Source organism: Enterococcus sp. HMSC072F02, from assembly GCF_001837725.1.
GTDB lineage: Bacteria > Bacillota > Bacilli > Lactobacillales > Enterococcaceae > Enterococcus_B > Enterococcus_B lactis.
In genome coordinates, this window is the sequence record NZ_KV833968.1 from 150,564 (window position 1) to 198,004 (window position 47,441).

45 protein-coding genes and 1 pseudogene are annotated in these 47,441 nt (G+C 37.7%); 15 read left to right on the forward strand and 31 right to left on the reverse strand.

Features of this window, described 5'->3' with window-relative positions; translation table 11 throughout:
* Positions 1–130 precede the first annotated feature (130 nt).
* From HMPREF2731_RS10990 to HMPREF2731_RS11000, 3 genes are read left to right on the forward strand one after another with little or no spacing between them, the layout of a single operon-like run.
* Positions 131–943, forward strand: coding sequence for a hydroxymethylpyrimidine/phosphomethylpyrimidine kinase (locus HMPREF2731_RS10990; RefSeq protein ID WP_002306723.1), 813 nt, complete (start codon positions 131–133; stop codon positions 941–943).
* Positions 933–1,418: an ECF transporter S component gene (locus HMPREF2731_RS10995; RefSeq protein ID WP_002306721.1), complete on the forward strand. Its 486-nt coding sequence runs from the start codon at positions 933–935 to the stop codon at positions 1,416–1,418. Before HMPREF2731_RS10990 ends, HMPREF2731_RS10995 begins: the two co-directional genes overlap by 11 nt.
* A 21-nt stretch (positions 1,419–1,439) precedes the next feature.
* Positions 1,440–1,985, forward strand: coding sequence for a TIGR01440 family protein (locus HMPREF2731_RS11000; protein WP_070872965.1), 546 nt, complete (start codon positions 1,440–1,442; stop codon positions 1,983–1,985).
* 63 nt (positions 1,986–2,048) lie between these two features.
* On the opposite strand, the gene HMPREF2731_RS11005 is transcribed toward HMPREF2731_RS11000, so the two are convergent.
* The 13 genes from HMPREF2731_RS11005 to HMPREF2731_RS11070 form a co-directional block, all read right to left on the reverse strand.
* Positions 2,049–3,692, reverse strand: coding sequence for a glycoside hydrolase family 13 protein (locus HMPREF2731_RS11005; protein ID WP_070872967.1), 1,644 nt, complete (start codon positions 3,690–3,692; stop codon positions 2,049–2,051).
* A 128-nt stretch (positions 3,693–3,820) separates the two neighbouring features.
* Positions 3,821–6,064, reverse strand: coding sequence for an AAA family ATPase (locus HMPREF2731_RS11010; protein WP_070872969.1), 2,244 nt, complete (start codon positions 6,062–6,064; stop codon positions 3,821–3,823).
* A gap of 32 nt (positions 6,065–6,096) precedes the next feature.
* Complete coding sequence (locus HMPREF2731_RS11015) at positions 6,097–6,576, reverse strand: DUF6530 family protein (RefSeq protein ID WP_002290778.1); 480 nt, start codon at positions 6,574–6,576, stop codon at positions 6,097–6,099.
* Between the two features lie 234 nt (positions 6,577–6,810).
* Positions 6,811–7,659 (reverse strand): DegV family protein, encoded by an 849-nt coding sequence (locus HMPREF2731_RS11020; protein WP_002290771.1) that lies wholly within the window; start codon positions 7,657–7,659, stop codon positions 6,811–6,813.
* A 157-nt stretch (positions 7,660–7,816) separates the two neighbouring features.
* The gene (locus tag HMPREF2731_RS11025) at positions 7,817–9,427 is read right to left on the reverse strand and encodes a polysaccharide biosynthesis protein (RefSeq protein WP_070872971.1); all 1,611 of its coding nucleotides are present in this window, start codon (positions 9,425–9,427) and stop codon (positions 7,817–7,819) included.
* A 242-nt stretch (positions 9,428–9,669) separates the two neighbouring features.
* The gene (locus HMPREF2731_RS11035) at positions 9,670–9,987 is read right to left on the reverse strand and encodes an AzlD domain-containing protein (RefSeq protein ID WP_070872972.1); all 318 of its coding nucleotides are present in this window, start codon (positions 9,985–9,987) and stop codon (positions 9,670–9,672) included.
* Positions 9,980–10,759, reverse strand: coding sequence for an AzlC family ABC transporter permease (locus HMPREF2731_RS11040; protein WP_002306712.1), 780 nt, complete (start codon positions 10,757–10,759; stop codon positions 9,980–9,982). The genes HMPREF2731_RS11035 and HMPREF2731_RS11040 overlap by 8 nt, the downstream gene beginning before the upstream one ends.
* 132 nt (positions 10,760–10,891) lie before the next feature.
* Positions 10,892–11,827 carry a cation diffusion facilitator family transporter gene (locus HMPREF2731_RS11045; protein WP_070872974.1) on the reverse strand — a complete coding sequence of 312 codons (936 nt, stop codon included), beginning with the start codon at positions 11,825–11,827 and terminating at the stop codon, positions 10,892–10,894.
* Between the two features lie 74 nt (positions 11,828–11,901).
* Positions 11,902–12,294, reverse strand: coding sequence for a DUF4430 domain-containing protein (locus HMPREF2731_RS11050; RefSeq protein ID WP_002316261.1), 393 nt, complete (start codon positions 12,292–12,294; stop codon positions 11,902–11,904).
* Positions 12,275–12,793 (reverse strand): membrane protein, encoded by a 519-nt coding sequence (locus HMPREF2731_RS11055; protein WP_002309234.1) that lies wholly within the window; start codon positions 12,791–12,793, stop codon positions 12,275–12,277. The genes HMPREF2731_RS11050 and HMPREF2731_RS11055 overlap by 20 nt, the downstream gene beginning before the upstream one ends.
* 147 nt (positions 12,794–12,940) lie before the next feature.
* Positions 12,941–14,014 carry a hypothetical protein gene (locus HMPREF2731_RS11060; protein WP_002319942.1) on the reverse strand — a complete coding sequence of 358 codons (1,074 nt, stop codon included), beginning with the start codon at positions 14,012–14,014 and terminating at the stop codon, positions 12,941–12,943.
* On the reverse strand, positions 14,007–14,924 hold the full coding sequence (locus HMPREF2731_RS11065) for a coiled-coil domain-containing protein (protein ID WP_002306703.1): 918 nt from the start codon (positions 14,922–14,924) through the stop codon (positions 14,007–14,009). The genes HMPREF2731_RS11060 and HMPREF2731_RS11065 overlap by 8 nt, the downstream gene beginning before the upstream one ends.
* 213 nt (positions 14,925–15,137) lie before the next feature.
* Entirely contained in the window at positions 15,138–15,329 is a 192-nt protein-coding gene (locus HMPREF2731_RS11070; protein ID WP_002290760.1) for a hypothetical protein, read from the reverse strand.
* A 158-nt stretch (positions 15,330–15,487) separates the two neighbouring features.
* Between HMPREF2731_RS11070 and HMPREF2731_RS11075 the strand changes: the two genes are divergently transcribed.
* The 3 genes from HMPREF2731_RS11075 (at position 15,488) to HMPREF2731_RS11085 (ending at position 19,210) form a co-directional block, all read left to right on the forward strand.
* Positions 15,488–16,996, forward strand: coding sequence for a DUF1846 domain-containing protein (locus tag HMPREF2731_RS11075; RefSeq protein ID WP_002309230.1), 1,509 nt, complete (start codon positions 15,488–15,490; stop codon positions 16,994–16,996).
* A 386-nt stretch (positions 16,997–17,382) separates the two neighbouring features.
* The gene (locus tag HMPREF2731_RS11080; protein ID WP_002314996.1) at positions 17,383–18,564 is read left to right on the forward strand and encodes a NupC/NupG family nucleoside CNT transporter; all 1,182 of its coding nucleotides are present in this window, start codon (positions 17,383–17,385) and stop codon (positions 18,562–18,564) included.
* A gap of 88 nt (positions 18,565–18,652) precedes the next feature.
* Positions 18,653–19,210: a guanylate kinase gene (locus HMPREF2731_RS11085; RefSeq protein ID WP_025478124.1), complete on the forward strand. Its 558-nt coding sequence runs from the start codon at positions 18,653–18,655 to the stop codon at positions 19,208–19,210.
* A 193-nt stretch (positions 19,211–19,403) separates the two neighbouring features.
* On the opposite strand, the gene HMPREF2731_RS11090 is transcribed toward HMPREF2731_RS11085, so the two are convergent.
* The 14 genes from HMPREF2731_RS11090 to HMPREF2731_RS11155 form a co-directional block, all read right to left on the reverse strand.
* Positions 19,404–19,916: a GNAT family N-acetyltransferase gene (locus tag HMPREF2731_RS11090; RefSeq protein ID WP_002345112.1), complete on the reverse strand. Its 513-nt coding sequence runs from the start codon at positions 19,914–19,916 to the stop codon at positions 19,404–19,406.
* Between the two features lie 6 nt (positions 19,917–19,922).
* The gene (locus HMPREF2731_RS11095; protein ID WP_002306695.1) at positions 19,923–20,918 is read right to left on the reverse strand and encodes a sce7725 family protein; all 996 of its coding nucleotides are present in this window, start codon (positions 20,916–20,918) and stop codon (positions 19,923–19,925) included.
* 5 nt (positions 20,919–20,923) lie between these two features.
* On the reverse strand, positions 20,924–21,613 hold the full coding sequence (locus HMPREF2731_RS11100) for a hypothetical protein (RefSeq protein WP_070872975.1): 690 nt from the start codon (positions 21,611–21,613) through the stop codon (positions 20,924–20,926).
* Positions 21,614–21,736: 123 nt separating this feature from the next.
* Positions 21,737–22,396 (reverse strand): amino acid ABC transporter permease, encoded by a 660-nt coding sequence (locus HMPREF2731_RS11105; RefSeq protein ID WP_002306693.1) that lies wholly within the window; start codon positions 22,394–22,396, stop codon positions 21,737–21,739.
* Positions 22,396–23,232, reverse strand: a complete 837-nt coding sequence (locus tag HMPREF2731_RS11110) for a transporter substrate-binding domain-containing protein (RefSeq protein WP_002306692.1) — start codon at positions 23,230–23,232, stop codon at positions 22,396–22,398. The genes HMPREF2731_RS11105 and HMPREF2731_RS11110 overlap by 1 nt, the downstream gene beginning before the upstream one ends.
* Positions 23,233–23,253: 21 nt before the next feature.
* Positions 23,254–24,705 (reverse strand): amidase, encoded by a 1,452-nt coding sequence (locus HMPREF2731_RS11115; RefSeq protein ID WP_002314992.1) that lies wholly within the window; start codon positions 24,703–24,705, stop codon positions 23,254–23,256.
* A gap of 134 nt (positions 24,706–24,839) precedes the next feature.
* The gene (locus HMPREF2731_RS11120; RefSeq protein ID WP_070872977.1) at positions 24,840–25,784 is read right to left on the reverse strand and encodes a dihydroorotate oxidase; all 945 of its coding nucleotides are present in this window, start codon (positions 25,782–25,784) and stop codon (positions 24,840–24,842) included.
* An 83-nt stretch (positions 25,785–25,867) separates the two neighbouring features.
* On the reverse strand, positions 25,868–26,515 hold the full coding sequence (locus HMPREF2731_RS11125) for a PepSY domain-containing protein (protein ID WP_025477248.1): 648 nt from the start codon (positions 26,513–26,515) through the stop codon (positions 25,868–25,870).
* A 233-nt stretch (positions 26,516–26,748) separates the two neighbouring features.
* The gene (locus HMPREF2731_RS11130; RefSeq protein WP_002290735.1) at positions 26,749–27,915 is read right to left on the reverse strand and encodes an SAM-dependent methyltransferase; all 1,167 of its coding nucleotides are present in this window, start codon (positions 27,913–27,915) and stop codon (positions 26,749–26,751) included.
* Positions 27,916–28,065: 150 nt separating this feature from the next.
* Positions 28,066–28,881 carry a maltodextrose utilization protein MalA gene (locus HMPREF2731_RS11135; RefSeq protein WP_002309215.1) on the reverse strand — a complete coding sequence of 272 codons (816 nt, stop codon included), beginning with the start codon at positions 28,879–28,881 and terminating at the stop codon, positions 28,066–28,068.
* A gap of 12 nt (positions 28,882–28,893) precedes the next feature.
* Positions 28,894–29,745: a sugar ABC transporter permease gene (locus tag HMPREF2731_RS11140; RefSeq protein WP_002290731.1), complete on the reverse strand. Its 852-nt coding sequence runs from the start codon at positions 29,743–29,745 to the stop codon at positions 28,894–28,896.
* A gap of 3 nt (positions 29,746–29,748) precedes the next feature.
* Positions 29,749–31,050, reverse strand: a complete 1,302-nt coding sequence (locus HMPREF2731_RS11145) for a carbohydrate ABC transporter permease (protein WP_002290728.1) — start codon at positions 31,048–31,050, stop codon at positions 29,749–29,751.
* A gap of 147 nt (positions 31,051–31,197) precedes the next feature.
* The gene (locus HMPREF2731_RS11150; RefSeq protein ID WP_002306680.1) at positions 31,198–32,457 is read right to left on the reverse strand and encodes an extracellular solute-binding protein; all 1,260 of its coding nucleotides are present in this window, start codon (positions 32,455–32,457) and stop codon (positions 31,198–31,200) included.
* 101 nt (positions 32,458–32,558) lie between these two features.
* On the reverse strand, positions 32,559–34,325 hold the full coding sequence (locus tag HMPREF2731_RS11155) for a glycoside hydrolase family 13 protein (protein WP_002309211.1): 1,767 nt from the start codon (positions 34,323–34,325) through the stop codon (positions 32,559–32,561).
* Between the two features lie 407 nt (positions 34,326–34,732).
* On the opposite strand from HMPREF2731_RS11155, the gene HMPREF2731_RS11160 reads away from it, so the two are divergent.
* The 5 genes from HMPREF2731_RS11160 (at position 34,733) to HMPREF2731_RS11180 (ending at position 38,390) form a co-directional block, all read left to right on the forward strand.
* The gene (locus HMPREF2731_RS11160) at positions 34,733–35,581 is read left to right on the forward strand and encodes a YitT family protein (protein WP_070872978.1); all 849 of its coding nucleotides are present in this window, start codon (positions 34,733–34,735) and stop codon (positions 35,579–35,581) included.
* 103 nt (positions 35,582–35,684) lie between these two features.
* Positions 35,685–36,119: a VOC family protein gene (locus HMPREF2731_RS11165; protein WP_070872980.1), complete on the forward strand. Its 435-nt coding sequence runs from the start codon at positions 35,685–35,687 to the stop codon at positions 36,117–36,119.
* Positions 36,120–36,295: 176 nt separating this feature from the next.
* Positions 36,296–36,706 carry an organic hydroperoxide resistance protein gene (locus HMPREF2731_RS11170; RefSeq protein ID WP_002290719.1) on the forward strand — a complete coding sequence of 137 codons (411 nt, stop codon included), beginning with the start codon at positions 36,296–36,298 and terminating at the stop codon, positions 36,704–36,706.
* A gap of 56 nt (positions 36,707–36,762) precedes the next feature.
* Positions 36,763–37,203: a MarR family winged helix-turn-helix transcriptional regulator gene (locus tag HMPREF2731_RS11175; protein WP_002290718.1), complete on the forward strand. Its 441-nt coding sequence runs from the start codon at positions 36,763–36,765 to the stop codon at positions 37,201–37,203.
* 149 nt (positions 37,204–37,352) lie between these two features.
* Positions 37,353–38,390 carry an AI-2E family transporter gene (locus HMPREF2731_RS11180; protein WP_002319949.1) on the forward strand — a complete coding sequence of 346 codons (1,038 nt, stop codon included), beginning with the start codon at positions 37,353–37,355 and terminating at the stop codon, positions 38,388–38,390.
* Positions 38,391–38,524: 134 nt separating this feature from the next.
* On the opposite strand, the gene HMPREF2731_RS15570 is transcribed toward HMPREF2731_RS11180, so the two are convergent.
* Positions 38,525–38,743 (reverse strand): LPXTG cell wall anchor domain-containing protein, encoded by a 219-nt coding sequence (locus HMPREF2731_RS15570; RefSeq protein WP_371113399.1) that lies wholly within the window; start codon positions 38,741–38,743, stop codon positions 38,525–38,527.
* On the reverse strand, positions 38,709–39,791 hold the full coding sequence (locus HMPREF2731_RS11185; RefSeq protein WP_371113398.1) for an LPXTG-protein cell wall anchor protein: 1,083 nt from the start codon (positions 39,789–39,791) through the stop codon (positions 38,709–38,711). Before HMPREF2731_RS11185 ends, HMPREF2731_RS15570 begins: the two co-directional genes overlap by 35 nt.
* 147 nt (positions 39,792–39,938) lie before the next feature.
* On the opposite strand from HMPREF2731_RS11185, the pseudogene HMPREF2731_RS11190 reads away from it, so the two are divergent.
* Positions 39,939–41,491, forward strand: a pseudogene (locus HMPREF2731_RS11190) (helix-turn-helix domain-containing protein).
* A 158-nt stretch (positions 41,492–41,649) separates the two neighbouring features.
* Here the strand turns inward: HMPREF2731_RS11190 and uxuA are convergent.
* Both uxuA and HMPREF2731_RS11200 read right to left on the reverse strand, forming a co-directional pair.
* Complete coding sequence (uxuA, locus tag HMPREF2731_RS11195) at positions 41,650–42,687, reverse strand: mannonate dehydratase (protein WP_070872981.1); 1,038 nt, start codon at positions 42,685–42,687, stop codon at positions 41,650–41,652.
* Positions 42,687–44,324 carry a mannitol dehydrogenase family protein gene (locus tag HMPREF2731_RS11200; RefSeq protein WP_070872983.1) on the reverse strand — a complete coding sequence of 546 codons (1,638 nt, stop codon included), beginning with the start codon at positions 44,322–44,324 and terminating at the stop codon, positions 42,687–42,689. The genes uxuA and HMPREF2731_RS11200 overlap by 1 nt, the downstream gene beginning before the upstream one ends.
* 183 nt (positions 44,325–44,507) lie before the next feature.
* Between HMPREF2731_RS11200 and HMPREF2731_RS11205 the strand changes: the two genes are divergently transcribed.
* The 3 genes from HMPREF2731_RS11205 to ahpF all read left to right on the forward strand — a co-directional run bounded on the left by HMPREF2731_RS11205 (position 44,508) and on the right by ahpF (position 47,414).
* A complete protein-coding gene (locus HMPREF2731_RS11205; protein WP_002316279.1) occupies positions 44,508–45,167 on the forward strand; it encodes a GntR family transcriptional regulator in 660 nt (219 codons plus the stop codon).
* Between the two features lie 144 nt (positions 45,168–45,311).
* Positions 45,312–45,875, forward strand: coding sequence for an alkyl hydroperoxide reductase subunit C (gene ahpC / locus HMPREF2731_RS11210; RefSeq protein ID WP_002290708.1), 564 nt, complete (start codon positions 45,312–45,314; stop codon positions 45,873–45,875).
* Positions 45,876–45,884: 9 nt separating this feature from the next.
* Positions 45,885–47,414 (forward strand): alkyl hydroperoxide reductase subunit F, encoded by a 1,530-nt coding sequence (gene ahpF, locus HMPREF2731_RS11215; protein ID WP_070872985.1) that lies wholly within the window; start codon positions 45,885–45,887, stop codon positions 47,412–47,414.
* Positions 47,415–47,441 lie beyond the last annotated feature (27 nt).

Genomic DNA, 47,441 nt, shown 5'->3' on the forward strand with positions numbered 1-47,441 from the left:
AATGTGACACGATTTTTGTCACATTCCCTTTTCGCTTCTTTTTGAAAATTGGATGAGATAAAAATATGCCAATTGGCTGTTTTTCTTTTTTGAAAATTTCGTTATACTCTTATTCATGGAGGGAAATGTTATGAAAAGAATCTTGACGATTGGTGGCTCTGATCCATTTGCTGGTGGAGGAATCCAAACAGACTTAAAAACTTTTGAAGATTTTGGTTTATTCGGGCTAAGCGCCTTGACATCTATAGGGGTACTAGATACGAATGGGCGATTTATCTTGGAATCTATTCCTTCAGAATTGCTTGAACGACAGTTGGCTTCAATTGATCAAATGACTTCATTAGATGGAATCAAGATTGGGTTATTAAATTCAAGTGAAGCAATCATGGTTGTTCGAGACTTCATAAAAGCAAAACAAAATATCCCAATCATTTTAGACCCTGTTTTGGCATTCAAAGAAACTGAAACTGTGATCAATCAATGGTATATTTCGCAGCTCATCGAAGAACTTTTTCCACTTGTTACGATGATTACGCCTAATTTGGCAGAAGCTGCTTTACTTTCTGGTCAAGCTCTCCCCTCTTCGTTGATAGAAATGATCCATCTCGCTAAAGAGCTCACTGCTTCAGGAGCAAAGAAAATTGTAATAAAAGGCGGCACAAGGATGGCTGGCGAACAAGCTGTGGATCTTCTCTATTCAGTTGACCATCATGAGGTGTTTTCTCAGAAAAAAGTCGATACCCCGACAGTAAATGGTGCCGGTTGTGCCTTTTCTTCTGCAATAACAGCGAATCTTGTATTAGGAACAGACGTTTCAAAAGCCGTAGCAGAAAGTAAAAAATTTGTTGCCCATTGTATTTCCAATGGTGTGCTGATGAATGATCATACAGGAAGCGTCTGGTCTGGCGGTATCCAAAAAGGAGGAACGATAAATGAAAACTAAACAACTAACAATCTATGCGATGTTGATTGCGTTGACCGTTGCACTTTCATTAACTATTTTGATCCCTGTACCGGCTACGAACGGCTTTGTGACATTATGTGAGGCTGGAATTTATACTGCTTCTTTTCTTTATGGTCCAATGGGTGGATTAGTTGTCGGTGCTTCCAGTGGTCTATTAATCGATTTGATTTCAGGATATCCGCAATGGGCTATTTTTTCATTAGTGATTCACGGATTACAAGGATATGTTGCCGGATCTTTCAGTAAATCTTCTACTCGTATGTGGCTATTTGGTCTTTTTTTAGGAAGCTTAGTTATGATCGTCGGCTATGGTATCGCCGGTTGGATTTTGTATGATTGGCCGGCTGGAGTGGCTTCTATCCCAGGGAATACCTTTCAAAATCTTATCGGTATGGGTCTTGCCTTTCCTATAACTGCAAGTCTTCAACGTATTCAAGCACGGAAGCAATATTAATTGAAAAGAAGGTTTTAGAGAATGAAGTTGTCAGAAAAAGAATTGAAAGTTCAATTGACTGAAATAGTTAATGACGTATTGGCTGAGGCACACTTGAAAAAAGGAGATCTCTTTGTTTTAGGGTGCAGCACAAGTGAAGTCGTCGGTGGACATATTGGAAAAAATTCCAGTGCGGAAGTTGGTCAGTGGATCATCCGTACGTTAAAAGAGCTATTAGATCCTAAAGAAATTGTCTTAGCTGTCCAAGGTTGCGAACATTTGAATCGAGCATTGGTGGTAGAACGAACAGTGGCAGAAGCAAAAAATTTCGAAATCGTCTCTGTTATCCCTGCATTACACGCTGGAGGTGCTTGTTCTGTTGCTGCTTTTGAGCAGTTCAATGACCCTGTCGAAGTGGAGCATGTAATTGGGCAAGCCGGCATCGATATCGGTGACACTTCGATCGGTATGCATATCAAACATGTCCAAGTGCCTGTCAGACCTCGTTTGAAAACCTTGGGACAAGCCCATGTGACAGCCCTTCGCTCTCGTCCTAAATATATCGGTGGTCCTAGAGCAAATTATTAAGATGGGTAAATCAGAAAAACTTCCTCGGAAAGTCCAACTATTGAACTTTAACGAGGAAGTTTTTTAATTGTTTGTTTTATACAGCCGAGCTTCATAAGGGGCTAGTGTTCCTTTTTTTTCAAAGTTTCCGCTAGAATAATTTGATAAGAGCAATGTCCATGACTGATCTGCTTCTTTTGGGAGTTCATAGTCAGCAAATGATTCCGTCAAGTTTACCATAATAAGATACTGTTCATCTTCTAAATCTCTTTCATAGACATATAGTTGTGGATGTTCATGAAGATATTCTTTATAAGAACCGTATATCAGGCCTTTATTGATTTGTCTAATGCGGATCATGTTCTTATAGAATTGCAAGATCGAATCCGGTTCATGTTCTTGTTGTTCTACATTGATCGTTTTGGTATTAGGATTAGTGATCATCCAAGGCTCATGTGTAGAAAAGCCGGCATATTCTTCTGAAGTCCATTGCATGGGTGTTCTGCTATTGTCTCTGGTGGTTTCACGAATGATATCTAATGCTTCTTCTCTTGTCTTACCTTCCGCAAGAAGCCTTTCATAAAGTCTTTTCGAATCCACTGCATCAACTTGGTTGATCGATTCAAAAGGCATATTCGTCATTCCGATTTCTTGTCCTTGATAAATAAATGGCGTTCCTTGCAAAAAGAAATACATCATAGCGATTGCTTTTGCAGACATAGTCCAAAATTCGGGACGGGTATCTCCGAACACAGAAACGGCACGAGGAACGTCATGGTTTTCCATATATAAAGCGTTCCATCCGATACCATCTAGGGAAGTTTGCCAAGCACTTAATGCATGTTTTAACTTAAGGACGTCTAATTGCCCTTCTTTTTCTTGCTGCCAAATATGGATATGATCGAATTCAAAGATCATATCGAAATAACCGTCTTTTCCTACCCATTCCGGCCCTTCTTCTGCAGTGACGCCGCTTGCTTCTCCGACTGTCATGATATCGTACTCTTCGAAAACATGTTTTAAATCAGTCAAATGTTCTTCGATTCCCGAGACATTTTGAAAGGGTGAAAAAGGGTTCTCTGTGGCTTTTACTGAATATTCATCTTTTTTTACATGAGAAATCGCATCTAAGCGAAATCCGTCTATCCCTTTATCTAGCCACCATCGAATCATATTGAATAGTTCTTCTTTCAATTTCTCACTTTCCCAATTTAAGTCTGGTTGTTCTTTTGCAAAGACATGCAGATAATACTGTCCTGTTTCGTGAGAATATTCCCAAGCAGAGCCGCCGAAAATCGATGTCCAATTATTTGGTTCTTTGCCATCTACTCCATCGACCCAAATGTAATAATCTCGATAAGGGCTTTCTTTGGATTTCTTCGATTCTTCAAACCATTGATGCTGATCCGAACTGTGGTTGATGACAAGATCCATAATAACTTTGATTCCTAATTCATGTGCTTCTTTCAGCAATAAATCAAAATCTTCCATCGTGCCGAATCGCTTTTCTATGTCTTGATAGTCACTTACGTCATAACCATTATCGATAAATGGAGATTGATAGATTGGATTGATCCAGATAAATCCGATGCCAAGATCTTTCAAGTATCCAAGTTTTTCGCGGATCCCATTGATATCTCCTTGTCCATCGCCGTTGCTATCTTTGAAACTGGCCGGATAGATTTGATAGCCTACTGCTTCTTTCCACCATTTTTGTTCTTGTATCATATCGTTTCACTCCTTTAACGGTCCCTCTTGATTATAACCGATTCTATTTTAGAAGTATCCTTGTTACCGGTAACTAGAAACGAAAAGCTCAACGAATCTGCTAAGTGCGTTCGTTGGGCTTTATTTTATCATAGATAACGGGCAATCAATTGAATCATTTGCTTGGGAAATTCATTTAGGTCAGTAATATCTACAAAACGGCTTTCACCGTAGATTGACTTGATCTCTTCTTTGTCTTGACCAATGGCTGCGGAAACAAATAATATGCCTTGACGCTCGTATTCTTTCAAAACAGACTGGATGTCCTCTTTTGCTTTTTTGCCAGTATAATCTGGCAACGCCTTTGGCTGACCGTCACTAATATTAAGCAACAGTTTGGCTGTGGCGGATTGTCTGTTTAATTTTTCCGCTGCTAAACGAAGTGCCGCTCCATCACGATTGTTTTGTCTTGGTTTCATAGTGACTAATTTTTCATTTAACCATTGAAACCCGTCTTCAAATTCTTTATAAGAAAACAAAGAAGTCTTTTCTCTTGCTGAACGGTCTGCTGTATCCCCGTAAATCAACAAGGGGATATCGACTTTCTTAGCAAATTCGGCAATGGCGATCGCTGCTTTTTTTGCCGCTTCGATCCGATTATCCCTTATCATTGATCCAGATTCATCGATCCGCACAGCTACCGCTAAGGAAGGTTGCCCATGTGGCGGGTTCTTTTTGTCAAAATTTCTCAAATCACCATATGCTACTCTACTTGCGTTAAACCGCTGTCCTTCATATTTTCCCTTTTGGTACGTCTCTGTTTGTTCATTATCCAGTAATTCTAAAATTTGTCGGCTAAGTGATTCTACTATCGGCATGACTTGCATTTGTAGTTCACGTGCTTCTTGCGTTTTTCCTTGGAAAGCCGGTCGGTGAACGATGAGACCTTCTTTTTCATGAATCGTTTCCTTCATGATTTGCCGCGCTTCTTTATTTAATTGCTTCTTGATTTCCTTATCATGTGTTTCCATGTCAGAAGCAGACATTTCTTGGGAATCCTCTTCTGTTTGTTGTTGTTCCTTCTGATTTTTCCCTTCGATATCGCTCCTGCGTTCTTTTTGCATTTGAGGAGGCATCTCGTTTTTTTCTGTTGTTTTCTCTAGTCTCTCTTCTTCCACATTTGGTTCTTCATCAGACAGTTGTTTCTTTTCATCTAAGCGCAAAGTTTCTTCAGCATCTTCAGTGATGTTTCGTTCGTTTGCTTCTTCGGCGCTGATAATTCTTCCTTTTGCATGCTCAGATTGAGGTTCTATTTGAGGATAGCCCCATTTTTCTTTTCTCAAAATGTCTTGAAGTTCTAATAACAATCCACTCTCAGACAAAGCTTGCTCAAGGATTGCCAATTCATCTGGATCAGTGGATAATTTATACAAAACTTTTGGATAAATCGACTGGAGTAAATTTTGTCCTTGCTTATAGGTATTCGCCCAATAAAAATATGAACGCATTCCTGCTACACCTTTGATGGCATTTGCTTTTGCAGTTTCATCCAATAAACGGATAATCTCTGCCATCTTCATAAGGAGTTCTTGATTTTGAATCATGGTTTTCGCCATCGCACGTTCTGCCATGACTTCTAAGGCAGGAAGATCCATTTTTTCCGCATGCTGCATCCGATCTCTTAAGGATTCATTTAAGGGTCGATTTCCTTGGTAGTTTCGATTTGTGGTAATGACAATAATACAATCTGGATGGCGACGAATGATTCCTGTTGGCAAATTCAACATCCCATTTGGTTCGAGCGCTGAGTTAAGTGACACAATAACAGAAGCATCACGGATGACAGTCGGCTCTTGGATCTCTAATAGATATCCTTTTTCGACCGCTCGAACGATTTCAGAAGGATAATAACTATAATGGATTGCATCTGGATAATCGGCTTCGATTCTTTGAACTAACTCTGCTAATTTTTCTTTGGCAGAAAAAGAATCAATGCCGTAATGGTTCTGGATCAGTGTCAGTACAGCTTCAAGTGTATCTGTTTGGTAAATAGCTTCCAGCAATTCTTGGTCTTGTTCTTTATCGGAATCTACTACAGGTAATAAGGCGCCGAACACATCTGATTTATCCATATCTGCAAAACATGTCACTTTTGTATAGGGAAGTTGCAAATCAGCAGATAGTGCTTTTGCTAACTGTGTCTTACCCGATCCGGCGTCTCCTTCTAAAAGAACGTTACTGATTTTCATTTCAGGATCTTGCCAATTTTCTTTGATTTCGGAGGCGATCCGCCACTCTTCTGCACTTGTCCGATGGCTTTTCGGTTTCTTCCAGATCATTTGCTTTTCTAGCCGTGAAAAGGTCCGGTTTTCTGTTAGTGAGAAATTCTCCATGCTTCTCTTCCCCTTTTGATCATCTCTGTCTATTAATATCCTAACTCATCTAAAAGACGTTTTAAAATACGGAATCGTTCCCCAATCAGTTCTCCGTCTTTTTGTAGTGTATCGTAATACAAAATAATGTCTTCATCGATCTTTGGATTTTTGGTATCTACCTCGACTGTCATCCGGTTTCCCTGCAAACCAATGATGTCCACAACTGGATTTTCTGGATCATAGAATTTTTCATAACGATAAGCATCTTGGAAGTATAAACTTCCTTGTGCAGCTAAGATCGCTAAGTCTAAAATACGTGTAATTGGTAATTCTTCTGATTGTCGAGACCATTTTTCTCCAGTATGTCGCCATACTTTGCCTGATATGTCGACTTTTCCACGGTCATTCCATTGAGCGAGACCTAGAGAAAGACCTTTTGCGTCCGTATTCAATGCATTTCTTCCATCAACTTTATCGTAGTCTTCTACAACGAGCACTGGTTTATGTTTTAAATTTGTAGGTATTTCCATGATTTTAACTCCTCGTCTTTCTATTTTTAGTAAATTAGTAAATCAGTAGTTTACTAATTCACTAAACTATATACGACATTATAAATGACTGAATAGAGAAATGCAAAGAAAAAGAGCCTGTTTGTTAGAAACACATAAAAACATCATCTTGCTCTTCTACACGTACATTTATCACGTGAATAAAGAGCAAGCTGATGTTAGAATATTTTTGGTATGTTTTTTGAATAAAAGGAATTATTGCGCTGAAATGGCGATGCCGATGGCTTTTTCGCCTAAATGTGTACCAATGACTGGTCCAAAATGACCAACTTCGATTTCTGCATTTGGATACTTTTTCTGCAATTTCTCTTTTTCCGCAATCGCTACTTCTAAATTGTTTGCATGTATCACATAAAGTTTGACTGGCGGTTGTATTTCGTTATTTCTTTTGCCAATGATTTCTTCAGCCCGAGCAAATGCTTTTTTACTTGAACGGATTTTTTCGAATAAAACAATTTTTCCTTCAGAAAATGTCAGGATCGGTTTGATTTTCAATAGGCTACCAATCAGTGCAGCGCCATTGGTCAATCGCCCTCCCCGTACTAAATTGTTCAAATCATCTACAATTAGATAAGCGTAAGTATTATCTCGAATTCGATCGACATGCGCAAGTATCTCATCAAGGGGCTGACCTTCATCATTTAAGTCTAAGGCAGCTTCTACCATATGTCCCATCGGCATACTAGTGATCTTAGAGTCATAAGGAATGACCGTTACTCCACTGATATCGTCTTTCATCGCAAATAAGGTGTTGACGAAACCAGAAATACCTGAAGAAAGATGGATACTTAAAATCGTGTCATAGCCTTTCTCTTTCAATTCCTCATATAAAGCCAAAACTTCCCCTACGACAGGTTGTGAAGTAGTAGGAAAATCTTTACTGTTTTTTAAAAGTCCATAATATTCATCCGCTTCGATATCGATTCCTTCGTTATAAATTTTCCCATCCATAATCAAAGGGATTGGAATCACGAATAAGTCGGGATGGTTCTTGATACGTTCCGGCAGATACGCCGAACTATCTGTAACTACTGCAAGTTTCATGTGTTTAATTTCCTCGTTTCAAAGAATTTTTCCAGACCTCATAACTATATCATAAGTAAGATTAGATATGAAACTAAAATTGGAAAATAGAAAAACGACAAGCGTAATCATACGAGTTGCCGTTTTTCTAGTGACAGCAAAAAGACGACTAGTTAGCCTATTCTTTGCTTCCGCTACGATGTTTAACATTTTTCAACATTCGGAACCCATTTTTTCCGAATTGAGAAAATAAAAATACTAAACCCCCAATACTTCCTAAAGCAACACAATAAACCATTGCATAACTTTTTGATTCCATTGGCAATCGCTGATTCAGCAAAAAGAAAATGATGAAACATACCGCAAGCATAATCAAGGTAGATCGGAAAGTTTTTAAGAAAAAACTGCTGATTTTTGCTAAAGGTGCTATTCGGTATTCTTTGCACATAAAGTGATACCCACGAATAAAGACGATACCGAATGCCAAGCCATTTGATAAGCTCATCCCGTATCCGCCAACTAGACCTAGTCCGATTACTTGGAAGATGACTTTCAGGATAATTGCTTCTACAGTTAGTCGAATCGCAAAACGATGGTGGTTCAGAGATTGAAGCATCGTTGATAGGATCGTGAATAATGAGAAAAACAAAGAAGCTAACAAAGCCATTTGGAAATAACCAACACTTTCAGGATCATAACCAAAAAACAATGTGTATAACGGTCCAGCTAATAAAGACATCCCGGTCAATGAAGGAAGAAGGATCAATAACGCAATCGAAAAACTGTCTCCTACTGTCTTTTCGATTTGTAAACGATCTTTTTTCTTCATTGTGCTTAGTATTGGCAAACTACTTATAGCAACTGTTCCTACCATGGAAATCAGGATCAATGTCAGTTTGTTTGGATTAACAGAAGCACGACTGAATAAGAATTCCAGTTGCTGATCTGCAATCTCTGGACGGAAAAAGTGAAGCAGTGGTTTCATCGTTACTTGGTCGATCATTTGAACGATAGTAATGACGGAGCCGACAAAAATGAACGGTAGTGTTTCCCGAATGATAGAGACAGAGGCAGATCGGTTCTCTCTTTCGAAGTAACGACTGGAAATCAAAAAGTCTTTAAGTTCAAAGAAGTCTTTTCTGCGTCCGACGATATACATATGGATAATCGCAGCTAACCCACCGAAGAAAGAAGCAACTGTACTGATCAATACAGCTTCTAATATGGTTCCGTCAGTCAATACGCGCAAGTAATAAGTACCAGCCAAGATAACGATCACTCGTACAGCTTGTTCAATAATCAAAGAAGTTCCATAAGGTCGTAAATCGTTTTTCCCTTGGAAGTATCCTCTCATTGCACTCAAAATCGGGATAGCAACCAAAGATGGGCATAAACTTCGGATAGCTAATATCCCGTTGTTAACGTTAGCGATTGGACTGATTCCGGCTAATAAAGGAGCAAATAAATACATCAACGCAGCAGAGGCGATACCGATGACGAACATGATATTGATCGTACTTCGAAAAATCAGCCGACAAGCAGCGTTATCTCCTTCTTTTGTTGCTACAGCTACTTTTTTTGCAATCGCATTTGGAAATCCGACTGTACCAAGCATCAGGAACAATCCATATGGAAGATAGCCAACATTGTATAATGTCGTAGCAAGCATACCATCTTGATTGTTCCCCATCATACTTAGCCAGGGAATCAAATAGACTACCCCTAAAACTTTACATAGAAGATTAGCAAAGGTTAGCCAAAATGTTCCTTGCATCAATTTTTTATTCATCTAATTTCCCTCAACTATTCTTTCATAAAATAAACATCTTCCCTATTATAGCAAAAAAACATAGAAGGACAAATCCCTCTTTAATTCTTAAAACAAAAAAGAGCTTGCATCATAAGTCAACACTAATCTTTTTATCCGAACAAATGAACTTGCATCCACAATTGGCTGATGCAAATGCAGTTTGGATAGATCAGTTTGAACAACTTATGTCGCAATCTCTGTTTTTTAGGGAATAAAACAGTTTAAAGCATGGACAGTAAAAAGACAGACGCAAGTCCTGTCAAAACTGACAACGCCATCGAACGTGTTTTGTAAGCCACACCTGCTACTAGAATCATTGCAGCTATTTTGATATTCCAAGCAATATCCAGATGTTCATGAGTAATGAAGACATCTTTGAAAGCTAACGCCGCAAACAATGCTACTGGTACATACTTCATCCAGTCACTAAACCAAGATGGCACTTTTCGATGAGTAAAATAAAGCGTCGGGAACAAGCGCGGGATATACGCAACGATGAACAGACAAGCAACTAAAAACAGCAAATATAGTTTAGTCATGATGGTTGGCCTCCTGTTCTGGGAAGTTGAAGAGCGGTTCATTGACATCTTTGCCGCGATCCCTTAGTTTCTTGGCTTTTTCTTTTTTAAATGCCTTCTCCAGCATGAATCCGGCAAATGAAGCAATAACAGTAGCTGCAATCAAGCCGAATGTGTTTTGGAATAATACCATGAAGATCACCCCTAATACACCTGAAAACAAACCTGTAAAGATCAGTAGTGCGTTTTTCATTTGCATGACAAACATAAAAATGAACATAGCAGTCAAAGCAAAATGGACAAGGTCAGCATCTACTCGAATCACCGAGCCAAAAAAATTACCGATCATGTTGCTACCGGCCCATGCAGCCATTGAGAACCAATTGACATATAAAGCCTTTCTTTTGTTCCAAGAGGGGTCAGTTGAGAACTTTAAGTAGTTCACCGCATAGTTTTCATCATTCAGTGATTGAGAAAAGACAGCTAAAAACGTCCGCTTTTCTTTTTTCATAAAACCGGCAAGACTTGCTCCTAATAATGTATAGCGTAATTCTAAAAAGAAAACCATCAATAATGTCGTTGCAAATGATGCTTGCGTCGTAAGCATAGATGCAACTAAAAACTGCGCGCCGCCGGAAAAGACCAGAATCGATAACAGCCCTGATAAGAGAGGATCAAATCCAACTTTTTGCAACAATACTCCACAAGCTAATCCCACTGGTATATAGCTTATACAAAGCGGCATCACTGCATGCAAAGCTTGAAGCCATGGCGCACTCTTCTTTTTGTTCATTAAAATATCTCCTTTAATTACAACAAATAAACAGCGGACTCATTGTAACATAAATTCGCTAAATTGTAGCCGTTTTATTTAAAAACAAGATTATATTTTTCTCATTTTTGCTTCAATTCATGAACATACGTTTTATTTGTGAGAATAATTTGGGTCATATTTATCTGTTTCAATGTATATATACATCTTCTTGTCAGGAAGAGACTGGCGCATATTTTTTTCAATATCATTGATGATCGAATACGTTTCATTTTCTTTGTTTCCAACAATATCTGCTTTTGCAGCGACTAAAATTTCCGTTGGACTTAAATGAACGGTTTTGATATCAATTAGCCGACTGATCTCAGGTCGTTCAAAGGCTAACTTGATTTTTGATAAATCGCTTGCTGTCACACTTTCACCAATGATCAGACTATAAAATTCTTTTGCTAGGAAAATCGCAGCTCCCATCAGTAAGAAACCAATCATTAATCCGCTGATAGCATCAAATGCAGCGACCCCGGTTGTATAAGTCAAGATTGTTCCCGCTAAAGCCAAGACCAAACCGATTACAGCACACAAGTCTTCCGTAAATATAATCAGTATTTCACTATGTCGACTTTCGCGCAAAAAGCGCATCGTGGAAAGATTTTCAGTATTCAATTCTTTGATTTCCTTCATTGCGACACGCAAAGAACTTCCTTCGATTACCAAACCAAATAACAAAATGGCAATGACAATGATTGGATTACCAACTTCATGGGATGGATGCGTCAATTTTTCAAAAGCTTCCATCACCCCTAGTGCTCCCCCACCGAAGAAAAGCATCATTGCGACGATCGTACTAAAAAAGTATTTTGCTCGACCTTCACCAAATTGATGCAAGTCGCTCTGACCTTTATTAGCTTGTTTATCGCCAAATAGCAGCAAAATCTGATTACTACAATCAACGATACTATGGATGCTTTCATTCAGCATGGCGGCACTGCCACTGATTGCATAGCCGACAAATTTGCTGATAGCAACTAGAATATTAGCCACTAGAGCAGCAATTACGGAAAACATTCCGCTTTTTTTAAAATTTTCCATATTCTTTTCCTTCTTTCATCAAGTGAACTGACTAAAGAGCAGCAATATCCGCCCTTTAACAGTTTTTATGAAACTTATAATTTAGATAAATTGAAAATGACCGATTGTCCATTGTTCAATTCGATCTCTTTTGCCCCAGTAGTAGCACTTTTCCCATCCACAGTAAACATCCAATAGGTTTGATTCTTTTCATCCTGAGAATGCCCTTCAAGCGAAGTGATGAAGCCATCATTTTCCTCGACTTCAAAATTTTGTTTCAAAATAGTCAGTAAAGTTTCTCCTTTTTTGAAAGTCACTTCTTTTTTCAAAAAGTTTTGACCATTTTCTTGTAACGTGATCGTTGCTTTTTGCGATGTTTTTACTTCCTCCTTTTGGTTTGAAGTCGATGGTGTTTTGGTTGTACTACAACTTGTCAACATGAGTACACTGACACTCATTGCAAGCAGACTATAAATTATTTTTTTCATTTTTTCCTCCTGAATGATTGTAAAAACGTTTGACGACTGGCAGAAAAATAAGGAAGAACACAACATTACCTATACTGTGCATCAGATCAAACGACACCCCTTGAAGGTAATAGACCCAAGGTTGAGGTAAATGATAGAGCAGCGTATCGAAAACAGTCATCCCTATTCCATAAACTATACCTGCTAGAAAAAAGCAGGTTCCTTTTAACCAGAGACTCCTTTGAATTGTTCTTCTCGAGTAGAAAATTGAAAACAACGCCAGAACGACGGTATAGCTGAGCCACTGACCGATGACCCATGGACCCACACCAAAATAAAAACTGCTGATTGCGATAGAAAGACTCATGACAATTAGCGCATCTTTCAAGCTTAAGTAAAGTACTATAAATAAAAAAATAGCAGTCATTGGCTGGAAATTCGGAATAAATTGAAAAGCGATCCTACCTGCTACACAAGCAGCAGACAATAAGCTAAGCTGGGCGATTTTATTTGTGGTCATTCTTGATGTAACTCCTCCTTCACCAGCAGATGATTCACGTTCATTCAGTACATACAGAAAAGACTTGTGACAATTATTCTGGATAACTGCCGCAAGTCCTTTGGAACAGAATTATCTGAATGACCTCTGGTAATCCAACTTATCCAATCAGGACTTTCTCACCATTAACGGAACCAAGAATTCGTAATTGATAAAGAAATCAATGACGGATCGTGGGTAATCTCCAGATGAGATCGACAAGACCGTTTGATCTTTTTCGTTTGTTGCTATCGTTAAAGACTGTCCTTTATCTAATCGTACTTGATAAGTAGTTTCGTTGATCTTTTCCATATCATAGGAGGGATTTTTCATCGCCACGATAAAAATATCATCCAATACTTCATTCGTCAATTCAAATTCGCTCTGAAGGTTCAAACGAAGTGGCTTCGTATTGTCTAGTAGTGTCTGATTAACTGTAAAACCAAGCATTCTAGCATGGGCTAATAATTGATTCAATTTGTGATTGAAGATCGTAATCTGTCCTGCTGAGAATACTCGATCAACTGACCAGTATCGGATCAAAGAAAGCACTCGATCATCCTGGACATCGATTTCCATCGTCTCTGGTGATACATTTAGAAGACTCATCGATTCCACTTGGTATCGTTGATCGATGGTCGGTAATACAAAGGAAAAGACTAATTCGTTTTGTCCATTCAACGTATAATTGATAGAGAAATGTCTTGTTTTCCATGTGTCATAAGCTGAATTTGATCGTTCCAGACCAATATCATTCAACGGTTTCAGTAATTCATATGTGAAGTATTCGATCAGACTTGTTTTTCCAATCGTTGAGATCGGTTCTTCATTCAATATAAAGCGGTCATATGATTCTAATAATTCGGGAAAATCTGATTCAATCAAATATTTTCTCATACGTAAATCCGCTAATTCTGCTTCCGCTGTTTCAATCAAACTGACGATATCTTGATAATCTTGCTCTTTTCCTTCTAAATATCCGGGATTTTCAGATACTTCATAAGCATGGGTGTTTTCTGAAGTATCCGTATTTGTCGGAGTTACTTTTTCTTTTTCATGGATTTTTGTTTCTTCTGGCATAAGGACTTCTTCTGTGTCATCCAGTGGCTTACTGGTTTGTTCCTCTAATGAAGTGTTCGTTTCTTCATGATCTTCTGTCTGTGATTCATTTTTTGTCCATTCTGCTTCATCGTGTTCATTCATACTCGGAACCTCCTTCATTAGATTGATTATTAGGATTTTCATTACCAAGATAATTCATCAAGAATTCATGGATTGCTTGACCAAACCCCTCTTTGCTACCGAAATAGCGACTGATTTGCCGTTGCTCTTTTTCTACGATGGCTGCGCGAAGTTGGTCCGCTCTTGCTTCTTGTTTCAATGCTTCTTTTTGCTGTTGGATTGTTTCAGGTGTCTCGATATAAGGAAGCCAGCCTAATTTTTCATTAGATAGCACTTGCTTCTTCTTCTCTAATTCTTGAATTTCTTCCTCGATTTTCTTACGATTCAAGAATCCTTTATTATCGTCCAAATCAGTCATCTGCCGATTGATTTCTTTTATCTGTTCGTTTAGACGTTCGATCTCTGTCTGAGCTGTGATCACCTTTGCGTCTAGCTCATTGATTTTTTTGTCATAGTCCGTTGTCTCCGGTTGGGAATATTTCTCCCACTCTTCATCGATCTTAGGCAAAACAAAAATTTCTGGCAAACTTGCATCGATACCAATTGTAGGGCGATCATGGTAATAAGTGCCGATTTTGTAATAGCTCATCGTTGGTGAGATGCTTTCTACTTGTTCCATAAAAGGAAATTCTTGCAAAAAACGATCATGGATCTTACGCATCAGCAATTGGTCAATCTCGTGATTTTCATTTGAGCTTCGTTTTAATTCTTCGTTCAATCTGCCGTTGTACAAACGGTAGATCTCAGGAATATCTTCTTCGCGGACAGCTTTTTCAAAAGCTTGTAAATCTTCTAATAATTGGGAAAGATTCATGCTTGCTTTTTCTTTGATATCATAAAAAGAAGACGATTCTTTTGCTGTATCCTGATTCGTGCTCGTCTCCTCTAGTTCGCCTTGCTCGTAATTTGTGTTTGTATCTGGCTCTTTCATACTACTTGCCTCCTCTTACTCATCTGATTTTCACTTATTAATACTTCAATAGTACCATTTTCTGTAAAAAATTGTTATAAAAAAGAGCGGGCAATGCTCCATAAAACAGGCTGCACCAAAATTTGGCGCAGCCTTTTTTTCGATCAACTAGTCTTTGATATCTGATTCATCTGATAGGACAGAATCGAATACAATGACTTTTATCATATTCTTTTATTTACTAGGCAGATCTCTTGTTGTGAAATGAATGCGCTGATGGTCATCACGAGTTAGTTGCGTTTCTTCGTTTAAATAAGTAAACGTCAATTGTTCTAATTCGGGATCTTCAAGCATTTTTTCATAACCGGTAAAAATCGAACGGATATAGTGTTTATATGCGTTTTTCTTTTTCTGTCTTTTTTTCATGTAGCACCTTCCTTATCAAAAACTATCATACCAATGAATAACTATCTAGACAAGTTGGTTTAAATCATTTTCTTTGTTTTTTTGAGGAATTTTACTCTTCCAGTTGACGAATCCAAAAAAAAATGAAAAAATGCTTTAGTACTTAAGGAGGGAACCCAGTGAAAAAAATTGGTTTTGATTCAGAGAAATATATTGAAGAGCAGTCCGCGTATATTTTGGAACGAGTGAACCACTATGATAAATTATATTTGGAATTTGGTGGAAAGCTAGTGGATGACAAACATGCAAAACGTGTACTTCCAGGATTTGAAGAAGATGCGAAAATCAAATTGCTACAAAAATTAAAAGATCAGGCTGAAATACTGATTTGCGTCTATGCCGGAGACATTGAACGTAATAAGATCCGCGGTGATTATGGGATTACTTATGATATGGATATCTTGCGACTGATTGATGAATTACGCGGTTATGGATTATTGATCAACAGTGTCGTTATCACTCGCTATAGCGGCCAGCCTGCCACGAAAGTCTTTATCAATAAACTAGAAAGACGAAATATCAAAGTCTATAAACATTCAGAAATCGAAGACTATCCAGTCAACGTAGAAAAAATCGTTTCAGAAGATGGGTTTGGGAAAAACGAATACATTGAAACAGCTAAACCAATCGTTGTAGTGACAGCTCCTGGACCAGGAAGCGGAAAACTCGCTACTTGTTTGAACCAACTGTATCATGAAAGCCAAAAAGGACATGCAGCTGGTTACTCCAAGTTCGAAACTTTTCCAGTATGGAACGTTCCGTTGAAACATCCATTGAACATTGCCTATGAAGCAGCCACAGTCGATTTGAAGGATGTCAATATGATCGATTCCTTCCACTTTGACGCCTACAATAAAGTAGCTGTAAATTATAATCGAGATGTTGAAACCTTCCCTGTAATCAAACGTATTATTGAAAAAATTACTGGTAAAGAATCTGTTTATCAATCTCCTACTGACATGGGTGTGAATCGTGTAGGATTTGGTATCGTGGATGATGCGGTTGTCCAAGAAGCTTCTAAACAAGAAATCATCCGCCGCTATTTCCAAACAGAGTGTGACTTCAAAAAAGGATTGATTGACGAAGAAGCAGTTAATCGAATCAAACTGATTATGGAAGAAGTCGGATTACGCCCTGAAGACCGAAACGTTGTCGTTCCTGCCCATGATTATGCAGATAAAATTCAAGCACAAAGTCCTACAAAAGATCCTTCTGCTGTGATTGCCATCGAATTACCAGATGAAATCATTATTACTGGACGTACAAGCTCATTGATGGATGCGTCAGCGGCAGTCATCTTAAATGCAGTAAAACATTTAGCGCATATTGCAGATGACATTCCTTTATTATCACCATTAGTTCTTGAAACAATACAAGGATTGAAGTCAAAGACACTTCATTCCTCTTTGGATGCACTAAGCATCAATGAGGTTTTGATCGCTTTATCAATCAGTGCAGTAACGAATCCAATCGCTCAAGTTGCTTATGATAAACTAGCTGAACTTGAGGGAGCACAAGCCCACTCCACTGTGATGGTCAATAAAAATGATGAACAAACATTGAAAAAACTAGGAATCGATATTACTTGCGCACCTGTTTACCCTTCAGAAAATCTATACTACCAATAGAAAAAACTCACTTATAAAGGTTGAAAACGAAACTATTAGCATTAGCTTAAACAATAGTTTCGTTTTTTTATAGCCATTACTAAGTGGATACACTTCTTGTCCCTTCTTGAGGGATATTCAGTTTGAAAGAAAAAACAAGAATAGGATAAATTTTATTTCTCATACTTTCACTTACTTTCCCTCTCTATTTGAAATACGAAAAAACAATGGAACATCAGTTTTTTTAGCGTCTTTTATCTGTTTTTTTAATTTATTTTGGTTGCTTTGTATTCTAATGGGAAATGAATGCGTTTTACTCTAAAAAAGTAATGAAAATTTCACTAAAGATTAGTATTTTATTTACAAAACAGGTAAAATAAAACGGAATTTGGAATAGGAGTGATTATTTGAGTTATTTATTAGGTATTATTGGTTTATTTGTCACATTAGGTCTTGCTTTTTTGATCAGCAGCAACAAAAAAGCAATCAAATTGAAACCACTAATTGTGATGTTCGTTTTACAGCTTGTTCTTGGTTTCGTATTATTACGTACAACTTTTGGTACAGCGGTTGTTTCTGTATTGGCAAAAATGTTTGATCATCTTCTTGCTTTTGCTGGGCAGGGTGTTGACTTTGTTTTTGCCGGTGTAGCAAATAAAGGAAGTGCACCTTTCTTTCTTTCCGTATTGATGCCAATCGTATTTATTTCTGCTATTATCGGGATTTTACGTTACATCAAAATTCTTCCATTGTTTATGAAAGCCGTTGGTCTTGGGTTAAGTAAAATCAACGGAATGGGCAAATTAGAATCCTACAATGGAGTAGCTTCTGCTATTTTAGGGCAATCGGAAGTATTTATTTCCATAAAGAAGGAATTACCTTTCTTATCTGAGAAACGTTTATTCACCATGAGTGTCTCGGCTATGTCTACAGTGTCTATGTCAATCGTCGGATCTTATATGGCACTAATCGATTCTAAATATGTGATCACTGCCCTTGTTTTGAATTTATTTGGCGGATATATTCTGGCTTCGATTGTGAATCCCTATGTATTAGAAGAAAAAGAAGACGAACTAATTATTGAAGAAAACAAAGAACAGACCTTTTTCCAAATGTTGGGAGAATACATTCTTGATGGTTTCCATGTGGCAATCACGGTTGCTGCTATGCTTATCGGATTCGTTGCCTTGATTGCCATGATCAATGCTATCTTTCACGGGATATTCGGTATTACTTTCCAAGAGATCTTAGGTTATATCTTTGCCCCCCTTGCCTTCATCAGTGGAATCCCATGGAAAGAAGCAGTGGATGCTGGTAGTATCATGGCGACTAAATTGGTTACAAATGAATTTGTTGCTATGACAGAATTAGCTAACGGTCATTTCCATTTTACTGAACGCACAACAGCGATCATATCTGTTTTCCTTGTTTCATTTGCCAACTTCTCTTCTATCGGGATCATTTCTGGCGCGATGAAGGGATTAAATGAAGAAAAAGGAAATCTTGTCGCAAAACACGGATTGAAAATTTTGCTAACAGCGACTTTAGTCAGCTTTTTAAGTGCTATTGTGACTGGATTACTGGTATAATAAACAAAAAAAGCGACGTTGCTTTCAAAAGCTTTGGAAATATTTCCAAAGCTTTTTCAGTTGCTCAAATATCAAAGGAGAAATGATGATGAATTATTGCTATGTGTTTATCGGACCTTCTGGTTCTGGGAAAACTTCACTCGCAGAAGCTGTTTTTCAGCCCGAACAAAAGATCATTACTTACACGAATCGATCACCAAGACCTGGAGAAAAAGATCAAGAGGATTATTATTTTGTATCTGACGATGCATTCAATCAGATGATCAAGCGAGACGAGTTTGCAGAGTGGGATCAATATGCTCAACATAAATATGGTTCCAGCAAAGCAGAGATTACCAAAAAACTGAAGGAAGGAAATTGTTATGCCGTTTTGACGGCAAATGGTTTTTGGCATTTATACGAGTATTTTGGCACGGTAGTCCGTCCGATCTTTATTACGATTTCTAAAGAAACATTACAATCGCGCCTGAAAAAGCGTGGAGATTCACCCGAACAGATTTTGGCCAGAATGGCAGTTTATGCGAAAGACTTAGCTCAACTGGAACGGTTGACAGCTATTCCCACACTTTTAGTCGTATCAAACGATGGAGCGTTCCAAGAAGCAGTAGATAAAATAAAAAAAGGATTATTGATAGAAACAGATTAGCTAAATAGCCATAAGATAAGCTGAGAGGCCGCGACAAAAATGGTGTCACGACCTCTCGATGAACGGTGTTTCAGAAGTAGCTTCTTCGAAAATTATTTCTTGAAGCTCACCACTACTGTCCCAATCTCTTAGCAATCAGCTAGTTGTTTTTTCATATTATTAAGTCTTCATCCTTGTGAAGATGCTTTTATACTCACTTGATTATTTTTTGATACGCTTTTCTTTCACCATGTTCAAAAGGGAATTCAATCATTCCTTGATAAGTGAATCCAGCAGAATAGATGGTCTTTTCCATCGGTTCATTAGCTGGATAAGTATCGATACGGACATCTTGAATATCTTTGCTGGCTGCAATCGTCAACAAATGTTCTAAGAACGGTTTTGCTAGTTTTTTTCCTCGAGTACTTTCTGCTAAAGCAACACGATGAATCGATAAATAAGGACCAGTTGATTCTTTCCAACTACCATCTATTTTTGTGTAAACGGGATCCACGCCTGAGACTAATGCAGCTGTTCCAACAATTTGATCTTCGACTATTAATACATAACTTTCTTTTCTTTCAATATCGTTCAAAATCGTTTCTTTTGTTGGTTTCTGCCCGTTCTGCCATTGGGGAGAGCCTTGCGAAGCAATAAATTCCGCTGCAGCATCAATAATTTTTACCACTTCTTCTACTTCTTCTTTTCTTGCTAGCCGAATATACACATCCAGTTACCTCTTTTCTGTTTCTTTTTCATTTATATTCTCTAATTTTTGAATCACTTCATACAGTTCAGGAACTTTTGAATAACTTCTAAGCCAATTTTTTGGATGATCCAGTAGTTGACTGATAAGTTCCAAATGATGCATTAGGGACCATTTTTTCAATACTCCGAGTCCTGGAAATTTTTGTTGCTGGTAGAGAGCCAGTAATTCAATCATTCCTGATGTGATTAAGAGCTGATGATGGTGACGCATGATCCATTTTTTCATTTTATCTCCTGCTTCAAGAAACTTCAATGCTTGATCTTTAGCGGAATCATTACTGTCAGAGACAAAATGCTTTACGCGGATATTACCGTAAGCATCGATATACGTTAGATGGATAGCAAGCGCTCGGCTAGGAAACCCTTTATCGAAATAACGGCTGCCTTCGATCGTGAAATCAGAAAATCCACTATATCCGTCTTCGTGGAAAAAAAGATAGTCATCACTAAAAAAATCGTCTGCTTTATCTGTATAACTTTCAACATGCTTTCTCGTTCGAAAAGAGTCACGGATCACAATTTTATTTTCGGGCAGCCAGATGCGAAAGCGACTAGCATCTGGTATCAAGAATTTCGAATCGACTCCTGCCAGCTGTTTCCACACCTCTGCGTCTTTTGGATAGTGTTGTCCATCGAATACAAGAAATGTTGGAGGTGAATCCAGTACGTCGTTAAGATTTTCTGGCGTTAAAATCTGTGCAGAGACGACAGAGCTATGTTCCTTGACTGTCCAACTGTGCACATGCTGATCGAATAATTTGAATTGTCCTACTTGGGGATTTTGGATTACAGCGATTGGATGGTGCTTTTTTTGAAATAATTCGATCACGTTTTTAAGCGTAGCGGAATCACGTACTGGTTCGATTACCGGTTGGATTTTATTGGAGAGCAATCCTCGCGACAATGCTTCTTTTAATGCTAATAGGTCAAATTGTTTTCCTCTTAAATAAGGATAGTACATATTTTTCACTCCAATGGCTCTGTGGGCAACCGCCGGATCTGCTGTTGTTGCCTTAAGTATTCATAATCATGTTGAAGCGCAGCAACTTCTTCTTGCAACTCATTGATTGCCTGACTAGCTATTTCTTCTAAAAATCGTTCATAGTATCGTTCGTTAGAAAAGGGATCTTGGTTTTCTGAACGTCTTTTCAATTCTTTGTACAATTGATCTGTTGGAAAATATTTTACGCCTCGCTCCATTTGCTTTGCTTTTCTTACTTCTCTGAATAAAGAAGCCATAAAACGGTTTGTCAAAGCTTCTTCCGGTACAGCAAGCTCCTTCTTTGCTGCTTTTTTCGCAATCATAAATGTACCAGATGCAGGCATTTCCTCTTCGATCGTGTACGGGCGATATACTAGTACACCTATTCCTGTAGGGATCTCTGTTTTCACTTCTTCATATAGTTTACTTGGCAAAACAAAATAATTATAATGCCCGACAAATGACAGTTTGGCTGTAGAACGAAAATCTGCTTTTGTCACTTTCAGCTCATAGCATCGCCATTCTCGGCTGCCATCAAATTTTGTCAAGCAGCTAAGCGTATCTACAATTCCTTGGTCATCAGGCATCGTGACTTCTTCTACGACTAAGCCGCCCTGCTCGATGCAATATTGGTATATTGAGGATTCTATTTCGATGGTTAGCGGGGTCTTCATGTTTTTACCTCCGAACATATTTTCGTCTTACATTTTACATGAAATGATTTTAAAATACTAGACAGAATACACAAGAAACAAAAATAGAAATGATGCTTGTCACGTTAGCACCATTTCTATTTTTCAGATTGACTGATGGACGGAACGTTTTTCTAAATACTGTTGCACTTTTTCGATCCCGATACAAATGATCCAATAAATCAGTGCAACTAAAATATAGAGAGAAAAATAGTCGAATGTCCGACCACCTATGATCTTTGCTTTTTGAAATATTTCTGGCACTGTGATCGTTGCCGCTAATGAGGTACCTTTCACTAAATCCATAGCTACGTTACTGAGTGCCGGTACCGAGATTCGAAAGGCTTGCGGTAAAACGATATATTTCAATACCCCAAAGAAAGAAAAACCAGAAGCTAAACCAGCGTCCCACTGACCTGAAGAAACGCCTGCTAGTGATCCTCGATAGATTTCACCAATAAATGCACTGCTGGTAATCGTGAAGCAGATGACTGAAGCCGTTAAGGCACTTAATTGATAAGGTAACCCGAAATATAACAAGAACAGCAAGACTAGTGCGGGAATACCTCTAAAGAACGATAAATAAAAACGAATAAATACATTCAGAGGTAGCCAATCCAAAAGACCTAGAACTGTCAAAAGCAACCCTACCAAGTTTCCTAAAACAAAAGACACGAAGCCGATCCCTAATGTGTATACCAAGCCTTGCAGTACGAAAGGAAGTGAAGTCCACATGAGGGAAAAATCAATGAGAGGAAAGTACATCAATCACTCACCGACTCAGTCATCGTTTCTTTCGGTTTGACTGAAACATCAGTTTGAAAATATTTTTCAGATATTTTCTTTGTCGTCCCATCTTCTTTCATCTCTTTTAATACGCCATCGATTTTCTTTTTCAAAGCATCATTTCCTTCTTTCAATAAAAAACCACTTTCGTTTTCATTGAAATAAACGTTCTCCAAGATTTTTACGGGGATATCTGGTAAAGCAGATACGGCCATTTTCTGCAAATAATAATCATTTAGAATAACGTCTGTTCGACCGTTTGCTACATCGCTTAAATATTGATCATTCGTGGCGTTATCGTAAGTAACTAATTTAGCTCCGTGTTTTTCCGCTAAACGCATATAGCTAGTATTGGGTTCGCCAGCTGCTTTTTTTCCTTTAAGATCATCAAGTGAGTGGATTCCTGAATCATCTTTTTTTCGTACGATCATACTGTCAAATGAATATTTGAAAGGCTCTGAAAGGGAGAATTTTTTTTCTCTTTCTTTTGTGATACCAAAATCGTTCGCAGCAAAATCTGATTCTCCTTTTGAAACAGAAGTGATTTGTCCATCCACATTGTATTCTTTAAAGGAGATTTTGACATTTAAACGTTTGGCTACCTCTTTCGCCAAGTCTACGTCATAACCAACTAATTCATTTTGATCATTATAATAAGAAGCGGGAAATAGTGTGCCAGAAGTTGCTACTACCAATTCTTTCTTTTTTTCCACATTACTCCAGCTGTGATCTTCTTGGTTAGCGGCAGCTGTACCGCAAGCGCTTAAAATAAAAAAGACGCTAGTTATTAGAGCAAACAATCTTTTTTTCTTCATTTTTTCTTCTCCTTGTTTCTGCTATTTCCATGGATTTGGTAAATGGAACTGGTGACTTGCTTCAAATAGATAGCCGATTTGAAGCAGCAAATCTTCTCTTCCTCTGGCGGACATAAATTGAATCCCGAGAGGCATGTTTTCTTTTGTCAAATGAGTAGGCAAGCTGATTGCTGGTTGTCCAGTCAGATTAGCCAATTGTGTATAAGGTGTGATCTTCAAGCTTTCCTCAAACATAGAAGAAACAACTTCTAAAGCTTGTACTTCAGAACAATCATGGATGTGTTCCATCTGTGCTCTTATCGTATCACTTTGCAAATCTTCGCTGATTTTAGGGGCAGTAAATGCAGTCGTTGGTGAAAGGAATAAATCATATTCTTGATGCAAGTGTTCCATGACAATTGCTGCTTCATCCCATACATGCAGAGAATCAATGTAAGTAGCGGCAGAAAGTTTCTGACCATATTGGAACAAAGTCCAAGAGATCGGCTCAAGTTCTTCTTTTCTGACAGTTCGCTGGATGCCTGCTTCAATCGAGTGGATCATTGCTGCTGTCTCTGCGCCATTCATCTGATAATAAGACCTAATCAGTTTACGACCATCTAGTGGGTAAGGAATCTCCGTCAAATCATGTCCTTCTTTTTCAAGGAAATCTACAGCTTTTTTTACAGCAAGTACTGCCTCTTCACTAATCTGTGAGTGGATCGGTGAATCAACACAAAAAGCTATCTTCAAATGTTTTTTTCTTGGATGTGTTTGCCACTCAACTGGCGATACTTGATATGGCGCACCGGAATGGATGCTTCTCATCCCATAAAATAAAGCCTCCGTGTCTCTCATAGAAACCGTCAAACCGAAATCAATAGCAGCTCCTTGCCATCCTCGCCAAGCATATGGACCAACTGGCATCGTCCCTCGCGAAGGTTTCAGCCCAATCAATCCGCAAAACGAAGCGGGTATTCTAATAGAACCACCACCGTCACTAGCGCCAGCTAAAGGAACGATTCCCGCTGAAACTGCAGCAGCAGCGCCTCCACTTGATCCGCCAGGTGTACATTCAAGGTTCCAGGGGTTTCTTGCTGGGCCATAGATGACGGGGTCTGTAATATTTTTGAAACCAAACTCTGGCGCATTGGTTTGTCCAAAAGGAACTAGCCCTATCGCTTCTGCTTGCTGTACATAATTGGATGTATGAGAAGCTCGATGTGTTTCAAATAAACGAGATCCTGAAGTAGCTAGCCACCCCTTTTTTTCTTGACCGAGCATTTTTAAAGGGAATGGAATACCTGCCAATGGTCCTTTTTCTGACTGGGGAATCAATCGTTCAGTGGAACTATTCTCGAATGGTTCAAGTGCAACAAACGCATTCAATTCATGATTTTGTTTTTTTATTTTTTTCTGTACATCCTCAGCTAATTCTTGAAAACTAAATTCTTTTTCTTTAAGTCCTTTCGCTAATTCTGTTGCATCTTTCATAGTATCCTCCTTTTTGCCCCTGTTATTTTCCCACAAGTTCGTCTAACATACAATGAGTACGCTTGCACATGAATGAACAGACGAGTGTTTTTTATAAAAAAAGACGAAGATCAATCATGACCTTAGTCTTTTTGCTATGAAATGTTGCGTAATTTGCCTTTAAATTCGTCAATTGACGTATATCCTTTTTCTGACATAATCTGCGTTAATTCTTTTATGATTCTAGAAAAAATTTCCGGCCCTTCTTTATGAAGCTCGGTACCAATCTGTAACATGCCTGCGCCACATAGCAGATGTTCAAATGCATCTTGTCCTGTCCGAATCCCACCTGTACCAATGATTTGGATTTCTGGTTTCAAACGCGTATAAAAAGCGCGGACATTTGCTAAAGCAGTCGGCTTGATATACTCTCCCCCAATGCCGCCGAACCCTTCTTTTGGTTTGATGACCACTGCTTCTTTGTCTGTATCGATATACAACCCGTTACCCACACTGTTGATAGCATTGACATATGTCAACGGGAACTGATTCAAGATATCTGCCATCTGATCAAAATGAGCAAAATCAAAATAAGGAGGCAATTTGATCCCTAACGGCTTAGAAAAGATGCTGAATACTTCTTTCAATGTTTCATAAGTGGCCTCAAAATCGTAAGCTAGTTGTGGTTTACCAGGCACATTTGGACAAGATAAATTTAGTTCAGTAATCCCCTTGAATCCACTTTTTTCTATTTCCCCAAGCATTTCCAAGTTTTCTTGGACACTCATCCCGGCGATCGAAAAAAATAATGGTTGATTTGGTTTTTTCTGCGCTTTTTCATACGCAAGAGCATACTCTAGATAATAAGAAAAGCCTAAGTTTGGAAGCCCCATAGAATTGATACTGCCTAAAGGAACATCAAAATAACGTGGTTCGGGATTTCCTTTTCGTTCATTGATTGTACAGCTCTTAGTGATAAATGCTCCTGCTTCTGAATGAGCCAGCTCGTCTAATTCCTGGGTAGTCATGCAGTGTACACCAGATGCATTCATAAAAGGGTTAGCAAAGGTATGATTGGCAAAGGTCGTTTCTAAACTCAAGTAAATCGCTCCTTCAAACAAGTTATTTTATCTAGTGTATCATGACTAAAAGAAAAATCAACTCTTGTTTTTCAACGTATTTCTTAATCACCCTGTTCGGTTGATAGCACTTCCCCTGTTTCACTATTAATCTTGACTGATGTACTTTGATTACCATTTTTTACTTTGACTTCCCAATAAGTAGTACCTAGATCTTTATCCAGATCCCAATCTGTTGCTGTACCGCTTCCTACTTTATCGACAGCAATCTTTGCTGCTTCCTCAATTGTAATTAATTTATCAACAGCTAGACCATCTTCTTTTTTCTTTTGACCATTTTGATCCTCTCGATCTAGCGTTTCTGGATTCTCTGTTTCCATTTTTTCATTCTGAGCATCAATTCTTGCTTCATATTCTTTTTGATCATCGACACCTTCTATCTTGTAGAAGTAAGATCCCCAATCACTATCTAGTTCCAAACTAGTAATAGCAGTATCTGGATACTTATCTTTAAACAATTCAATCGCACGAGCTGCAGACACTTTGATAGCTGACTGGCCCATTGCCTCGCTCGAATTCTTTGTTTGGCTAGACGAAGATGTACTTGCGTTTGTTGAGGATTCCGATACCTGAGAAGAGCGTTGTTCACTACTTGAAGATGTATTCCCAGATGTTCCTTGATTGGTGTTTGATTGACAAGCAGCTAAAAACAAAGCCGCAAATAAACTAGTATAAATAACAGTTTTCTTCATTGATTTTATCTCCTTTATTATAAAATAGTATTCTATACAAGTATAACGAAGAAAAAATTTTCTGTCATGTTTAAAAATTAAAGAACAACGTTATTATTATGAAAATAAAAAAGAAGCTAAGCTTTAGAGACAACCCTAGAAGTTAGACTAAAATCTCACTTCGGGAGCATCATAAAACTTAGCTTCCATTTATTAAATAATTAAATAGCTTTTAAACTGCCTTTTTATATCAATTATGCACGATGCATTGGGATATCATTATTTCCAGGTTGAACAAGCAAATATTGAATTACATCGATATTGCTTGACTCAAATGACGCTGCACAAGCTTGTAAATATAGATCCCACATTCGATAGAAGGAATCACCCATTTCTTTCGTGACTTGATCTTGGACTTGATGGAAATTTTTTGTCCAATGCTCTAATGTCAATTGATAGTCACGACGCAAACTTTCTAAATCGATCAATTGCAAATCGTTTTTTGTAATATTATCAACTAATTCAGTAACCCCAGGAACATAACCGCCAGGGAAAATATATTTATTGATCCAAGCATTTGTCGCACCGCCTTGTTGTCGACTGATTCCATGGATCAAAGCTGTTCCTTTTGGTTTCAATAAATCTTTTACGACTTTGAAATAACCTTCAAGATTTTCAGAACCTACATGTTCGAACATACCTACACTTGTGATATGATCAAACGTTTCGCCTTTTAGTTCACGGTAATCCATTAATAATACACGGCATTTATCTTCTAAATGTTCTTCTTTGATTTTTTTTGTGATCAAATCGTATTGTTCTTCACTTAGAGTAATCCCAGTTGCTTTGACGTTATATTCTTTGGCAGCAGTGAACATCAATGTTCCCCAGCCGCAACCGATATCAAGCAACGTTTCGCCTTCTTTGATAAAGAGTTTGTCTAAAATATGATGGACTTTATTGATTTGTGCTTGTTCCAACGTATCTTCAGGTGTGTTGAAATAGGCACAAGAATAAGTCAGAGTTGGGTCTAGCCAAAGTTTATAAAAGTCGTTACCTAAGTCATAATGCGCATGGATATCTTCTTTGTTTTTTTGTTTTGTATGTTTTTCTTTCTTTGGCAGCCATTTTAGATAATCTTTTCCTCGTAAAAAGCTGTTTGCTTGCTGATAAGCATCGTTGATTAATGCTTGGATACTTCCCTCGATCTCGATTCGATGATCCATATAGGCTTCTCCTAGTGCCAAAGAAGCGTTGCTTGTAATCTCTTTCATTGGGATTTCTTCATGGATATTGATTTTGATTTGGGGAGGAGTGTCCGTATCTCCGTATTGTTTCGTTGTACCGTCCCAATAATTTACTTCGACAGGGAGCGAGAAAGAACGTGAAAATAATTGGTTGTATAAAGTTTTCTCTAACATGATTTTCCTCCTTAAAAAAACTACCCTATTACGTTAATACTAAAAAAGAAAAGAATCAACTAAGAAGTTTAATTTTTTCAGAAATTTTTCAAAAACTACTTTATTTTTCATTTTTTTCACATTCATTGTCGCACAAATCACTTAAACTTGTCATTCGACACGCTTATCTTTGAATTTTGTCTTAGCAAAAACCCATAAAAGCAGCAAGACAGTTATCATTGTTTGGACACTTAGCATCAAGATAAAGTCAAAGTGGATAAACCCTACAACTGCTGCTACCATGGATCCTATCCCCATCACGTTCAGCATCAAATTTGCACTCTCTTTGAATGTATGAATGGATGAGAGTTGGCTTTTTCTTGTCATCCACAAGAAAAAGGAAGCACCGAATAAAATGAGACTCGTCATGATAAATAGGACAAGACCAAGACTTAAACTATAAGATAAAATGATTGTTGGACGATTACTGGCATAAAATTCTCTTTCTAAAAATCGTTGGAAATCTTCCGGCGTACGTACAGAATCCGGTTGGAAAGATGGACTATAATTCATCGTATAGCGGCGTATACCAGATTTATCCTTTTGTTGGATCACCCATTGTTCCTTCTCAAAATCAATAAAAGTTCCATGATCGGATTGTTGTTTCTCAGATAAAGACACACCTACCAAAATTTCAGGGGTCACAGCTATCGTTTGTTGCGATGATTGTAACCCAGTTTCAGATAATTCAAGTTCAGAAAATTTTTTGGTTCCTTGTTCATCGATCAACGAATGAACGGATAGAAATTGTTCTAATGGAATCCCTTGGATCTGATTGGCATAAAAAAGAGTCACAGGCATGACCATCAAGGAAACTAAAAATACAAATATCAAGAAAAATTTGGGCCATGATAATAGTTTGCGTCCCGCAAACACTTGAGTTGGCGTACGTAAAGTGGAAAAATAATTTAACGGAAATGTTTGCATGATCCTCTGCTCCTATCCTTTTGTCCCGCCAGATGTCAGGCCGGTAACAAAGTTCTTTTGTAAAAAGAAGAATAATAGACAAATCGGTAAAGCAATCAAAATTGCTCCAGCAGCAAAGAGGGAGACCCTTTGATTTGTCACGTCAGAAATAAATGTTTGCAGGCCAACAGCAACAGTCTGATTTTCAGGTGTTCGGAGCAGGAACTTCGCTAGCATGAAGTCGCCAAAAGGTCCCATGAATGCCCATAATGCTTGAACGGCGAGCATTGGTTTGACAAGAGGTAATACAATCTGGAAAAAAATCCTGAAATGCCCTGCCCCATCAAGTTTAGCAGATTCATCTAAATCTATTGGTACTGTGTCAAAGTATCCTTTCATCAGCCAAGTATTCATTGGAATCCCACCGCCTATATAAATCATCGTCAAGAACCAATACTTATCTAGTGCCTCTAATAAGAAAGCCATGACATAAAAGGCAGTCAATGCTGCCATAGTCGGTACCATCTGAATCACTAAAAAGAACATCAAACTTGATTTGCGGCCGATAAAACGATAACGGCTATACGTATAACCAGCTAAAGTTACTACAGTTACTTGTACGATCATCGTTAGGACAGAGATGATTAACGTATTTTTATACCACGTCCCGTAAAGTGTTTCACTGAACAGCCGCGTGAAATTCCCTAAAGTCCAGTCGCTTGAAAAATCCAAACTGAAAGCCGCAATGTTTCCTGACTTGAAGGCAGTACTTGCTGTGATCAAAAGTGGATAGATAATAATGACTGATAACAGTAAAAGAAAAAAGTAAGTAAAAAAGTGAGAAAGCCGTTTTTGGAATCGTGCACTCGAATGAAATTTTTTCATTGTTTAATCCCCCATATTGAACGCATTTGTCTTTTTGAACACTAGCAAAGATACGCAGATAACGATGATGGAGATAATCAACGTAATGGCTGAAGCCATAGAATACTGTGGAGAAGTTCCAGTCGTAAGTTTATAAATCCATGAAATCAGGATATCTGTAGAACCAGCTCCTCCACCCACGCTTCCGGGCCCTCCATTGTTAAATAGGTAGATCATAGAAAAATTATTGAAATTCCCAGTATATTGGGTAATAAACGTTGGTGCCGCAACTAGAAATACAGCTGGCAGTGTGATATTTGAGAAACGTTGCCATGCATTTGCTCCATCGATTTTTGCTGCTTCATACAAATCTTCAGAAATCGACTGTAAAATCCCTGTAACCATTACATAGATATAGGGAAATCCTAACCATCCTTGAACTAAGATGATTGCCACTTTAGTCCAGTTCGGGTCCGTTTTCCAAGAGATTGCACTGATATCTACAAATGGAAGCTGGTTTATGAAAGGAATAACTTGAGTATTGATGGCACCTACGCTATCGTTGAATATATTCGAAAAACTCATGATAGTAATAAACGCTGGGACCGCCCACGGTAATAAGAAAATGATACCGAAAATACGTTTAAATTTAATAAATTTTTGGTGAGCAACAACCGCTGTGAGAATACCAAGGGTGATTTGTAAAGTTGTTGCACATAACGTCCAGATTACGGTCCATGAAAAGACTGCAAAAAAAGTATTGCGATATGAACTCAAGAAGAAGATGCTAAAAAAGTTTTTAGCCCCTACCCAATCAATCAAACTGGCTGGTGGAATATGATTAAAGTCATAATTGGTAAATGCAGTAAATAATGTGACTAAGACTGGGAAAATGATGGTAAAAATCATGAGAAGATACGCGGGAAGTGTCAATAGATAAGGAAAACCTTCATCACCTATATTATGTATGACTTCCTTCATCGTTCGATTGATTTTTTTCCCTTCTTTACGCATCCTTGCTACTCGATAGGCGTCTAGAAGATTCAAAGCGTAAAAAATCAAGAAAATGATTGTAATGATGAATTGCAAAGTGCCTTCAATCAAAATAAATAATGAATGATCTTCCATTGGTATACTTCCCAAAGTAACCAATCCTATCAATGCATGAAATCCGCCCAAGAACATCTGACCAATGAATAGGACGAATATTGCGAAAAAAACGATGCCTTTAAAAGTTTGGCCATTTACAAACTGCCCCATCCCCGGAATAAGTGAACAAAGCGTGATTTTTTTTTCGTTGATCTGGCTTGTTTTATCTTGCTGCATCTGAATGCCCCCTCTAAACTTGCTAAACCGCAAACTACTTTTAAGATAATGGCAACAAGAACAAGATAATTTTCCATCTCGCTCTTGCCACCTCTATCTGAAGCACCTGTTCCATTTTTTTATAAAAATGGACGGTTATCATTTTAATCAGTATTTTTGTTCTATGGCTTCACTGATTGTTTTCACTGCTTCATCTGCGGATTCTTTTGGTGTTTTTGAACCTGATGCTGCATCGAACATCAAGTTTTCTGCACCTGTCCAAACTTCACCCATTTCTGGGATGTTTGGCATTGCTTGAGCTGTTTCATATTGTTCGATCACAGCTGTTGTTAATTCATCGTTTTTAGCCTTGGCTGTTTCCCGAGCTTGTTGATTTGCAGGGATTTCATTTACCATTTCAAAGAATTTCTCTTGATTCTCCTGATTCGTTACATAATCGAGCCATTTTTGAGAGAGATCTTTATTTTTAGCATAATTGCTGACTACCCATCCTTTTCCTCCGCCAAATGGTTGATAAGGCTGTCCATTGTTTAGAGTAGGAATTTTTGCAACACCATAATTGATATTGTTTTCTTTGTATGTTTGCGCTTGCCATGGGCCGTCAATAATTGCTGCAGTTTTGTTGGACATGAATTGCTGGCTGGCGAAGTCCCCTGCACTTTTTATGTCTTGCATTCCCTTAGGCCAAACATTTTGGAACCAATCTGTTGCATAAGAAATTCCTTCTACAGCACCTGCATTATTCAAACCGATATCAGAAGGATCTGTACCATCATCACCGAATACATAGCCACCGTAACCTGCAATCAAACCATAGGAATAATAAAAGTCAGTCCATTTAGCTAAAAATCCTGTATTTTTTCCTGCTTCTGACTCAAAAGCAAAACGACTGTCTTTGGATAGATTTTCCAAATCTTTAAACGTCGCTGGTGCTGTATCGACTAAATCTTTGTTATAGTACAAAACAAGGGTCTCGATTACTGCAGGTTCTCCATAGATTTTTCCATCATAAGTCACTTGGGCTTTGTCTGTTTCATCGTAAGCTGATTCATTTCCCAGTTTTACTTCCGCCAGATGTCCTTGCTGTCCTAACGCACCGATCCGGTCATATGCTGCCATCATAACGTCAGGTCCCTTTCCAGCAGGCCCATCTAACGCTAATGATTCTAACTGATCGAACATGTCCTTTTCTACCAGCTTGATCTTCACATCGTTTTCTTTTTCGAATGTATCTTTTATTTCGTTTATATAATCTTTATATCCAGAATCAACGGAGACTGTTAACGTTTTCCCTTCTTCCGCTTCCCCTTCTGCTGAAGAATTACCATTGCCACAAGCCGCTAATCCGCCTAAGATTCCTAAAGAGACTAACCCTAAACCTAACTTTTTCGCGCTTCTTTTTTTCATCTTCATTTCCTCCTGTGTATTCAACGTGCTGTTACACCACTATTATAATGGGCACAAATCTTTATTTGCAAACGCTTTCTTGTTGTTACCGGTAACAGTTTTCAACACATAATCAAAAATCCGTATTGCTGTATCTCTGCTTTCCCATCTTCTAATAACTGACAATTTTGACTAAGAATAACCTCATTTTCCTGTTCTACTATCCAAGGTTCTGCTGACTGATTGAAGTAAATATGGATAATCTGCCCCTCTAGTTCACGTACAAAATAGAGCTTATCTTCACGATCATTTACTATTAACCATTGGGTAGCCCCTTCAGAAAGAATCTTAGACAACTGTTTCCTAAGAGAAACGAGTTCTTTTATAAAACCAAACAGTTCTAGATCTTGTTTTTCTTTTTCCCAGACCATACATTTTCGACAATCCGGGTCTTCTCCACCAGTCATCCCTACTTCTGTCCCATAATAGATACATGGAGATCCTTTTTGAAGAAACATAAAAGTCATCACAGATTTCATCAATTCCTTGTTCCCATTACAAAGAGTTAAGATCCTTGCAGTATCATGAGAATCTAATAAGTTAAATGTCCCTTCGTTCACCTGATCTCTGTAAAGCATTTGCTGATGATTCATTCCACTGACCATTTGCGAAGCTGTAATTTTCTTTTTTGCAAAATAATCTTTAATTGAATCTGTAAATGCGTAATTCATTACTGCGTGGAATTCATCCCCTTGCAGCCAGGCCTGTGAGGAATGCCAGATCTCTCCCAGGATATAGATATCAGGTTTGATGGCTGTAACTTCTTCTCTAAATTTTTTCCAAAAATGATGATCCACTTCATTAGCAACATCTAGTCGCCATCCATCAATATCGAATTCTTTTATCCAATAGGTGGCAATATCTAATAAATATTTTTGAACCTCTGGATTTGCTGTATTTAGTTTGGGCATGAATGGAGTAAATGCAAAAGTATCATATGGGATATTTTCAGCAGTTTCTGGCACATCAGTCATCTGATAGGAATCTACTGGGAAAAAGCGGATATGGAACCAGTCTTTATAGATTGATTTTTCTCCGTTTTCGAGTACATCTTGCCATTGGGGCGAATGGATTCCCATATGATTGAATACAGCATCAAACATGATACGTATCCCTCTTTTATGTGCTTCATCAATTAAATTTTTTAAAAGTTTTTTATCTCCAAACGCGGGATCGACTTCATAATAGTCGATCGTGTCGTACTTGTGATTGGATGTAGCTTTAAATATGGGACAAAAGTATATTCCGTTGATACCCAGGTCTGTCAAATAATCCAGATGATCCATCACACCTTGTAAATCCCCGCCAAAGAAATCTTCACGATCTGGATCTTTGCTTCCCCAAGCCAAAGTATGATCGGGATCATTTGCTTTATCCCCATTTGCAAATCTTTCAGGAAAAATTTGATACCATACTGTTTCTTTCACCCATTCTGGTACAACGAAGCGATCAATTTGATGGAAATAAGGCATTCGAAAATAAAAATTTGGTTCAGCAATCACATTTTTTCGATAAGGAAAAACACCTTGATCACCATAGAAACAATCCGTGCTGTCTTCTCCAATAACATGGAACGCATATTGTAATCGTCTTGTTTCACTTGTCAATTCAACTTCCCAATAATCATGAACATTTGTACTTAAACACTTTTTCATTGGTCGTTCTTTTTGATACCATTTTTCAGTTGTTATGGTATACGGATCTCCGCTTAACACATATACTTTTTTGATATCATTCTTCCGAGTACGAAGCCGGATACGGAATTTTGTATTCGTATATAGAAATGCATATTCACTTTCCGGTCGATGATAAATTGCAGCTGTGTCCATTGATTTCCTCCTTGCGATTTAATATTACGTCCTCACTATAAGTGATATAGATAGAAAAGACAACGCTTTCAAAAATGTTATCGGTAACAGTTTTTTTGGCACTTTTCTATTACTTTTTAAGCGAATTCAACAGATAGATTCAAAAACTTTTAAAAGTTTTTGAATCTATTTTCTACCTATTTCGAGTTCTATAATTATCTTAGTTTATCTGCTTCTCTGCTCTCTATATTCGATCCTCCTAATCGAAAAAGTTTTTTAAGAGTTTTTGCTTGATCGAGTGATTTCAGATAAGATGAGTTTCCTAAATTAGCCAAGCCTAATTTTTTTCTTAAACGAAGTTAACTTATAGTGAAAAATAAGTTATAATAAGATAAGAATACTATTAATCAACTAAAGGAAGTGGATAAATGAAAGAAACAAGACAATTTATATGGACATATGTCAAAATTATTTTTGTCCTCTTTATATTAGGAGTCGCTATAAATATGTTTTTAGGGCCTCATCATATCGCTGCTGGTGGTGTCAGCGGACTAGGAATATTACTGGAAGCTGCTTTCGGTTTTGACCGTGCTATAGTCATTTTAGTATTGAATATCGCTATGTTAGTGCTAGCTCTTCTGTTTTTAGGTAAAAAACCTTTTTTCAAAGTGCTTTTTGGAAGCTTAGTTTTTCCTTTGATCATCGCGGTAGTACCAGAGATGATGATTACTTCAGATCGGTTGTTATCTGTCATTTTTGGAAGTGCGATTTTTGCTTTAGGAGTGGCCATCTTATATAAAAATAACTCTTCCAGTGGTGGCACGACGATCCCTCCCCTCATTTTTAAAAAATATTTCCACTTGAACACTTCGATCGGCCTGTTTCTTACAGATGCTTTCGTCGTTTCTCTCAATCTGTTTGTTTTTGGAATAGAAGAATTTCTTTACGATATCTTATCTATTGCAATCACTTCAATCGTCATGACCTATATCGAAACAGGGATCAATCGGAAGAAATCCGTCATGGTTATGAGCGAACATTCTTTGGAAGACATTCGCCTTCGCTTAAGTGCTGAAATCGGACGCGGGCTTACCTTGCTGGAGGCAAAAGGCGGCTATAACCGAAAGTCAAAAGAAGTGTTATTGATCGTTGTGACCGATCATGAATTCTCTCGAATGAAACCTCTGATAGAAGAAATTGATCCAAGCGCCTTTGTCATTGTCAACAGCGTAGCAGAAGTAATGGGACGCGGATTTACTTATCATCCAATCGAATGAGTTGGTAAGTAATCAACCCTATTATTTTGAATGCGTTTTCTTTAACTGGTATAATAATGGAAGAAGTAAGTAAATGTTCGATTGAAAAAGAGAGGAGAATTTTATGCATAAAGGAACAGAAATCGATTTTGTATTAAATGACAGTTTGAAAGCTCTAAAACTTTATCAAACGATCTTTGATGAAATAGAACTGATTGAGGCAACAGAGTATCCTAGAGGCAATAATGAAGTCATTTTTTCCTTGTATGGCACGCGGTTCCATATGCTGGATGACAATCCGCCCCTTGGTCTGACTGCCCCTACTGCTGAACATCCAAATACGATCTGGTTCAATATCATCGTCTCTGACATTAAGGACACACATAATAAAGCATTACGAAATGGCTGTGTAGAGGTCCAAGAAATGACAGAAATGATGGACTTTGGTGTGACCAATTCGATGTTCAGGGATCCTTTTGGTTATTTATGGATGCTTCATCAGGTTCATCGTGAAGTAAGTTTTGAAGAAAGAAAACAACTTTTTGAAAAATATATGTAAAGTTTATGATGGGATTAGTTCTTGTCACTGATATTTTTTTGTAAATATTCTTATTAGAGGAAGCAAGTTTGTTCCATGTGCTTTCTCTTTTTTCTTGAATAATCAATTTCTTTGCTTTTTATAATTAAATTGTGTACAATCTAATTGCATCAAATATAATAAAAGGTGGTAATCTTATGAAAAAAATGTATTCTACAAAAATGATCAACACAGGCGGACGTTCTGGAGAAGTCCATAATCCTGATCACACATTCGAATTAAATATTGCAGCTCCTGGTAAACGTGTTGAAAACGCAACAAATCCTGAACAATTGTTTGCAGCTGGTTTCAGTGCCTGTTTCAACAGTGCATTGGAGTTGATTAAACAACAAAAAAATATTTCTGGCGCTTCTACTGTCAGCGCACAAGTTTCTCTTTATTCCGAAAGTGAAATGAGCTTTGTCTTAGGCGTAGAGATTGAAGGATCTATCGAAGGCCTTTCTCTAGAAGAAACCCAAGAATTATTAGAAGCTGCACATAAAGTGTGCCCTTATTCAAAAGCGACAGCTGGAAATATCGAAGTTACTCTGAAAGCTGTTAGTGAATAGACTTTTTTGTGTAAATCCGCTATGATACACTATAGTGAAACAGCGGAGGTGGAAAAATGGAAGATCTATATTTAGCTAATCAAGTATGTTTTCCTTTATATGCCGCCTCTAAGGAGATCATCAGGCACTACACTCCCCTTCTCAAACCGCTGGATCTTACCTATACCCAGTATCTTGTGATGCTAGTTTTATGGGAAAAGAAAAAGACTACAGTGAAAGAGCTAGGAAATGATTTGTGTCTGGATTCTGGTACGCTAACCCCCTTACTGAAGAAGTTAGCAGAAAAAAATTATATCAAGCGTCAGCGTGAAACGGATGACGAAAGAATCGTAAATGTTACGCTCACTTCTCAAGGAGTTGCGTTGCAAAAACAAGCAGAAGGTATTCCACAAAAGATCAAGTCTTATCTTCCGCTTGAACAGGAAGAATTGGATACACTGCAACATCTGACCCGAAAAATGCTAGATAATTTTCATCAAGACCAGAAAAAGGGCTGAAACTGCTAGATGAACGATTTTATGAGGAAAACCAACTCATAAGATAACGTCATTTAGCGGTTTTTCTTTTTGCTCTTTCCCTTTCTTATTTTCGTATTCCATCATATAATGAATAACGTGTTTATTTTTGTTATTTGGAGGTTGTCAAATTGTCCGTTTATCAGCGTTTTTTGGCGAATGAAAAAATACGCCGCCTCACTGTTTTATTATCTGTCATTTTTGTACTTTTCTTAGTAAGAAGTATGATTACAACCATTTTACTCACATTTATCTTTACTTACTTGATGATCCACCTTGTTCAAATCATTCAGCGATTTGTCCGAATCCCTACAGGTATTTTAGCCATCATGATTTATACATTGATCGTTTATCTTATCTATCTGGCATTCACAAAGTATATCCCGATGCTTATTCATCAAACATTCGATATGATCCAATCTGTTATTGATTTTTACGAGCATCAACCAAAAGATGCAGATCCAGTTTTACAATACATCCACAATTATATCGAGCGGAACGATTTCTTTGAACAGCTTCAAAATGGCGCGTCAATTGCGCTTGGCTATTTACAAGATATAGGAAAACTGGCAGTGGCGTTCGCTATGTCGTTCATCTTAAGTTTCTTTTTTATGATTGAAAAGCAAAAAACGATTTTTTTCTCACGGTTATTTCTAAAAAGTGAGTTTTCTTGGTTCTTTCAAGATCTATATTATTTCGCCGATAAGTTTGTCAATACATTTGGTTTAGTATTAGAAGCTCAATTTATTATTGCTCTTTTAAACACCCTGCTCACAACTATTGCCTTGGCCGCATTTGGCTTTCACCAACTGCTGAGCTTAGCAATTATGATATTCATTCTAAGTCTGATCCCAGTAGCAGGCGTTATTATTTCTTGTATTCCTCTATCTTTCATTGCTTATTCACAAGGAGGAATCAGAGATGTTGTTTATATCCTGATGACGATTTTGGTTGTGCATCTGATCGAATCTTATGTACTGAACCCAAAATTAATGTCTAGCAAAACAGACTTGCCGATTTTTTATACATTCGTGGTCTTGCTTGTTAGTGAACGATTCTTTGGCGTTTGGGGATTGATTGTCGGCATCCCGATTTTCACCTTCTTTTTAGATGTGCTGAAAGTGAAAAAGATTCCGAATCATTCACCAAGAGAAACAGATCTCCTTTAAATTAAAAATGAAGAAAGATAAAAATTAGAACGACCCTAAATATCAGATTTAGAATCTGTTATTCAGGGTCGTTTTATTAATATTACTTTTTCGTTTGTAAAAATGTGTTCTCCGACATTCTTCAAATGTCAGTGTCATCTATTTTGTTTAAATCTTTTTACAGAAAACATCATTGTTATGCTTAATATAATGATTCCGCTCCACAGTATGACTTTATTTTGTGCTTCTCCGGATTTTGGCAGCTGTTTATTTTTCGTATCAGGACTAGCAAGGATTGTATCTTTGCTACTTTTTAAAGTCTCAGCTGGGTGAGGGCTATCAAATCGTTGTGTGTGTATTCTGCTTCTCTTTATTTATTTGTTGAATGGTTGTATCTATTTTTTGACTCTCTTTCTTTTCATCCTTTTGGGTGCTTATCTCTTTTGCTGTTATATTTGTTTCAGGTGTTTTTTCTGGCATTTCTGGGACCACATCTGGCTTTTCTTCAGGAACCCTATTTGGTGTTTCTGGATTCTCGGTTTCATTATCCGTGTCTGGTTTTTCTTCTGGTCTTGCTTCGTTGCTAGAGTCTGTATCTAGTTCTGGAGTCACATCTGGTTTCTCTGGATTCTCGGTTTCGTTATCTGTGCCTGGTATTGTTTCCGATATTGTTTCGTTTCCAGAGTCTGTATCTGGTTCTGGAGTCACATCTGGTTTCTCTGGATTCTCGGTTTCATTATCTGTGCCTGGTTTTTCTTCGGGAGTTGTTTCAGGTTTTGATTCATTGTCTGGCTCCGGCTTCATTTCTGTATCAGGCTCTTCACCAGATTCTATTTCCGGTTGCTGTTCTCCGTCTGGATTTTCTGTAGGCGGTATATCAGGCTTGTTTTCATTTTCTGGTTTATCCGTTGGTTCCCCAACAAGATCTCCTCCTCCTGAGTCGATTGCTGAATCTTGCTCAACTGTCTGCCGTTGACTATACGGCGTCAAATAATGAAGATCGTCCGGTAAGCCATCTGCTACTTTGACAGTAAACAGTGCTGGTTTTAGCAAGTCCTGATTTAATGTGACGGTGAAAGTAAATGTTGCTTGCTTGTGTTGGATAGACAAAGTATTCTCGTCGTAACTGATCAATAAAGCAGGGTCAACATTCTCAAATGTAACAGCTGATTGTCGTATCGGTGCTAAGTCTCCCGAATAATCAACTGTTGCTTTGATGGTCGCTGTTTGTCCTTTTTTCAATTTTGTGACACCTGAATTGAAGGAAGAAAATTCATCTTGGAAAGTAATTCGATTAACATTGGCCCATTTGGTTTCTGCCCAATTTGCTGTTCCTATCTCCTCTGTATGCACTGTCTGATTTATAGTAAGCGATAAGCTTAAGGCTGTAAATGTTGAGATTAAGATGGTTGGATATCTCATAACTCTCTCACTCCTTGATTTTTTTGTATGCAAGAAATAAGATAGTAGAGATTGTACCTATATGTTTACTGTCTTTTTGTCTAGATTCATGAAAAAAACAGTAATATTTTCTAGTTTTAACAATCTAAGTAAAAAGGAGCGCCCTTCATGCAAACCCAAGAAGCGATAAAAACGTATCTTTTAAAGAAAAAAAGCAATACAAAATTAGATATTTTTCTTTTCCTGTCTGAACATCGTTTCTTTATTACTACACAATATTTAGCAGATCATTTCCATATGTCTGAATCAAATTTTCTATTATACATCAAAGAATTAGAACAAGATTTTGAGCGTCTAAATCTAACAGAATTGCATATTGATAAACAAAAACCTTTTTTGAAGTTGAATTTTGAAGGAATTGATCCGGCTTATTGCTACTATCGTCTATTTGGAAGGTACTGCAACGAATCGGTCAGTTATGAGATCTTGACTTCTTTGTTCAGTTGTCAGACAAATTCGATTATCAGTTTAAGTCAGCAAACGAACTATAGTGCCTCTTATCTGTATACGAAAATGAAAAAAATCAATGCATTTTTAGCATTGTATGGTTTGTCTGTCTCCTTTTCTAATAATGGAAGAAAGTCCTTTTCTGGAAAAGAAGTACAAATCCAATATGCAGCATTAGATATTTATTGGAATATCTTTTCAAGTACTGCTACAGATTTTTATGATGAAGAACCACAGGTAGTTGCTTTTATGATGAATACTTTTTTAAAAAAGAGGTACTTGACCGACTGAATAGCGGTATGATGGATAAATTATATTTGCTGTTGAAAATATGTAAAGAGAATTTTCCGGCTACTTCTGTAAAAGGTGTGCAAAGAGAGTTTGATGAGTATGAATATATTGACTTTTTTATTGATCCCTCTGTCGATATTTTGCGTCCCAATCTGCCAATTTGTCGCGAACAACGCATCCTAGTGAATATTTTAGTACGGCTCTCTATCACGAAAATCGAATCAGAAAAAACAAGTTTGGAGCAATACGAACTTTTAAGAAAAGCAAATGTTCCTCATGTTCTTTATTCAAGAAAAATGGTGGAATCCTTTTGTACTGTATTTGATTTGCTTATGCCTGAAAAAGAAAAGATTCTTTACTCATTGGCGTTCGCACGAAATAAACTTTATAATGGATTTCTTAACTTCAATCAACCAAATACGCCCCTTCCTACTTTTATGCTTTATCAAGAGCATAACGTATTGAAAGAAATCCAAACAGCTATTGAACGATTTTACATGGATTTCAGAGAACAAAATCAACATATGCTGCCAGATATTTTAGAAAAAGAAAATGTGCTATGGATGGTCGAAGATCTAGTACATTTATATGATCGTTACAAAAAACAACCGCTGATCGTGATTGGTGTGAACTATACGCGTGATTTTTATATCAGTAAAGATTTGATTGTTAAGATAGAACAAATTTTTTCAAATGAATCGATCAAAATACAAAACGATTTTATGGAGAACTGTAACATCGTTATCAGTGACTGCCCTTTGAAACAGTTGCCTTCCCACATCAAAAAAATATATATTTTAAAGGGAATCATCACACCAGAAGATTGGAAAAAAGTGATTATGAGGATTTCAGAATATATTTTTGAATTAAAAGAAGAGGCTCTTATGAACCAATCGGAAAAAGAAAATCAAGATAACCTCTAGTTCCTAGACCAAAGAAGTGACATAAATCCGTATACTGTTGAAAAGCATACGGATTTATGTCACAAAAATTTGAATATCTTTTTCTTTTACATAATAAAATTATAAATTATTTACTGGTTTTCTTTACGTTCGTTTCCTTTTTCAATTGCTTCCCATAATCAATTTAGATATACCGCACCTAATGCTCGATCATATAAGCCATATCCTGGTCTTCCTGTCTCATTCCAAATCATTCTGCCATGATCAGGGCGGATATATCCGTCAAATCCGTTGTCATACATTGTTTTTAGTATACGGTACATGTCTAATGAACCGTATTCTGATTTATGCGGTGCCTCATAGAAATCTCGATTATCTAAAAACTTGATATTTCGAACGTGAGCAAATGGGATCCGGTCTCTTTGGCAAAATTCTGCTAAAATTTCATACACATCATTTTCTGGATCTTCTGCAATACTTCCTGTACAAAGAGTGATTCCGTTAGAAGGACTGTCTACTACTCGGCACAACCAATCTAGGTCTTCTCGATTCTTTACGATTCGAGGTAATCCAAAAATCGAGTACGGCGGGTCATCTGGGTGTACAGCCATTTTGACCCCTACCTCTTCACATGTCGGGATGATTGATTGAAGAAAATAAGCAAAATTTTCTCGAAGTTTTTCTTCGTCTACTGATGCATACGCTTCAAGCAAAGATTTGATATGAGCTAAGCGTTCAGGTTCCCACCCCGGCAACTCGAATTCATTGCTGGACTGTTCGATGCGTTCGACGATTTCTTTTGGATCAGCTGGAATATCAGCGGATATAAAAGCTAACGTAGATGAGCCATCTTCTAAGCGGTAATCAAGATCAGATTTGACCCAATCAAATACAGGCATAAAATTATAGCAGATGACTTCTATTCCATATTCTGCCAAGTTTCGAATCGTCTGCTTATAGTTTTCGATATACTGCTCACGGGATGGTAAACCAATTTTAATGGCATCATGCACATTGACGCTTTCGATAACCTTTAGTGTCAATCCACGAGACTCAATTTCTTCTTTTAATTCTTTGATCCGTTCCCTAGGCCACACTTCTCCTACTGGTATATCCATCAATGTGCCTACAATACCTTTGACTGCAGGTATTTGTCTGATTTCATCTAAAGCAATCTTTTCCTCTTGTGAACCGTACCATCTAAAAGTCATTTCCATTATAAAGTTCCTCCATGTTCTTGTAAGTAATTCTGTAATGTTTTTCGTACGGCATTGGGTCCTGCCAACATTTTGATGAACATTCCTTCTATTTTTCTGCCAATCTCAGCTTGATAAAGATCTACACCAAAAATTTCTTTATTTGACAAAATAGGAACAATTTTCTCTTGGATATGTGAGGTATCTTGCGTACCCAATTGAATATCAGAAAGCCTGTGCTGAAGTTCCACCAGCAAAGGATCTGGACTCGGTGTGAATGGTTTTCCTTGATCATCAAGGCCAATAAGGTATCGAAGCCAAGCAGCGAGAATCAATGGGATGAACACAAGAGTCTGCGGGTCCTTATTTTCTATTTCCATATATTTTTTAATCGTCTCACCGTAACGAATCGCCACCTTTTGAGAGGTATCCGTGGCGATTCGCTGAGGCATGTCAGGAATATTTGGATTAGAAAATCGCACAGTGACTACTTCTTCAAGAAAGGTCTTTGGATCAATGATTCCAGGCGATTCTACGACTGGAAGACCTTCATTGTACCCGATTTCAGAAACTAACAGTGACAAATCTGGATCTTTCATCTCTTCAGCTATACTCCTATAACCCAGTAAACAACCCATAATAGCTAAAGCCGTATGCAAAGGATTAAGACAAGTCGTCACTTTCATCGTATCTGCTTTATCTACCGTTGCACGATCAGTCAAGAACACTCCAGCTTTTTCGAATTTCGGACGTCCGTTTGGAAAATGATCTTCCATGATTAAATAATGGATATCTTCTGTATTGACGAATGGCGCAATATTGGTTCCCTTTGCGGTTTGCAAGATCGACATATTTAAAAAGCCTTCTTCTGCCAACATTCTGCTAACTGATATGGAAGGATTCGGAGTGATACGATCAATCATTGTCCATGGAAACGCAACGATTTCTTCATTCGATAAGTATTGGATAAATGTTTCTGGTACATAACCTTCCTTTTGCCATTCTTTTGCGATCGCTAGCAACGAAGTACGTAATTGACTGCCGTTTTGTGAAAAATTATCTGTAGAGACAAGTGCAATCGGCCAAGCTCCCGATAAAAACCGTCTATAAAGTAGTGCAGCAAGAATACTCATCGTATGTGATGGCTTTTTCGGACCATTTTTTATATCAACTGCAATCGGTCCTATATATTTATTACTTGTATCTTTCAATCGATAACCTTTTTCAGTAATAGCAAAAGTAACTAATTGTAAACTCGGATTTTCAAAGTGACCAATCATCTTAGCAAAGTGTTCCGAACAATCTGGATGACAATACAGACTGTCAGCTGTCGCAGCTAATACACGTTTGATAAATTTTCCACTGCTTGGCATGACCACTTCAAGAATCAAATCATCAAAAACTCGGTAAGCCTTTTCAATTATTTCTTCATCGAATGTTTCACAAACAATGACACCAGTGGGCAATTCGCCTTGATCCGCTAAACATTGAGCGATTTCTGCATGAAATCCTCGATAAAGATTTCCGCCACCAAAATGGATCCAGACAGGATTTCTTTGTCCAGTTTCTCTTAATGATGCACGGTCAAAATGAGGTATTTCTACTTCTTTTTGAGATAATTCAGGAATAAAGTTCTCCCAGTTGTTTAAATCAATCATTTTTCCCCTCCTAAACTAACATATCAGTTTTTGTCTTCAAATGAATTTTATGCAATAAAAACCGCTATGTCAATCAAAATTTTACTATTTGTACAAATCTACGAGTTAAAGTGACATATCAGATTGTTTTTCAGATCTCTTCTGTTATACTACGTTCATAGAAATGATTTTGGAGGTATAAAAATGAAAAGTAGCTTGCAATCTCAAGCTTACCAAGCGATTCGTAAACAAATCATCTATGCGGACCTAGAACCTGGAAGAAAAATATCTGAAAAAGCGCTGGAGGAACATCTTTCTATCGGCCGGACCCCCATTCGCGAAGCATTGATTCAACTACGTCAGCAAGAACTCGTGTACACAGTTCCTCAAAGTGGTACGTATGTTTCAAGAATCAATCTCTATTCTGCAGAAAATGCTCGATTTGTTCGAGAACAATTAGAACAGCAAATCATGATTGAATGCTGTTCCAAATTGGACCATCAAACACGAATAGTGTTAGAAACGATTTTAAAAGAACAAGAAAAAGCAGCCCAAATAAAGGATGAACGTGCGTTTTTTCGTGCAGATAATTTATTTCATGAAGCTTGTTTCGAAATTGCCGGCAGAAAAGAAGTTTGGAACTGGTTAGATGACCACAATACCCATTTAGAACGTTTTCGTTGGTTAAGAGTGACCATACAAGGGCTTCCATGGGAAACGATCATGGAACAACATGAAGATTTATTCAGAGCATTAGTCGATAAAAAACCAGAAGAAGCTCGTTTTCAAACGGGATTGCACTTGCACATGATGCTGAAAGAACAAGAAACTGTCACTCAACGTTATCCTGAGTATTTCAAGTAGTTGTATTTTCTTATGCCTCTTCCATTTTATAATTAACCAGCGTTTTTGAGTAATCTTTATTAAATAACAAAATATTCATTGACTTTCTAACTCCAACTAAATTACAATCATTATAAATAAATAATTATTATTGGAGGTTTTACTATGTCATTGATTGGGAAAAAAATAGAAGAATTTAACGCTCAAGCTTATCATCAAGGAGAATTTTTAGAAATTAGCGAGAAAGACCTTATGGGGAATTGGAGCATCCTATGTTTCTACCCAGCAGATTTCACTTTTGTTTGCCCCACTGAACTAGAAGACTTACAAGAACAATACAGCACCTTGAAATCTTTGGGTGTTGAAGTCTTTTCTTGCTCTACAGATACCCATTTTACTCACAAAGCATGGCATGATACATCAGATGCTATCGGTAAAATTGAATACACGATGATTGGCGATCCTTCGCATCGGATTTCTCGTATTTTTGATGTGTTGGATGAAGAACAAGGATTAGCTCAACGAGGAACATTTATTATTGATCCAGACGGCATCGTTCAAGCTATGGAAATCAATGCAGATGGAATTGGCCGTGATGCTAGTGCACTGATTGATAAGATACGGGCTGCTCAATATGTACGTACCCACCCAGGTGAAGTTTGTCCGGCAAAATGGAAAGAAAGTGGCGAAACATTGAAACCAAGTTTTGATCTTGTTGGAAAAATTTAGGTGGTCGACATGTTAGATAAAGAAACTAAACAAAACCTCGAACAATATTTAGCACTGATTGAATCTCCTATTGTTTTTTCTGTTAGTTTGGATACTAGTGAAAATAGTCAAAAATTAGCAGAATTTACGAAGGAAATATCAGAAATGTCTCCTAAAATCTCTCGGGAAAAAAAAGAGTTGATGCGGACACCTAGTTTTTCTATCAGCCCTCTTGGCAAAGAAAGTGGAATTATTTTTGCTGGTATCCCCCTCGGTCATGAATTTGCTTCTTTTTTACTAGCACTGTTACAAATTAGTGGACGGGCACCAAAAATCAGTGAGTCTTTGAGTCTCAAAATCAAACAAATCAAACAAAAGCTGCATTTTGACAGTTATGTTAGCTTGACTTGTCACAATTGCCCGGACGTTGTACAGGCATTGAATATATTAGCTGTATTAAATCCAAATATTACTCATACGATGATTGAAGGCGGTATGTTCCAAAAAGAAATTGATGATAAACAAATCATGGCAGTGCCAACAGTGTTTTTAAATGGTGAAGAATTTAGTAGCGGACGCATGACGATCGAACAAATCGTTGAAAAAATCACTGGTCCTTTGGTTGAAGAAGAATTATTTGAAAAAAAACCTTATGATGTATTAGTGGTCGGTGGCGGACCAGCAGCTAGTAGTGCAGCTATCTATGCAGCACGTAAAGGAATCCGCACAGGGATTGTTGCTGACTCCTTCGGTGGACAAGTCGTTGAAACACTGGGAATTGAAAACATGATTGGTACCCCTTACACAGAAGGGCCAAAATTAATGCAGCAAGTAGAAAATCATGTGCGTAGTTACCCTATCGATATTATGATCAATCAAGAGGCTGTTTCCTTAAATAAAGAGCAAGATTTTATCAATATCGGCTTGGCTAACGGTATATCACTTCAAGCAAAAACTGCAATTATTGCGACAGGTGCGCACTGGCGTTCTATCAATGTACCGGGCGAAAAAGAGTTTAAAAATAAAGGAATTGCTTATTGTCCACACTGTGACGGTCCTCTATTTAAAGGAAAAGAGATTGCTGTTATCGGCGGTGGTAATTCTGGTGTTGAAGCAGCAATCGATTTGGCTGGGTTAGCAAAACATGTATATGTTCTAGAATTCTTACCAGAATTAAAAGCAGATCAAATCTTACAGGATAAACTAGTCTCTCTTGCGAATGTCACTGTTATCAAACATGCAGCGACGAAAGAAATCAGCGGTACGAATCAGGTAGAATCTCTCTCCTATATCGATCGCCGTACGATGGAGATGCATACACTAGCTGTTTCAGGAGTATTCATTCTAGTCGGCTTACTCCCTAATACGGATTGGCTAGATGGAACGATCGAAATGAATCCAAGAAATGAAATAGTGACCGAGAAAAATGGCGCAACGAATATCCCCGGCGTTTTCGCAGCTGGTGATTGTACAGATAGTCCATACAAACAAATCATCGTTTCAATGGGTTCAGGAGCTACTGCAGCTTTAGGAGCATTCGATTATCTGATGCACACTTGAACTATAAAGATTGTATAAAAGACAGAT

Excerpts from the sequence above, each read along its gene's own strand:
- HMPREF2731_RS10990 (WP_002306723.1), top strand. The coding sequence starts at position 131 with ATGAAAAGAATCTTGACGATTGGTGGCTCTGATCCATTTGCTGGTGGA.
- HMPREF2731_RS10995 (WP_002306721.1), top strand. The coding sequence starts at position 933 with ATGAAAACTAAACAACTAACAATCTATGCGATGTTGATTGCGTTGACC.
- HMPREF2731_RS11000 (WP_070872965.1), top strand. The coding sequence starts at position 1,440 with ATGAAGTTGTCAGAAAAAGAATTGAAAGTTCAATTGACTGAAATAGTT.
- HMPREF2731_RS11005 (WP_070872967.1), bottom strand. The coding sequence starts at position 3,692 with ATGATACAAGAACAAAAATGGTGGAAAGAAGCAGTAGGCTATCAAATC.
- HMPREF2731_RS11010 (WP_070872969.1), bottom strand. The coding sequence starts at position 6,064 with ATGGAGAATTTCTCACTAACAGAAAACCGGACCTTTTCACGGCTAGAA.
- HMPREF2731_RS11015 (WP_002290778.1), bottom strand. The coding sequence starts at position 6,576 with ATGGAAATACCTACAAATTTAAAACATAAACCAGTGCTCGTTGTAGAA.
- HMPREF2731_RS11020 (WP_002290771.1), bottom strand. The coding sequence starts at position 7,659 with ATGAAACTTGCAGTAGTTACAGATAGTTCGGCGTATCTGCCGGAACGT.
- HMPREF2731_RS11025 (WP_070872971.1), bottom strand. The coding sequence starts at position 9,427 with ATGAATAAAAAATTGATGCAAGGAACATTTTGGCTAACCTTTGCTAAT.
- HMPREF2731_RS11035 (WP_070872972.1), bottom strand. The coding sequence starts at position 9,987 with ATGACTAAACTATATTTGCTGTTTTTAGTTGCTTGTCTGTTCATCGTT.
- HMPREF2731_RS11040 (WP_002306712.1), bottom strand. The coding sequence starts at position 10,759 with ATGAACAAAAAGAAGAGTGCGCCATGGCTTCAAGCTTTGCATGCAGTG.
- HMPREF2731_RS11045 (WP_070872974.1), bottom strand. The coding sequence starts at position 11,827 with ATGGAAAATTTTAAAAAAAGCGGAATGTTTTCCGTAATTGCTGCTCTA.
- HMPREF2731_RS11050 (WP_002316261.1), bottom strand. The coding sequence starts at position 12,294 with ATGAAAAAAATAATTTATAGTCTGCTTGCAATGAGTGTCAGTGTACTC.
- HMPREF2731_RS11055 (WP_002309234.1), bottom strand. The coding sequence starts at position 12,793 with ATGACCACAAATAAAATCGCCCAGCTTAGCTTATTGTCTGCTGCTTGT.
- HMPREF2731_RS11060 (WP_002319942.1), bottom strand. The coding sequence starts at position 14,014 with ATGAATGAACACGATGAAGCAGAATGGACAAAAAATGAATCACAGACA.
- HMPREF2731_RS11065 (WP_002306703.1), bottom strand. The coding sequence starts at position 14,924 with ATGAAAGAGCCAGATACAAACACAAATTACGAGCAAGGCGAACTAGAG.
- HMPREF2731_RS11070 (WP_002290760.1), bottom strand. The coding sequence starts at position 15,329 with ATGAAAAAAAGACAGAAAAAGAAAAACGCATATAAACACTATATCCGT.
- HMPREF2731_RS11085 (WP_025478124.1), top strand. The coding sequence starts at position 18,653 with ATGAATTATTGCTATGTGTTTATCGGACCTTCTGGTTCTGGGAAAACT.
- HMPREF2731_RS11095 (WP_002306695.1), bottom strand. The coding sequence starts at position 20,918 with ATGTACTATCCTTATTTAAGAGGAAAACAATTTGACCTATTAGCATTA.
- HMPREF2731_RS11100 (WP_070872975.1), bottom strand. The coding sequence starts at position 21,613 with ATGAAGACCCCGCTAACCATCGAAATAGAATCCTCAATATACCAATAT.
- HMPREF2731_RS11105 (WP_002306693.1), bottom strand. The coding sequence starts at position 22,396 with ATGTACTTTCCTCTCATTGATTTTTCCCTCATGTGGACTTCACTTCCT.
- HMPREF2731_RS11110 (WP_002306692.1), bottom strand. The coding sequence starts at position 23,232 with ATGAAGAAAAAAAGATTGTTTGCTCTAATAACTAGCGTCTTTTTTATT.
- HMPREF2731_RS11115 (WP_002314992.1), bottom strand. The coding sequence starts at position 24,705 with ATGAAAGATGCAACAGAATTAGCGAAAGGACTTAAAGAAAAAGAATTT.
- HMPREF2731_RS11125 (WP_025477248.1), bottom strand. The coding sequence starts at position 26,515 with ATGAAGAAAACTGTTATTTATACTAGTTTATTTGCGGCTTTGTTTTTA.
- HMPREF2731_RS11130 (WP_002290735.1), bottom strand. The coding sequence starts at position 27,915 with ATGTTAGAGAAAACTTTATACAACCAATTATTTTCACGTTCTTTCTCG.
- HMPREF2731_RS11135 (WP_002309215.1), bottom strand. The coding sequence starts at position 28,881 with ATGCAAACATTTCCGTTAAATTATTTTTCCACTTTACGTACGCCAACT.
- HMPREF2731_RS11140 (WP_002290731.1), bottom strand. The coding sequence starts at position 29,745 with ATGAAAAAATTTCATTCGAGTGCACGATTCCAAAAACGGCTTTCTCAC.
- HMPREF2731_RS11145 (WP_002290728.1), bottom strand. The coding sequence starts at position 31,050 with ATGCAGCAAGATAAAACAAGCCAGATCAACGAAAAAAAAATCACGCTT.
- HMPREF2731_RS11150 (WP_002306680.1), bottom strand. The coding sequence starts at position 32,457 with ATGAAAAAAAGAAGCGCGAAAAAGTTAGGTTTAGGGTTAGTCTCTTTA.
- HMPREF2731_RS11155 (WP_002309211.1), bottom strand. The coding sequence starts at position 34,325 with ATGGACACAGCTGCAATTTATCATCGACCGGAAAGTGAATATGCATTT.
- HMPREF2731_RS11160 (WP_070872978.1), top strand. The coding sequence starts at position 34,733 with ATGAAAGAAACAAGACAATTTATATGGACATATGTCAAAATTATTTTT.
- HMPREF2731_RS11165 (WP_070872980.1), top strand. The coding sequence starts at position 35,685 with ATGCATAAAGGAACAGAAATCGATTTTGTATTAAATGACAGTTTGAAA.
- HMPREF2731_RS11170 (WP_002290719.1), top strand. The coding sequence starts at position 36,296 with ATGAAAAAAATGTATTCTACAAAAATGATCAACACAGGCGGACGTTCT.
- HMPREF2731_RS11175 (WP_002290718.1), top strand. The coding sequence starts at position 36,763 with ATGGAAGATCTATATTTAGCTAATCAAGTATGTTTTCCTTTATATGCC.
- HMPREF2731_RS11185 (WP_371113398.1), bottom strand. The coding sequence starts at position 39,791 with ATGAGATATCCAACCATCTTAATCTCAACATTTACAGCCTTAAGCTTA.
- uxuA (WP_070872981.1), bottom strand. The coding sequence starts at position 42,687 with ATGGAAATGACTTTTAGATGGTACGGTTCACAAGAGGAAAAGATTGCT.
- HMPREF2731_RS11200 (WP_070872983.1), bottom strand. The coding sequence starts at position 44,324 with ATGATTGATTTAAACAACTGGGAGAACTTTATTCCTGAATTATCTCAA.
- HMPREF2731_RS11205 (WP_002316279.1), top strand. The coding sequence starts at position 44,508 with ATGAAAAGTAGCTTGCAATCTCAAGCTTACCAAGCGATTCGTAAACAA.
- ahpC (WP_002290708.1), top strand. The coding sequence starts at position 45,312 with ATGTCATTGATTGGGAAAAAAATAGAAGAATTTAACGCTCAAGCTTAT.
- ahpF (WP_070872985.1), top strand. The coding sequence starts at position 45,885 with ATGTTAGATAAAGAAACTAAACAAAACCTCGAACAATATTTAGCACTG.